This is a genomic window from Bacteroidota bacterium (assembly GCA_016713925.1).
GTDB lineage: Bacteria > Bacteroidota > Bacteroidia > AKYH767-A > OLB10 > JAJTFW01.
Genome location: JADJOH010000004.1, coordinates 1 through 57,671, shown reverse-complemented (window position 1 = coordinate 57,671; position 57,671 = coordinate 1). Strand labels below are relative to the sequence as shown.

The 57,671-nt window shown below is 41.3% G+C and carries 51 protein-coding genes and 2 pseudogenes (1 of these 53 running past the window's edge); 36 read left to right on the top strand and 17 right to left on the bottom strand.

Annotated elements, in window-relative coordinates:
* On the bottom strand, window positions 1–308 hold the beginning of the coding sequence (locus tag IPJ86_05855) for a class I SAM-dependent methyltransferase (protein ID MBK7886834.1). 571 nt of this gene lie to the left of the window's left edge; the window shows 308 of its 879 coding nt (coding positions 1–308); it begins with the start codon at window positions 306–308; the stop codon falls past the left edge of the window.
* Window positions 309–1,080: 772 nt separating this feature from the next.
* Between IPJ86_05855 and nadA the strand changes: the two genes are divergently transcribed.
* The 3 genes from nadA (at window position 1,081) to IPJ86_05840 (ending at window position 3,784) form a co-directional block, all read left to right on the top strand.
* Entirely contained in the window at window positions 1,081–2,070 is a 990-nt protein-coding gene (gene nadA, locus IPJ86_05850) for a quinolinate synthase NadA (GenBank protein ID MBK7886833.1), read from the top strand.
* A gap of 226 nt (window positions 2,071–2,296) precedes the next feature.
* On the top strand, window positions 2,297–3,304 hold the full coding sequence (locus IPJ86_05845; protein MBK7886832.1) for a hypothetical protein: 1,008 nt from the start codon (window positions 2,297–2,299) through the stop codon (window positions 3,302–3,304).
* 9 nt (window positions 3,305–3,313) lie between these two features.
* Window positions 3,314–3,784, top strand: a complete 471-nt coding sequence (locus IPJ86_05840) for a toxin-antitoxin system YwqK family antitoxin (protein MBK7886831.1) — start codon at window positions 3,314–3,316, stop codon at window positions 3,782–3,784.
* A gap of 421 nt (window positions 3,785–4,205) precedes the next feature.
* Here the strand turns inward: IPJ86_05840 and IPJ86_05835 are convergent, their stop codons facing one another.
* The gene (locus IPJ86_05835) at window positions 4,206–4,769 is read right to left on the bottom strand and encodes a c-type cytochrome (GenBank protein ID MBK7886830.1); all 564 of its coding nucleotides are present in this window, start codon (window positions 4,767–4,769) and stop codon (window positions 4,206–4,208) included.
* A 389-nt stretch (window positions 4,770–5,158) separates the two neighbouring features.
* Here IPJ86_05835 and IPJ86_05830 point away from each other — a divergent pair, with 389 nt between their 5' ends.
* The 3 genes from IPJ86_05830 (at window position 5,159) to IPJ86_05820 (ending at window position 6,949) form a co-directional block, all read left to right on the top strand.
* Complete coding sequence (locus IPJ86_05830) at window positions 5,159–5,716, top strand: DNA-3-methyladenine glycosylase I (GenBank protein ID MBK7886829.1); 558 nt, start codon at window positions 5,159–5,161, stop codon at window positions 5,714–5,716.
* A gap of 55 nt (window positions 5,717–5,771) precedes the next feature.
* Window positions 5,772–6,242 (top strand): tryptophan-rich sensory protein, encoded by a 471-nt coding sequence (locus IPJ86_05825; protein MBK7886828.1) that lies wholly within the window; start codon window positions 5,772–5,774, stop codon window positions 6,240–6,242.
* A 260-nt stretch (window positions 6,243–6,502) separates the two neighbouring features.
* Window positions 6,503–6,949, top strand: coding sequence for a hypothetical protein (locus IPJ86_05820; protein MBK7886827.1), 447 nt, complete (start codon window positions 6,503–6,505; stop codon window positions 6,947–6,949).
* A 124-nt stretch (window positions 6,950–7,073) separates the two neighbouring features.
* Here IPJ86_05820 and IPJ86_05815 read toward each other — a convergent pair whose 3' ends face one another.
* Window positions 7,074–8,600, bottom strand: a complete 1,527-nt coding sequence (locus IPJ86_05815) for a T9SS type A sorting domain-containing protein (GenBank protein MBK7886826.1) — start codon at window positions 8,598–8,600, stop codon at window positions 7,074–7,076.
* Between the two features lie 286 nt (window positions 8,601–8,886).
* Here IPJ86_05815 and IPJ86_05810 point away from each other — a divergent pair, with 286 nt between their 5' ends.
* The 9 genes from IPJ86_05810 to IPJ86_05770 all read left to right on the top strand — a co-directional run bounded on the left by IPJ86_05810 (window position 8,887) and on the right by IPJ86_05770 (window position 18,162).
* Window positions 8,887–10,116, top strand: coding sequence for a hypothetical protein (locus IPJ86_05810; protein ID MBK7886825.1), 1,230 nt, complete (start codon window positions 8,887–8,889; stop codon window positions 10,114–10,116).
* Between the two features lie 31 nt (window positions 10,117–10,147).
* Complete coding sequence (locus IPJ86_05805; GenBank protein MBK7886824.1) at window positions 10,148–11,671, top strand: hypothetical protein; 1,524 nt, start codon at window positions 10,148–10,150, stop codon at window positions 11,669–11,671.
* Window positions 11,672–11,714: 43 nt separating this feature from the next.
* Window positions 11,715–12,539 carry a T9SS type A sorting domain-containing protein gene (locus tag IPJ86_05800; GenBank protein MBK7886823.1) on the top strand — a complete coding sequence of 275 codons (825 nt, stop codon included), beginning with the start codon at window positions 11,715–11,717 and terminating at the stop codon, window positions 12,537–12,539.
* 178 nt (window positions 12,540–12,717) lie between these two features.
* Window positions 12,718–13,113: a nucleoside triphosphate pyrophosphohydrolase family protein gene (locus tag IPJ86_05795; protein MBK7886822.1), complete on the top strand. Its 396-nt coding sequence runs from the start codon at window positions 12,718–12,720 to the stop codon at window positions 13,111–13,113.
* Window positions 13,114–13,462: 349 nt separating this feature from the next.
* Window positions 13,463–14,992 carry a glutamate--tRNA ligase gene (locus IPJ86_05790; GenBank protein ID MBK7886821.1) on the top strand — a complete coding sequence of 510 codons (1,530 nt, stop codon included), beginning with the start codon at window positions 13,463–13,465 and terminating at the stop codon, window positions 14,990–14,992.
* 145 nt (window positions 14,993–15,137) lie between these two features.
* Window positions 15,138–16,793 carry a glutamine--tRNA ligase/YqeY domain fusion protein gene (locus IPJ86_05785; protein ID MBK7886820.1) on the top strand — a complete coding sequence of 552 codons (1,656 nt, stop codon included), beginning with the start codon at window positions 15,138–15,140 and terminating at the stop codon, window positions 16,791–16,793.
* Between the two features lie 235 nt (window positions 16,794–17,028).
* A complete protein-coding gene (locus IPJ86_05780) occupies window positions 17,029–17,259 on the top strand; it encodes a hypothetical protein (GenBank protein ID MBK7886819.1) in 231 nt (76 codons plus the stop codon).
* Window positions 17,240–17,677: a putative toxin-antitoxin system toxin component, PIN family gene (locus tag IPJ86_05775; protein ID MBK7886818.1), complete on the top strand. Its 438-nt coding sequence runs from the start codon at window positions 17,240–17,242 to the stop codon at window positions 17,675–17,677. Before IPJ86_05780 ends, IPJ86_05775 begins: the two co-directional genes overlap by 20 nt.
* An 8-nt stretch (window positions 17,678–17,685) precedes the next feature.
* Window positions 17,686–18,162: a DNA starvation/stationary phase protection protein gene (locus tag IPJ86_05770; protein MBK7886817.1), complete on the top strand. Its 477-nt coding sequence runs from the start codon at window positions 17,686–17,688 to the stop codon at window positions 18,160–18,162.
* A gap of 180 nt (window positions 18,163–18,342) precedes the next feature.
* Here the strand turns inward: IPJ86_05770 and IPJ86_05765 are convergent, their stop codons facing one another.
* The 3 genes from IPJ86_05765 to IPJ86_05755 all read right to left on the bottom strand — a co-directional run bounded on the left by IPJ86_05765 (window position 18,343) and on the right by IPJ86_05755 (window position 25,740).
* The gene (locus tag IPJ86_05765; GenBank protein ID MBK7886816.1) at window positions 18,343–21,222 is read right to left on the bottom strand and encodes a CHAT domain-containing protein; all 2,880 of its coding nucleotides are present in this window, start codon (window positions 21,220–21,222) and stop codon (window positions 18,343–18,345) included.
* 83 nt (window positions 21,223–21,305) lie between these two features.
* On the bottom strand, window positions 21,306–23,849 hold the full coding sequence (locus tag IPJ86_05760; protein MBK7886815.1) for a S8 family serine peptidase: 2,544 nt from the start codon (window positions 23,847–23,849) through the stop codon (window positions 21,306–21,308).
* A 334-nt stretch (window positions 23,850–24,183) separates the two neighbouring features.
* Window positions 24,184–25,740 (bottom strand): T9SS type A sorting domain-containing protein, encoded by a 1,557-nt coding sequence (locus IPJ86_05755; GenBank protein MBK7886814.1) that lies wholly within the window; start codon window positions 25,738–25,740, stop codon window positions 24,184–24,186.
* 323 nt (window positions 25,741–26,063) lie between these two features.
* Between IPJ86_05755 and IPJ86_05750 the strand changes: the two genes are divergently transcribed.
* From IPJ86_05750 to IPJ86_05715, 8 genes are all read left to right on the top strand, one after another.
* The gene (locus IPJ86_05750) at window positions 26,064–26,669 is read left to right on the top strand and encodes a sigma-70 family RNA polymerase sigma factor (GenBank protein MBK7886813.1); all 606 of its coding nucleotides are present in this window, start codon (window positions 26,064–26,066) and stop codon (window positions 26,667–26,669) included.
* Between the two features lie 21 nt (window positions 26,670–26,690).
* On the top strand, window positions 26,691–27,365 hold the full coding sequence (locus IPJ86_05745) for a hypothetical protein (protein ID MBK7886812.1): 675 nt from the start codon (window positions 26,691–26,693) through the stop codon (window positions 27,363–27,365).
* Window positions 27,366–27,817: 452 nt separating this feature from the next.
* Entirely contained in the window at window positions 27,818–29,677 is a 1,860-nt protein-coding gene (locus IPJ86_05740) for a tetratricopeptide repeat protein (protein ID MBK7886811.1), read from the top strand.
* A gap of 139 nt (window positions 29,678–29,816) precedes the next feature.
* Window positions 29,817–29,963, top strand: a complete 147-nt coding sequence (locus IPJ86_05735) for a hypothetical protein (protein MBK7886810.1) — start codon at window positions 29,817–29,819, stop codon at window positions 29,961–29,963.
* A gap of 140 nt (window positions 29,964–30,103) precedes the next feature.
* Entirely contained in the window at window positions 30,104–30,964 is an 861-nt protein-coding gene (locus IPJ86_05730; protein MBK7886809.1) for an alpha/beta hydrolase, read from the top strand.
* Between the two features lie 379 nt (window positions 30,965–31,343).
* Window positions 31,344–31,958 (top strand): hypothetical protein, encoded by a 615-nt coding sequence (locus IPJ86_05725; GenBank protein MBK7886808.1) that lies wholly within the window; start codon window positions 31,344–31,346, stop codon window positions 31,956–31,958.
* A gap of 12 nt (window positions 31,959–31,970) precedes the next feature.
* Window positions 31,971–33,407, top strand: coding sequence for an NADP-dependent isocitrate dehydrogenase (locus IPJ86_05720; protein ID MBK7886807.1), 1,437 nt, complete (start codon window positions 31,971–31,973; stop codon window positions 33,405–33,407).
* 18 nt (window positions 33,408–33,425) lie between these two features.
* The gene (locus IPJ86_05715; protein ID MBK7886806.1) at window positions 33,426–33,740 is read left to right on the top strand and encodes a hypothetical protein; all 315 of its coding nucleotides are present in this window, start codon (window positions 33,426–33,428) and stop codon (window positions 33,738–33,740) included.
* Between the two features lie 276 nt (window positions 33,741–34,016).
* Here IPJ86_05715 and IPJ86_05710 read toward each other — a convergent pair whose 3' ends face one another.
* Window positions 34,017–35,222, bottom strand: a complete 1,206-nt coding sequence (locus tag IPJ86_05710) for a beta-lactamase family protein (protein ID MBK7886805.1) — start codon at window positions 35,220–35,222, stop codon at window positions 34,017–34,019.
* A gap of 216 nt (window positions 35,223–35,438) precedes the next feature.
* Between IPJ86_05710 and IPJ86_05705 the strand changes: the two are divergent.
* The 3 genes and pseudogenes from IPJ86_05705 to IPJ86_05695 all read left to right on the top strand — a co-directional run bounded on the left by IPJ86_05705 (window position 35,439) and on the right by IPJ86_05695 (window position 37,632).
* Window positions 35,439–35,852, top strand: a pseudogene (locus IPJ86_05705) (GxxExxY protein).
* Between the two features lie 607 nt (window positions 35,853–36,459).
* Window positions 36,460–37,017, top strand: coding sequence for an NAD(P)H-dependent oxidoreductase (locus IPJ86_05700; protein ID MBK7886804.1), 558 nt, complete (start codon window positions 36,460–36,462; stop codon window positions 37,015–37,017).
* A gap of 216 nt (window positions 37,018–37,233) precedes the next feature.
* Window positions 37,234–37,632, top strand: coding sequence for a GxxExxY protein (locus IPJ86_05695; GenBank protein MBK7886803.1), 399 nt, complete (start codon window positions 37,234–37,236; stop codon window positions 37,630–37,632).
* 272 nt (window positions 37,633–37,904) lie between these two features.
* Here the strand turns inward: IPJ86_05695 and IPJ86_05690 are convergent, their stop codons facing one another.
* The 8 genes from IPJ86_05690 to IPJ86_05655 form a co-directional block, all read right to left on the bottom strand.
* Window positions 37,905–39,284, bottom strand: a complete 1,380-nt coding sequence (locus IPJ86_05690; protein MBK7886802.1) for a YHYH protein — start codon at window positions 39,282–39,284, stop codon at window positions 37,905–37,907.
* A 79-nt stretch (window positions 39,285–39,363) separates the two neighbouring features.
* A complete protein-coding gene (locus IPJ86_05685) occupies window positions 39,364–40,758 on the bottom strand; it encodes a YHYH protein (GenBank protein ID MBK7886801.1) in 1,395 nt (464 codons plus the stop codon).
* Window positions 40,759–41,059: 301 nt separating this feature from the next.
* The gene (locus tag IPJ86_05680; protein ID MBK7886800.1) at window positions 41,060–42,112 is read right to left on the bottom strand and encodes a c-type cytochrome; all 1,053 of its coding nucleotides are present in this window, start codon (window positions 42,110–42,112) and stop codon (window positions 41,060–41,062) included.
* Window positions 42,109–42,798 carry a hypothetical protein gene (locus IPJ86_05675; GenBank protein ID MBK7886799.1) on the bottom strand — a complete coding sequence of 230 codons (690 nt, stop codon included), beginning with the start codon at window positions 42,796–42,798 and terminating at the stop codon, window positions 42,109–42,111. Before IPJ86_05675 ends, IPJ86_05680 begins: the two co-directional genes overlap by 4 nt.
* The gene (locus IPJ86_05670; GenBank protein ID MBK7886798.1) at window positions 42,798–43,250 is read right to left on the bottom strand and encodes a hypothetical protein; all 453 of its coding nucleotides are present in this window, start codon (window positions 43,248–43,250) and stop codon (window positions 42,798–42,800) included. Before IPJ86_05670 ends, IPJ86_05675 begins: the two co-directional genes overlap by 1 nt.
* Window positions 43,247–43,507 carry a hypothetical protein gene (locus IPJ86_05665; protein ID MBK7886797.1) on the bottom strand — a complete coding sequence of 87 codons (261 nt, stop codon included), beginning with the start codon at window positions 43,505–43,507 and terminating at the stop codon, window positions 43,247–43,249. Before IPJ86_05665 ends, IPJ86_05670 begins: the two co-directional genes overlap by 4 nt.
* 23 nt (window positions 43,508–43,530) lie before the next feature.
* The gene (locus tag IPJ86_05660; protein MBK7886796.1) at window positions 43,531–44,049 is read right to left on the bottom strand and encodes an RNA polymerase sigma factor; all 519 of its coding nucleotides are present in this window, start codon (window positions 44,047–44,049) and stop codon (window positions 43,531–43,533) included.
* A 925-nt stretch (window positions 44,050–44,974) separates the two neighbouring features.
* Window positions 44,975–46,111 (bottom strand): AI-2E family transporter, encoded by a 1,137-nt coding sequence (locus IPJ86_05655; protein ID MBK7886795.1) that lies wholly within the window; start codon window positions 46,109–46,111, stop codon window positions 44,975–44,977.
* Between the two features lie 136 nt (window positions 46,112–46,247).
* Between IPJ86_05655 and IPJ86_05650 the strand changes: the two genes are divergently transcribed.
* The 6 genes from IPJ86_05650 to IPJ86_05625 all read left to right on the top strand — a co-directional run bounded on the left by IPJ86_05650 (window position 46,248) and on the right by IPJ86_05625 (window position 50,808).
* Window positions 46,248–46,802: a phage integrase N-terminal SAM-like domain-containing protein gene (locus IPJ86_05650; protein ID MBK7886794.1), complete on the top strand. Its 555-nt coding sequence runs from the start codon at window positions 46,248–46,250 to the stop codon at window positions 46,800–46,802.
* A gap of 82 nt (window positions 46,803–46,884) precedes the next feature.
* Window positions 46,885–47,520 (top strand): tyrosine-type recombinase/integrase, encoded by a 636-nt coding sequence (locus IPJ86_05645; GenBank protein ID MBK7886793.1) that lies wholly within the window; start codon window positions 46,885–46,887, stop codon window positions 47,518–47,520.
* A 976-nt stretch (window positions 47,521–48,496) separates the two neighbouring features.
* Window positions 48,497–49,012 carry a hypothetical protein gene (locus IPJ86_05640; protein ID MBK7886792.1) on the top strand — a complete coding sequence of 172 codons (516 nt, stop codon included), beginning with the start codon at window positions 48,497–48,499 and terminating at the stop codon, window positions 49,010–49,012.
* 159 nt (window positions 49,013–49,171) lie between these two features.
* A complete protein-coding gene (locus IPJ86_05635) occupies window positions 49,172–49,561 on the top strand; it encodes a hypothetical protein (protein MBK7886791.1) in 390 nt (129 codons plus the stop codon).
* On the top strand, window positions 49,549–49,923 hold the full coding sequence (locus IPJ86_05630) for a hypothetical protein (protein ID MBK7886790.1): 375 nt from the start codon (window positions 49,549–49,551) through the stop codon (window positions 49,921–49,923). Before IPJ86_05635 ends, IPJ86_05630 begins: the two co-directional genes overlap by 13 nt.
* Before the next feature lie 462 nt (window positions 49,924–50,385).
* Window positions 50,386–50,808 carry a hypothetical protein gene (locus tag IPJ86_05625; GenBank protein ID MBK7886789.1) on the top strand — a complete coding sequence of 141 codons (423 nt, stop codon included), beginning with the start codon at window positions 50,386–50,388 and terminating at the stop codon, window positions 50,806–50,808.
* A gap of 237 nt (window positions 50,809–51,045) precedes the next feature.
* Here IPJ86_05625 and IPJ86_05620 read toward each other — a convergent pair whose 3' ends face one another.
* Together IPJ86_05620 and IPJ86_05615 are read right to left on the bottom strand one after the other, a co-directional pair.
* The gene (locus IPJ86_05620; protein MBK7886788.1) at window positions 51,046–51,444 is read right to left on the bottom strand and encodes an IS110 family transposase; all 399 of its coding nucleotides are present in this window, start codon (window positions 51,442–51,444) and stop codon (window positions 51,046–51,048) included.
* 4 nt (window positions 51,445–51,448) lie between these two features.
* Window positions 51,449–51,826, bottom strand: coding sequence for a transposase (locus IPJ86_05615; protein MBK7886787.1), 378 nt, complete (start codon window positions 51,824–51,826; stop codon window positions 51,449–51,451).
* Window positions 51,827–52,272: 446 nt separating this feature from the next.
* Between IPJ86_05615 and IPJ86_05610 the strand changes: the two genes are divergently transcribed.
* The 4 genes and pseudogenes from IPJ86_05610 to IPJ86_05595 form a co-directional block, all read left to right on the top strand.
* Window positions 52,273–52,725, top strand: coding sequence for a hypothetical protein (locus IPJ86_05610; protein MBK7886786.1), 453 nt, complete (start codon window positions 52,273–52,275; stop codon window positions 52,723–52,725).
* Between the two features lie 2,338 nt (window positions 52,726–55,063).
* A complete protein-coding gene (locus IPJ86_05605; GenBank protein MBK7886785.1) occupies window positions 55,064–55,327 on the top strand; it encodes a DUF3375 family protein in 264 nt (87 codons plus the stop codon).
* Window positions 55,328–56,286: 959 nt separating this feature from the next.
* Window positions 56,287–56,972, top strand: a pseudogene (locus IPJ86_05600) (DUF4194 domain-containing protein).
* A gap of 486 nt (window positions 56,973–57,458) precedes the next feature.
* On the top strand, window positions 57,459–57,671 hold a 213-nt coding region (locus IPJ86_05595; protein ID MBK7886784.1), incomplete at its 3' end, for a hypothetical protein.

Genomic DNA, 57,671 nt, shown 5'->3' with positions numbered 1-57,671 from the left:
ATCCCTACATGCTTAAAAGAAGTTAATCCCAACCGGAAACAAATTACATCTGTCTTATTAAAAGCATACTGCATCCGCCATTGATCGGGCATATCTTTCAACTTTTTCCAGGTTCCTGCTGAACTGCTCTTAGGAACAAAACGCACATGTGCTCTCTTCTCCCATTCTTTTACCTCCCATTTTCTACTCCAGACAGCCTGCGGCTCGGGGCGGATGGTAATGTACTTTCCAAAACGTTCTAATTTCTCAAAATCACCACAGTCAAGTAGTTCGTAATCAGTAAATTTTTCGGGAGTGAGGAGTAACATTGTGGCGAAAGTAATAAATATGCATTAGGCTGCCAGCTACCGGCTTCCGGCTATTCTTTTGTATATATAATTTATGGTACATTATAAATACTCTCTGAAGGATAAAAGGTGGTAGCACGCGGCGAAAGTTCGTCATTGAAATAAAAAATTATCGGTAGAAAAAATAGCTGGCAGCCGGAAGCTGGTAGCCGGTAGCAAAAGTGTTTTTATTACTATAGGTACTATAAATCGAAAAAATATAATTAGAACGACAAAACAGCATGTTCATATCTCTGTTCATATCGCAAAAATCTGTTCATATCTATACCACAACATTATTTGGAATTGTAAAAGGCCGATAGCTTAAATATAAACCAATCGCTTCCTAATTTTCAGCCCATGTATTTGTGAATCCTTATGAACGAAGTTATTCACCATTTATCCTCCTTTTTGATCAGGTATTAATGAACAGACCACTTTATCAACAGTTGTTAATAACACTGCTGCTTATTTTAATATCAATAGTTTAACCTGTTAAATCTATCCATAAAATTGTGAATAAAGTGGGATAAGTTGCCTCATCAAGGGTTTCATCAAAAAGGAATACACATTATGAACAGCTATATATTAACATATAATAATTATTAAAGAAATATATAAATAATATACTGTGTGTAAAACCTGCTTGCTGAAAAATGGACCTAATGTTAAACTGATTTTTAAATCATAACAAATCCCCCTATCTGGTTTTTCCCCCATACTTTTGCCCTCAGAAAAACGTTTTAACCGAACTATGTCACATCCAATCACAGCATCTGAACTCCAACTGCAGGGTTTCGTCAATGAACCTGTAGATCCACGCCTGGACCTTTTTGAGGCCATTCGTGACCTAAAAGTGCAGAAAAATGCTGTTATATTGGCACATTATTACCAGGATTCTGATATTCAGGATATTGCGGACTACATCGGTGATAGTTTAGGATTGGCGCAAGAGGCAGCCAGGACCAAAGCGGATATGATCGTTTTTGCAGGTGTTCATTTTATGGCTGAAACTGCTAAGTTGTTGAATCCTACCAAAAAAGTAGTCATGCCGGATTCCAGGGCTGGTTGTTCGCTCGCTGATTCTTGTCCACCGGATGAGTTTAGAAAATTCCGCGAAGCGCATCCTGACCATATTGTGATCAGTTACATCAACTGCACCGCGGCGATTAAGGCACAGAGTGATATCATTTGCACGTCGAGCAATGCCGTGAAAGTAGTGCAGAGTGTACCGGCAGCGACACCTATTATTTTTGCTCCCGATAAAAACCTGGGTGCCTGGGTAGCCAAGAAGACCGGTCGCGATCTCTTATTATGGGACGGTACCTGCATGGTGCATGAAATTTTCTCCTTGGAAAAGATTACCAAATTAAAAGCGCAACATCCGGATGCTTTGTTCATTGCTCATCCCGAGTGTGAAGAAGTTGTATTGAAACTTGCCGATTTTATCGGATCTACTACAGGTATGCTGAATTTCACAAAGGAAAATCCCGCAAATGCTTTCATTGTTGCCACAGAAAGCGGTATTTTACATCAGATGGCAAAAGCATCTCCCACAAAAACTTTTATTCCGGCACCTCCCAATAACAACTGCGCCTGCAACGATTGTCCACACATGAAACTCAATACACTGGAAAAACTCTATCTCTGCATGAAACACGAGCGCCCCGAAGTAACTATTGATCCTGCTCTCTTTGATGCTGCCCTAAAACCCCTGCAAAGAATGCTGGAAATTAGTAAGTAAAAAAAATTTTTTTCGACATACAAATCAGCGAAAATCCCACCTTCGCCGAGGCTTCGGTGGGCAGGCATAAAAAATCAGCGTCACTTGTCTCGGGACGAAGTAACGAGATCTGCGTTCAATCAAAAATCTTGAACTTAGAAAATGAATTTATAAAGATGAAAGTGTCATGCAATATATTACCTGATTATTATATTTTAAGTAAATCAATCTTGTATATTCGCATAGTATGAAATACCTTCTTATTTTATTTATTCTAATATGGTCTACCGCATCTTCCCAAACCGACGGACCCATGAAGTTCTATTACCCCAACGGAAAAGTGAGTTCAGAGGGAAATTTCAAAAACAATCAACCCGACGGTTACTGGAAGGCCTACTATGAAACCGGTATTTTAAAATCGGAGGGCAATCGATTGGAAGGAAAGCTGGATAGTCTTTGGAAATTTTACGATGAGAAAGGAAATAAAACTTCGGATATCCAATACCGTGATGGCTTAAAGAACGGCTGGCAACGCGATTATTTTCCCACAGGAACAGTCTATCTCGAACGCTGGATGGTTAATGGTGCTGCGGATAGCATTGCCAATTATTATTCGGAAAAAGGATTTCTGGCACAAATAATTCCTTTGAGTGGTGGTGTAGAAAATGGTATCGCGAAAGAGTTTGCAGAGGATGGCCGTATCGTAACACTGACCACGTATAAAAATGGTTTTTTCGTAAAGCAGGAAAAAATTAACCGGTACGATAAGTTCGGTTTTAAGCAAGGGGTATGGAAAGAATTTTATGCTTCCGGTGTGGTGAAGGAAGATGGTACCTGGAAAGATGATGTGAAGAACGGTATTTTCAGATGGCTGACTCCGGATGGAATAGTCAAGAAGATGGAGATATGGAAGAATGGTTCGCTCGTGGAGGATGAACTGGCCAATGTGAAACTGGATATTAAAAGGGAGTATCACAATACGGGCAGACCGAAGAGTTCCGTGAATATCATTAATGGTGTCAAGGAAGGGGTGTACAGAGAGTTTGATAAAGAAGGAAATATTACAATCAGTAAATTATACGAGAAGGATAAAATAATTGCAGAGGGAGGTACTGTTGATCCGCAAGGGCGACAGCAGGGGATGTGGAAGTATTATTATCCGGATGGAAGTATGAAAGCAGAGGGAAGTTTTAAAGACGGATTACGCGACGGAACATGGATTTTTTATTATGCGAACAAGCAAATTCAACAATAGGGAGCCTATTTGAAAAGTCAACCCGAGGGTAACTGGAAATGGTTTTACCCGAATGGTAAGCTACTACGTGAAGAAAATTTCAAGAATGGAAAAGAAGAAGGTCCAAGTAAGGAATACGATGAGTTTGACAACATCATTGCCGAGGGGAATATGACAGGAGGTTTGCGTGAAGGTCCCTGGAAATACAAGAACGGACAATACATCGCTGAAGGAAATTATGTAGAGGGAAATCAGGATGGGGTGTGGAAGCAATTTTATTCCAATGGAAAGTTAGCCTTTGAAGGGGAATATTTTGAAGGACAGGAAAACGGAGTACATAAATTTTTCTTTGACGATGGTAAGCCCAAGGAAGAACGCAAGTATCGTCTCGGTTTAAAAGAGGGAGAGTGGAAAGTATGGGACGAAACCGGCGAACTTATTTTAACAACGACGTATGAGCGGGGAGAGGTTAAAAAGATGGAAGGCGTTAAAGTGAATTAAGGGGGGAAAGGACTTTAAACGTAAAATACGAAATACGAAAGAGTACGAAAGGGCGAAATACGAAAGGGCGAAATGCGAAAGGATACGAAAGTTGTTTAAACTTCCGAAATCAAATCTGCGCAAATCCTAAAAAATCAGCGTCAATTGTCTCGGCGCAGAATGTGACGAGATCAGCGTTCCTTAAAAATATTAATGAATTGAAAAATAGTATATGAAGCTCCGGCAGGCAGGTACGAAAGAGTACGAAAGTTGCGAATTACGAAAGTTACGAGTGGGTGGAGGTTATAAAAAACGATAATATTTTTTGGCGATTATTTAAAACGATCTGGAAGTAAAAAACTAAAGAAGTCCTTCGGTGAATGATTAAAAAAATCCGGATATAACAGTACTAGCTATATCCGGATATTATAGTTGAAATAATTTATGCTCCGGGAGGAAGGGGAGCAGGAACTATATTTTTTACCGGCGGCAAACTTTTCAGGTATGCAAAAATTGAGCGCAGATCTTCGTCCGTCATTTGAGCATAGGCTGGCCAGGGCATCAGGGGAAGTAACATACGCCCCCCCTCAATACCTTTGTAATATCCTTTTCGCATAGCATTAAAAAACTGCTCTTCTGACCAATTACCAAGGCCGGTCGGATCAGGCGTCAGGTTTGCAGCGAAGGATGTTCCCCATGGACCTTTAGCAGCGGTACCACCCATATGGAATAAAATCCAATGGTTCGAGGTAGCAGTGTCAGAACCGGGTAGGGGAAGATTTTCAGGGTGGCCGGAAAGTAACAATGCAGGATCAGGAACGGGTCCTTTATCCGTCATCATTTTTGGAGAATGACAGTCGTTGCAGCCACTGGTATTTACAAGGTACTCACCTCTTGTAATGCTGACCGAAGAAGAATCAACCATTGCCGCTTTTTCTTGTGGGGCTGGTTGTGAACAAGAACTAAGGATGGCAGTAATGCCCAGAAGAAGGAATGTGTTTTTCATGAATTTATTATATTATTTGATAGGGTTGTTATGAGGATAAGGGGCTTTCTGTTTTATAGGCTAAACTCAGGTGTACAAAGTTGAAGGATTTTTTTTAAATGAAAAGAATAGAGCTGTGGTACCACAGAAAACACAATCTAAAATGTAAAAATTATTGACTAAAGCGTATTAATTGCGCGAATACCAGCCATAGGAGCAGCCGAATTTTATATGGAAAAATGTAATTTGGAAATTATGAAAAGTAAAACAACTCCTATTAGTTTTGCTTATAAATCAGGAACTACCTACATCTATCTATAATTGTTATTTTTATATTATAACAGGCCTCAGTTAACTCTTTTAGAATTATTAACAGAATTAGATTATTTTTAACCCATACCCTGTCCGCTATGTCCGCTTACTGCAACTTCGTTTCACAACTAGAGATAGACCATCTTCACCGCATCTATCATGACACCGCCTATGGTTTTCCTATCAAAGAGGACAATGAATTATTCGGGCGATTGATCCTTGAAATAAATCAGGCGGGACTCAGTTGGACCACCATACTCAAAAAGGAACAGAATTTCAGAAAGGCCTATCATGCCTTCAACATAAAAAAAATTGCTTCCTACAAAGAAAAAGACCGCGAGCGTTTGTTAAACGATGCAGGGATTATACGAAACAGGCTCAAAGTAGATGCCGCAATTGAAAATGCGAAAACAGTGCTGAGTATACAGAAAGAGTTTGGTTCCTTCAAAGCATGGCTCGATCATCATCACCCCCTTGATAAAGCCGAATGGACAAAGCTGTTCAAGAAAACGTTTCGTTTTACAGGAGGAGAAATCGTCAATGAATTCCTTGTCAGTACCGGCTATTTGCCACAGGCACATCATGAAAATTGTCCGGTATTTAAGAAAACTGTGAAAGCGAAACCTGCGTGGATGCAATTAAAAAAAACTAAATAGATCTGCATCTGTTTTTAATGCGTACTTTGTCCTATAATTTTAAAAATCGAAAAAAATGAAAAGCAAACCATTTCTTCTCCTCATTTCCATATTAATTCCATTGACCACCGGTGGTATTTCCGGTTACTTCACTTCAGAAGGAATAACAGGTTGGTACCAAACATTGAATGCCCCTTCCTTTAATCCACCCGGTTGGATCTTCGGTCCGGTATGGACAACCCTTTATATAATAATGGGTATTTCTCTGTATCTGGTATTGATAAAACCCGATTCCGCACTTAGAACAACCGCCATCAGAGTTTTCTTTTTGCAGCTCACGCTCAATTTCCTCTGGAGTTTTTTCTTTTTCTATTTTAGAAATATCGGCCTCGCACTCGTCGATATACTTTTAATGTGGGGAAGTATTGTCTGGATGATCATGCTCTTCCGACGAATCCATCCTGCTGCCGGATACATGAACATTCCGTATTTGCTCTGGGTGAGTTTTGCGACAGTACTTAATGGAGCATATTTATTCCTGAACTAATCTTAAAGGTTTCGCGCAGTCTCCTTCGCTAAAGCTTCGTTGCCCGAAGGAGTCGCCGAGACGCAGAGGGAAGGGAGAGGCGCAGTTAATAAGTGGAACTTTTTTACATCAAATAAATCAGCGAAGATCTTATTAAATCAGCGTCACTTGTCTCGGGACGAAGTAACGAGATCTGCGTTCCTGATAATTTTTAATTTATTGAAGTCAAAAGGAAGAGTATCCTTTATGATATTAATGTTATAAGCACTATTTTTACTCATATGTTAAAAACCGAACTGGCAGCACATTGTTTGAGAATTTTAGAAGAAAAGATGGCTGCAATACAAGGCGACCTTGACGAATTAATACATTCTATCCAGGGCGAATCCAAAAGTTCTGCCGGAGATAAACATGAAACCGCACGCGCCATGATGAATCTGGAGCAGGAGAAGTTGGGACGGCAGATGGAGGAGGTTTTAAAAATGCAGGACAGCTTACAGCAAATAGATTTTGGAAGAGTGTCAGATAAAGTAATAGCCGGTAGTCTTATTTTTACGGATAAAGGTATTTTTTTGCTGAGTATTCCTTTGGGAAAAATTGTTTTCGAAGAGAAGGAAATTATTTTACTCTCTCCGGGTTCACCACTTGGAAAGGCAATTTTGAATGCAGGAAAGGGGCAGAAAGTGGAGATAAACAAGACGAGTTATTTTATAAAAAGTATTCTATAGTAAAATGTGCCAGCATCAATTATTTTTCATCTAAGGATTTCATTTTTGATTTAGAAGGAATGATTATAAAGGAAACGGTCAATTTATTAGTGATTGATAGAAAGAGCGTTGTAAAACCAACAAACTAATATCGAATTATTTTTTTCGAATGGAGTCCATGAATGTCCTGCACTATTATCATATAAATTCCGGTAGGCCATAGCCGTGTATTGATGGAAAAAATCGAAGGAAAGGCTACAGCGCTGAAATACAATTTTCCCATAACATCATGCACCATGATTTTTCGGACATCCATCCGGTCGCTTAAATCAATAGTAAGTTCATCAGTAAAAGGTACAGGCCCTACTTTAAAATTATTGAGAGGATTAGCAGTAGTTACTAGCGAAGAAGTTGTTACAGCAGTATCCAGCTTCAACAACCATATATCCGCATTGCCCAGAGTGCAAAGATTGGAAGAGGAGGTAAATCCCCCAAGGAGTAATTGACCGGTATAATCTATTGTCATTGTTTTCAAAAAGTCAAAGGCGTTTCCACCAAAACTTTGTTGCCAAAGAATTGTTCCAACCGTATCGAGAAGCACCAGCCAATAATCTTTAAAACCGAAACTTTGTGTACGGTCGAAATCTACAGAAGATGATTCTGCCCCGAGCAGATAACCTTTAGGCGTTTCAAGTAGCCTGTTTCCCACATCGGAATGTGTCCCGCCCAGATTTTTTTGCCATTGAAGATTAAAGGAAGTGTCTATTTGAAACACCCAGACATCTTCCCAGTTTGTAGTTCCGTTGAAGTAATTGCCGGTGAGGTCGCCATCAGCAGAAAAACTATAGCCGGTAATGAGGAGGTGTTGATTCGATGTAAGAATCATGTCTGAAGGTGCTTCATCATACGATCCGCCAAAATTTTTTTGTTGCAAAAGATTTCCCTGAGCATCCAGTTTTATCATCCAGATATCCCTGTTACCCCGGCTCAGTGTGATATCGCCATTTGTGGAGTTGGCAGAGGCTGCAATGATGATATTTCCGCCATTCAGTTCTATAACACGATAAGCGGCATCGGCCTCGGTTCCACCCAAACATTTTTGCCATTGTATATTTCGTTGCGCATCAATTTTCACGACCCATACATCGGCCCAGTTCCCCGGAGGACCATGCAGACCACTCACATCCCCATCATTCGAGAAAGTAAATCCGGCCATCAGATAGCCGCCATCAGCAGTTGGAATTACATCGTTCATCAGTTCACCATTGGTGCCACCAAAGCACTTCTTCCATTGCATCGTGTTATCGTCTCTCAGCTTGATCAGCCAGAAGTCGCTGTCACCATGGTTTCCGGTAACATTTCCATCAACAGATGAGGCAAAACCTCCAACCACAAAACTATTTCCCTGTTGAAACATGCAGGTTGCCCCTTCTTCACTGGTCCCGCCGAGACAACGTTGCCATTCCATCTGTCCTGCAGTGTCGCATTTCACCACCCATATATCCCTTGCACCATGCTGCCCGTTCACCTGCTGATTGTTGCTCCAGGTATGTCCCGTAAAGATGAAACCGCTGTCGGAAGTGGGTAGGATTTTGTATACCGCCTCGTTGTTGTTGCCGCCATAACATTGGGAGAAGAGCGTATTGGTTTGTGCGTTTAGAACGTGAGACAAACCGGCTAATATCAGAGTGTAGCAGAGAAGATGAATCCTCATTTTATGAAATGCTAAAAAGTAAAAGTATTAATTATTCTTTGAATTACAATGTTAATTTTTGTTATGATTTCTAATCGTCAGGAATGAGAGTAGTCAGATCTGAAAATTTAAGATGGTGACTCCTGATGATTGCGGATCATTTTCGTTATTAACAACGACATCTTAAAAAGAGTATTCGCCGTCTTAAATAATTTAGAAAATGCACCTAACTTTAGCCCCGTAATCATAACGCATTTATACCCCAATGAAAACCGCACTTGCCACCCTTCTCCTCTCTTTCCTCTTCCTCCATCAAATCCGGGCCAACGATATCGTTGTAGAAGAATTCGGACTTCCTCCGGCTTATGCCACCATTACAGATGCTGTTAACGCTGCAGCCGATGGCGATCGGATCATTATCAAGAACAGAGCAGGGAATATACCCTGGATTGAAAATGTAATTATAACAAAGGCGCTGGAGTTTCTACCTTTCGAAAACGATACTTTCTTCGTGGTGCAGGGAAACTATACGGTGAATATTGCTTCCGGAAAGACCGTCACCTTTATCGGAATGAGAAATACAAATGGCAATATCATTACCTCTTCTCCCCCCTCCGGAAACAAAGTAGCCACAATAAATATTTTCGGTAGTTGGCTAATGTCGGGATATGTGGAGCTGCCCGCTGCAGGCTATGGCGTCAATGTGGTACATACACAGTTTGACAGTGGTTATATTCGCGCGTACTTTGGCAGTGTGATTGGTTGTGATATTACATCAGGAGTGAGCAGAGCAATTTGGTTTTCAAGCGGCAGCGCAACGCTGAACGACACGCTTGCGATTATTGGCAATAAAGTGAATATGAATAACACTTCTACGGAAGCAGTATACATCACCACCACTACATCACGGCTACATCTCCGTAATAATTTTATTAAACACCGCTCAACCGGCATTGAATTGGTGAGTCTCGCAAGCGGGTATAACCTTATTTATAATAATACAATACTGGCCTACTCTACATCAAGTACTACTTTCGGGTTGCGCATCTCCAATGTTCAAACAAGCGCTATTTGTGAAGTGATGAACAATGTCATCGACGCGACATCAACAGGGAATAATTATGGTATTTATAATATCGGAAGTAATTCGGGTACCACGAATATTTATTATAATCATGTGGAAAGCAACTTTACCACTCCGATTTCTACCGGCTGGACGTTCAGCGGCAACAATACTGCTTCCGTTCCCGTAACGCTTCAGGCCGACGGCCAGCTGAGTGTTGGTTCTACAGCAATAGATAACGGAAATCCTGCGGCACCCTATTACGATCTCGATCTGAGTATCGGTGATCCCGGCGCTTATGGCGGTTCATTTACACTGAATAATTTCTTCCCAATTCATGCAGGTGGAGCCAGGGTATTTATGTATACCTATCCCTTTAATGTGCGACAGGGAAACACCTTGAATATTAAAGCCAGCTCCTACGATCGTTAATCTATTCATCATTTATCAAAACAACCATAGAATGATGAAGAAATTTATCTGCATGCTGACCTGTATGATGGCAATTGCTACAGCTATTCATGCACAGTCGATTCAAACGGCGGAGTATTTCTGGGATACTGATCCGGGCATTGGAAACGGAATGGTGTTAACAGCAGTGGACGGATCGTTTAACGAAGCGATAGAAGATGCGCTGGCCACGGTCAGCAATTTGCCTTCTATAGGCTCACATATCTTTGCGGTACGTTTCAAAGACGGTGACAATACGTGGGGACCTGTTTTTCGTACTACCGTTCAGGTATTACCGAATATCACTACCATCAGAGCTATTGCTGTGGATGAAGCCGAAGTATTCTGGGATAATGATCCGGGTCAGGGTAATGCAACCGCCATGATTGCTTTTAATGGGAATTTCGATGAGGCGATTGAAACCCTCATTAAAAATTCGCTCGCATTACCTGCCGGTCAAGGAGTTCATACCTTGAATATCCGGGCAAAGGATGTTGCAGGAAATTGGGGACCTGTTTTTTCTCTGATTATAAACAAGGAACCCAATATTACTTCTACACGTTCTGTAAACATTGCAGCCGCTGAATATTTCTGGGATACTGATCCGGGTGCCGGAAATGGAAATGTTTTACTGGCATTTGATGGTAATTTCAACCAGGCGCTGGAAGTGGTCTACAATCAACTGTCCGTAGCTGCACTGAATCCGGGTGTTCATCGTCTTGGTCTTCGTGTGAAGGATGCGGCCGGCAATTGGGGTGTTGTTTTTAGCACGATTGTAGAAATTCAATCTTCCATCAGTACTATACGTGCAGTTAAAGTAATTTCCGGTGAATATTATTTTGATACAGATCCGGGTAACGGTAATGCCACTCCGATGATTGCCTTTGATGGAAATTTTAACAATGCTTTAGAAACCATTGCAGGCAACACGATCCCTTCGCCCGTGTCGCAGGGTACGCATACGCTGTATATGAGAGCAAAAGACATAGCAGGGAACTGGGGGCGTAGTTTTGGTGTTGTTGTGAATGTAGATACTTCCATCAACAGTTTCAGCGCTGTCATTTCCGGACTAGCTTCTTTTTGCAGCCCTGTTACAAATCCGCAGGGATATAGCACACCACTAACTTCAGGAAATTCTTATAGCTGGAATATCATCGGTGGTTCCATCGTTTCAGGACAAGGCACGAACGCTGTTCAGGTCAACTGGAATGCCACAGGATTTCATTCGATCACTGTCATTGAGTGCAATGCCGGACAAACCATTTGCGATACCGCGCAGCTAATAGTAAATATCTATTCATCTCAAACTGTCAATCAAACGCAGAGTATCTGCAACGGTGACAGTATCCTCATTCACGGACAATGGCAGTTCAACGCAGGTGTGTATTCGCAGGTGTACGCGAGCTCGAACGGTTGCGATAGTACAGTCATTGTTACCCTGGGCACCTACCCTTCGTACAGCATACAGAACACATTGAATATCGTGAGGCTTTCTGGCCGGAGCATGGAGAAAAACTCCGGGAACTTATATAGATAATTTTACGACAATCAATGGCTGCGACAGTATCGTCACTACCACGGTGATCGTTACGTTCACCACAAATATTTCCGGTGCTACAGCCCTCTGTCAGACACAGGCCATAAATATTCCATATGTTGCGGCCTTGCATCCCGGCAGCAGCTATAACTGGAGCGTTAACGGAGGGAACATCACCGGAAGCAGTGGGATCAATCAGGTAACCGTTACCTGGAATGTAAGCGGTAACAATACCATTACTGTCATTGAATGTAACAGCAACCTCAGTTTTTGTGATACGGCTGTGCTTACGGTCGTGGTGGCAGCCGGGGTTCCGGTCATCAGCAATATCAACATCTGCACCGGAGATTCGGTATTCATCAACAACGCCTGGCAAACGACAGCGGGAACCTTTTACGATACCATACCGGGCAGTGGGGCCTGTGATACCATCCTCATCACTAACCTGGGCGTATATCCGAATTATGCCGATACCACGCAACTCGTAATTAATTCCGGAGACAGTGCCTTCCTCGCAGGAGCATGGCAGCATACGACAGGAGTATATGTAGATAATTTCATCTCTTCCGCGGGTTGCGATTCCATCATTGTTACTTATTTACTGGTCATCGTAGGCTTGGAAGAAGCATCTAAACAGCAATTCGCACTCTGGCCGAATCCTGCCTCCGATGGTTTTTATCTGAAGAATCTTTCGACACAGACGGGGAGTATATCGGTCTTTGATCAGAACGGAAGACTGTTGTTGCGGCAGATGGCTTCACCGGGATTGGTGTATATAGATGTAAGGATGTTTGCTGTGGGGATGTATTATTTGCAGATGGAAGCAAATGAGAAAAGGTATTTTCGCAGACTGGAAATAGTACGGTGAAAGTGCCGATCTTTGGGAGAACATATTGTCTTTTTAACAGTTGATTTTTCCTGTATTGCCAAGTTTCTGAAATGGTGTCGGTTAGATTCTGTCATTCGGGATGTTTTGAACAATGGAATAGTATTGAATAAAGGGAATTTTCCAACTGCTATCTTAGCCATACCAACCCCTAATTACCATGTCCTCCTTCCATTCCATCCTCGACAGTGTAAAAGAATTTCACGAAGTCTTCGGTCTCGATTATGAAGAGACGCCGCGAGCGGATATTGATATGCGTATGATCGAGTTGCGGCATCGGTTGATGGCTGAGGAAAATGATGAATACCTCGAAGCAGCGAAGAACAACGACCTTGTGCAAATAGCGGATGCCCTCGGCGATAAACTCTATATCCTTTGCGGAACCATTATCGCGCATGGATTGCAGCATAAGATCGTGGAGGTCTTTGAAGAAATTCATCGCAGCAATATGAGTAAACTCGACGAGAACGGTCAGCCTCTCCGCCGTGAAGACGGAAAGATCATGAAGAGCAATCTTTACTTCACTCCGGATATTGATACCGTGCTGACGCGCTGAGGAATTCTTTGCAAAACATTTTTACTTTATCATTTCGTTTTAAGGAGGGAATAATAATTTATCAGGAACACTGATCCCGCAAAGCGGGATACGCTGATTTTTTATGATTTTCGCGGATTCGTTCATTCGCGGATTCGTCCATTCGTAGATTCGTCCATTCGTAGATTCGTCCATTCGTAGATTCGTCCATTCGCGGATTCGTCCATTCGCGGATTCGTCCATTCGTATTTCGTATATTCGTACCCCTGAAGTAGAGATAAGAAAGAGGAGAGTGCTCCTTTTTCTTATCACACTTCAGGGGATATTCGTACTTTCGTAACCCCTTAAAGTTTTTATTTCATTGACCACTATGACCACAAGAACCAGGTTCGCTCCATCCCCAACAGGCCCGTTGCATATGGGAGGTGTACGTACTGCACTATATGCTTACCTCTTTGCTAAACAGCAACAGGGAAAATTTATCCTGCGCATTGAAGATACCGACCAGAATCGTTATGTGCCGGGAGCTGAGGAGTATATCATAGAAGCCCTCACCTGGTGTGGAATCATTCCGGATGAAGGTGTGGGTTTTGGTGGAAAACATGAGCCGTATCGTCAGAGTGAACGCAAGCACAAGGGTTTTTATATGAACTATGCGCAGCAACTATTGAATAATGGAAATGCCTACTATGCCTTTGACCGCCCGGAGGATATTGATATCGCCCGGAAGAATGCGGAGACAGATGGCGTGCAGGGATGGCAGTACGACGCATCTACACGAATGGGGATGCGCAATTCACTGAGTCTGCCGGAGCAGGAAGTAAGGCATTTGCTGGATCAGGGAACGCAATATGTGATCCGGTTGAAAGTGAATCCGGGACAGACACTAACGTTTACGGATATGATAAGAGGCGAGGTTTCGTTTGATAGCTCGCTCGTGGATGATAAAGTTCTCATCAAAGCGGATGGTATGCCTACTTATCATCTGGCGCATATTGTGGACGATATCATGATGGAGATTACTCATGCCATCCGCGGTGAAGAATGGCTGCCCTCAGCTCCCGCGCATATTCTCATCTATCAATATCTCGGTATACCCATGCCGTTATATGCCCATCTCCCTCTATTGTTAAAGCCGGAAGGGAATGGAAAACTCAGCAAGCGCGATGGTGATCGGCTGGGATTTCCGGTGTTTCCGCTTCAATGGAGGGATCCTGTAACGGGAGAGATCTCTTCAGGTTATCGCGAGAAAGGGTATTATCCGGAGTCTTTTGTGAATATGCTGGCGATGCTGGGATGGAATCCGGGAACGGAACAGGAAGTGTTCTCGATGGAGGAGCTCATCAACACTTTTTCATTTGATCGTGTTCATAAGGCCGGAGCGCGATTTGATCCAGACAAAGCGAAATGGTACAACGAACAACGACTGCGTCATTCAAATGATGAAGAGTTGGGACTCAAATTTTCGATAGAACTGAAGTCGATTTTAGGAGAAGAAGATCCCCGGACGAGCCATAGTTTTGCAAGTGGAGCAGTGAAATTACTCAAGGAAAGAGTACAGTTTGAAAACGAGTTTTACGAGACCGGAAAATATCTTTTTGAAGCACCTTCAATGTATGACGAGAAAGTGATAGCGAAGCGATGGAATGAGAAATCCAAAACTTTCTTCCAGGCATTGCCGGATGTACTCACGAAAGTGGAAAACTTCACTGCAGAAAACTGCAAGGCGGCCTTTGAACAACTGGCCACCGAGCAAGGGATGAAACCGGGTGATGTCCTGCAATTGTTCCGTGTTATCGTGAGCGGGCAGGCAAGTGGCGTTGATCTCTTTGGGATGGTAGAATTGCTTGGTCGTTCTGAAATTATTTCCAGAATTCAAAAAGCTCTTAGATCAATATAACCTTCAGATTTAAACGCAGCGTACGCGACGGAACCGCAACGATCGCGGCGATTAATTTCACGCTACTATATATTTCAGGTTTAACGCAGCGCCCGCCGCGAAATCGTTGCGCTCGTGGCGTTTAAATTCGTGTTATCTTTGTACCATGTCAGTAGAAAAAGGACCAAATTTCTTAGAGGAAATCATTGCCGAAGATGTAAAAAATGGTAAACACGGAGGGAGGGTATTGACCCGCTTCCCGCCCGAACCCAATGGGTATTTACACATTGGACATAGCAAATCGATTTGTGTGAATTTTGGCCTTGCACAGCAATTTGGCGGCACCACGAACCTGCGTTTCGACGACACCAATCCTGAGAAGGAAGAGACCGAATATGTGGATAGCATCAAAGCGGATATTAAATGGCTGGGCTTTGAATGGGCGAAGGAATGCTATGCCTCTGATTATTTCCCGAAGCTGTACGATTTCGCAGTGCAGTTGATAAAGATGGGTCTGGCGTATGTGGATGATAGCAGCGCAGAAGAGATAGCAGCGATGAAAGGCTCACCAACGGTTCCCGGAACAGATAGTCCTTATCGTTCCCGCACCGTAGCCGAGAATGTAGATTTATTTGAACGTATGCGCAAGGGAGAATTTAAGGATGGCGAGAAAGTCCTGCGTGCGAAAGTCGACATGGCCTCCCCGAATATGCATTTACGTGACCCGCTCATGTACCGCATACGGCATACCGAACATCACCGTACGGGTAACGAATGGTGTATTTATCCCATGTACGATTTCGCGCATGGACAAAGTGATGCCATCGAAGAGATCACCCATTCCATCTGTACACTCGAATTTGAAGTACATCGGCCGTTGTACGAGTGGTTCATCGAAAAGCTGGAGCTCTTCCCGAGCAGGCAGTACGAGATGGCCCGCCTCAACCTGAATTATACGGTGATGAGTAAGCGCAAGTTGTTGCAATTGGTGCAGGAGAAGCATGTCAGCGGTTGGGATGATCCCCGTATGCCTACCATTTCTGCGTTAAGGCGCAGGGGTTATACTCCGGAGAGCATCCGCAACTTCGCCGAGAAGGTGGGTGTGGCGCGGAGAGAGAATATCATTGATGTAGGGTTGCTGGAGTTTTGTGTGCGGGAAGATCTGAACAAACGCTCCACCCGTGTGATGGCCGTTCTGGATCCTTTAAAGCTGGTGATAGAAAATTATCCGGCAGGGCAGATGGAACTCCTCCCGACCGAAAACAACACCGAAGATCCGCTGTCCGGCACCCGTGAAATTCCGTTCAGCAGTGAATTATTCATTGAGCGGGATGATTTCATGGAAGTCCCCGAGAAGAAATATTTCCGTCTCGCCCCGGGTAAGATGGTCCGACTCAAGAGTGCTTATATCGTAGAGTGTACCGGTTTTGATAAAGATGAAAAAGGCAATATAACGGCGGTGCGTGCCCGCTATATCCCCGAAAGTAAAAGCGGCCACGACCAAAGCGGGCTGCAGGTAAAAGGCGTCATCCACTGGGTGAGTGCAGCTCATGCGATAAAAGCTGAAGTACGCTTATACGACCGACTCTTCAAAGTAGAAGATCCTTCGAGTGAAGAAGGGGATTTTAAGGACTACATCAATCCTGACAGTCTGCACATCATTCACGAAGCCATGCTGGAGCCCTCCTTAGGCGATGCAAAGCCGGGAGATTTCTTCCAGTTCATGCGGAAGGGATACTTTGTACCGGATACCGATAGCACGGCAGAAAAACCTGTGTTTAACCGCACGGTGGGATTGAAGGATGGATGGACGAAAAAATGAGAGGGAGAACGGAGAAGGAGTGAAAGGTGGTCACTTTCAAAGATTTGATGGTATTTCAGGCAGAAAGCTTTTCGGATATTGAAGAAGAAAAAGAGTTTTTTACTGCTGAAATGGTAATGCCTTTAAATGCTAAGGATTGCCATTTAGGGGTCTGGATATGAAAGATCGCATAAAATAAAGTACTAAAGAAGTGATTTTATTCGTATTTTTGAAGAAGGACTTAAGATAGTATGAGATGAAAACAGCGTTGCAAATTGACTTAACTTTTGAACAAATATTGTCTGTAGTTAGACAACTTCCAAGACAGCAAAAGATAATGCTTTCAAAAGAGTTGGAAAAAGAAGCCATTGATACTAAGCTATCACATCTGTTGAGAACTTTCAAGACAAAAGACCTCGACATGAGAACAATAACTGAAGAGGTGGAGAATGTAAGACAGGCTATCTATGACAAAAAAAAGCGTTAAAGTTATTTTTGACACTAATGTTTGGATTAGCTTTCTGATTAGTAAACGCTTAGCAAAGATCAAACATCATATTTCCAATAGAAGTATTACTATTGTTACCACTAGTCAATTAATAACAGAAATCAAAGTAGTAACTGACAGCGAAAAGCTTCAAAAGTACTTTCCAAAAGAGAACGTTAAAGAATTAATTGAATTTCTAGAAGTCATTTCTGAAAAAGTTGAGATTAAACCGACACATTTTATAAATAGAGATCCGAAAGATAATTTTTTGTTAGATCTGATTGATTTTTCAAAGGCAGATTATTTAGTTACCGGTGACAAAGATTTATTGGAACACCATCCCTTTAAAACTGCTCAAATTCTAACTCCTGCCAAGTTTATTGACCAACTTGAGAAACAGGTACCCCTCTTAAAATGAAAATCAAAATGGCAAATAAAAATCAAATCGGGCTGGATAAAGCAAAAAGTAAAGTTTTGGCAGAAGGCTTAAACACTTTACTGGCAGACTACATGATCTTCTACCAAAACACCCGTGGATTGCACTGGAACATTAAAGGAGATAAATTCTTTGAGCTGCATCTCAAGTTTGAAGAACTCTACACGAATCTTCTGATAAAAGTAGATGAAGTAGCAGAGCGAATTTTGACATTGGGTGCTACTCCACTTCACACTTTTGACGATTATAAGAAAACGGCAAAGATTAAAATCGTGAAAGATGTTTCGGATGGGAAAAAGGGTGTGCAGACAATTTTGGATGCCTTTGAAATTCTCATTCTCAGACAGCGGGAGCTTTTAGAAATTTCTGCAAATGCCGGTGACGAGGGAACCAATGCGTTGATGAGTGATTACATTCGCGAGCAGGAAAAATTAGTGTGGATGTATTCAGCGTATTTGAAAAAGTAATTTATACGCGATCTGTTTCAATAAATTTATCCCTTTATACAGTCAGTTGAAAGTTGGTTTGTTAGCTAATTTCCAAATTTACCATTTTGTAGAGATTGGGAAAGCAATAAAGAGGTGTTTTAATAGCAGAAGTATTCTATAAACATGCTCACGAAAAAGTATCTGATCATTTTCCTGACGTCAGGAAAACGATGACCTTAATTTTCTAAACCACCACCAACAAAATACAAGAATTAACAGGGCACCTGCCAACACCACTCTCATCACAAAGGGATCTGCATAAAGCGGTTCAGCATTACCTACCACTACAGAGCCGGCCCAGAAGAAGGGATTTTGTCCAATGGAGGTAGAGGATTCGCGGATGTATTGAAGTTTTGCGAGACGGAGCGCATCATCCTTTGATTGGCCATCTTTCAGATATTGATAAAAGTTTTTGGCAATGATGGCGGAAGCACGATCGGAGACTTCCCATAGGGTGATTACCTGACTCCTGGCTCCTGCATAAGTAAAAGCGCGCGACAAACTCATGACTCCTTCACTGGCAGCAAGCATTCCCTTCCCGCTAAAGCAAGCGGAGAGATAGATAAATTGAGCACTGGTATGTAAGCCATAGATGGCGGCGAGAGATAAAATATTATCGCGTTGATCCTTCTCATTTTGTTTGGAGAAAATTAAACCCGATGAGCCGGGATTGTCTTCGTTGAAGGAGCCGTGTACAGCTATATGTAGGATTTCTGATGCTGATAATTGATTTTCCAAATGATTTATGGTCGCATTTTCATTCAGGTACAACTCTCCTTTATTCAATTGTTGTACATTCTTCACCTCCTCTTCTATAAAAGGCAAACTGCTATACACGGAATCACCAAAGAGTTTTTTATTGCTTAAATAGTCGATGCCGAAAATGGCACAGGATTTATTTCCAAACCACTGCTTCTTTACCGGCTGATCAAGCAATAGACGGTTGCTGTATAAAAATCCATGACTATATTTATTGATCAAGTAAGGTGCATCCACATCGGTGGCTTTGTATTCAGCGGTCATCAATGCATCAAAGGGAACTTTTCCGATAATGCCATCCGGAACAATTTTGAGATTATTTACCTCCGCTTTGTCAGAAAAGTAGTTCAGTGGTTGCTCCAGTAACAATTGATAAGTGGTATAGGCGCAATCAGCAATTGCAGATGAAGGAAGATCCGCACTCGTTTCAAGAGTTTGTATGAAAGATGGTATGGAAGCCAGCGCTGAATCCGTGTTTGCATATTCCCAATGATGAAAGTGATGCGATGATACACCGAAAACAGTGATCTGTTCATCACCTATAAAGTACTCGACCAGAACACTGCCGGGCCGGAGCGCCTGCTGTATATCGGATAGAGAAACAGTTTGTTCCGGTTCTTTCAACCATTGATAATATCTTGGAAAATCTTCTTCCAGTTGTTCATCAAATTCCTCCATTTTATGTTTGACATCTTCAAGAGATTTTAAAGAACTATAGTAAGTCGAATCTGATTTATCATTGAGGGAAAGCAATGATTGTGTCGCGGCACCTAATTGTAAATGGAGTTGTCGTTCCTTTTTCAGCAATGAATCGGGGAGTCCGGAAAATGATTGCACCGCCTGCTTATGTAATTTATCCCTGACCGCCGTTGCCTTGCTTTTCTCGCAAAAAACAAGGGCCTCTTCAAAGTACTTTTTATCCCTTGTAAGACGGTGTAACGACAATGCATTTTTTATCGCATACTCATAGGTACTATGGATTTTACGGGTGAATTCAATTTTCGATTCCTGATGCCTGTAGTATAACCTGGACAATTGAATTATAGAATCTGCTTGTTGAAATAATCCATGCGCGGCTATTGCTTTTTTTACATCTCTTCCACCCATGGTAGCACTCAGAATGGCTTTGTTCACTAAGGGCTCGAGGGCACGTTCATTTCGGGGTGATTGTAGCGCAGCTGATAGTGCTTTATCAAATAAATGCATCGCAGAATCTTCGAGTGCATTTTGTTGTGAAGATGGCAGCCCGGCCTCCTTCATGAATATGCCGCCTAATACTACTTGCGATTCTATGACATCTGTATGCCATTCAGGTAACTTTATAGCTCGAAGATTTAGACTTTTTAACGCCAATTGTTTTGCCTTGTCATAGTGACGATGGGCGAATTCAATTTTGGCCATTTCTATACAATGTCGGGCAATTTCTATGGTATCGTTATAACCTGCATGAATGGAAAGCGATTTATTCAAATAGTCTTCAGCCTCCTCCAGCTTTTTGAGTTTACCCAGCGCCATGCCCAAATTATGATAGCAAAGTGCTGTGAAATGCGGATCCTGATTGAAGGTGAAAATTTCAATCGCTTGTTGATAATAGGCTATTGCTTTTTCAGGTTGATTCAGAAGATCAGATGTTGCTCCTAACATATTCAAGACCAATCCATGATTAAAGGTTTTGGCATTTATGCTCTCATAGAGTTTCGAAGCAAGAATAAGTTTCTCCCGGCATCGCGTATAATCTTCAATCAGAAATGCCAATTGGGCATCGGCCAGATATAAATCCGCCTTTGTTTCATCATAGATCGATGTTGTGCTTTCAAGCAATGCAAGCTGTCGCGTTATTAATTCTTCTGCAATATCATAGTGGAAAAGCTGGAGATGTGATTGCGTTAGTCCATTCAATGTATTTAGTAATGGCTCTACGGAATCGGTAATTTTTTTCTCACGAATCAGCAGCGCTTTTCTGAACGAAAGAATCGCTTCGTCGTAAGAATTATTCATGTAATAGAGCACTCCCGTTTTATGATACAAATTCCCGAAAGCGGTATCGTCGGCAGTCAGGCAAGAATTAAAATCAGATGCAGCAGAAGTCATCAACGCGATGCCGCGATGATCTCCAAGAGCCATAGCGGCTTCTATGGTTTTTTCAATTTCAATGCGACAAGCAACTTCATCTGCAGTTACCGTAGGCTTCTCCTGCTGAATTTGCTGTCCACCTCCCCATGCAAAAAGTACGATCAGTAACAGAGCGATTGCGCAAAGTGATGCGTTGAAAAATCTCACCTTCTTAGTTAAGAATTTTTGAAGTGCCCATATCTCATATTGTCTATTCTGCCAACCCTCTTATCCGATCCTGAACATTGCTTTTATAATTTGGAGAAGGATTTAACCGTTCCGCCAAGCCTTAGAAAATATAAACCGGGAGATAAATTCTGAATATCGATGGTGACCGATTTTAATTCTGCTTTTATTTCCTGTTGCAGGATGACTTGTCCAAACGAATTGTAAATATAAACTTTATTTTCAACCGTATTTCCTTCGCGGTTCAGTTGGATATAGGTACCGGCAGGATTGGGATATAAATGAATGGAGTTCATTTGTGCAGATTCATTTAAATCATCGGATGGTAATCGGTTTACGGATGGTGAATCCCATGCTGAATATATATTATTGCAGCATCGGTTTCTGACTTGCCATTGTGGGTTACAGCCGGTAGGTAGTACAAGTGTTCTTGTTGTTGCAGAAGTATCATTAATAGTAATTGTATTCCACGGTGAAGAAGAATTGCAACGCCATCTCAATTGCGTTCTATTAATAGTACAAGGGTTATTCGCCCAACTGAAAGTGGTCTTCTGGTTCAGAGCATTAAATGTAGCTGTGATGGCGACAGGTGCAAAACAGGAGGTGGAAATTAATGCTGAAGTAGTGGCCACACATCCTCTGCTATCACTTACTAGTACAGAATAGGTTTCAGGTTGATTCAGTGAGACGGTAATTTGAGGTGTGGTTTGTTGATCGGGTGCCCAGAGATAATTCAATGGTCCGATTCCTCCCTGTCCAACTGCAGTTAATGTAGTGGGTGTACATGGACAAATGATCATATCATTCAGAGGTTGTACTGAAGGTTTCAAGGGAGCAACGGCGATGCTGGTGATACTTGTGCATCCATTGGGTGTCGTGGTTGTCACAGAATAGTTCGTTAAACTCACCGGACAAACATTGATCGCAGAGGTACGCAGACCGTTATTCCATAAATATTTTGTACCCGGTACGGCATTCGTTATCTCAAGGAGGGTGCAATCATCATCACAATTCACCGGCTGTAAAATTGTTTCAGCGATAGGAGCTGTTGCACTGAAAACATTCAATGTTTCAGATGCTGTGTTTCCTGCACCATCTGTTACCGTTACAGTATAGGTTCCCGCAATAGAGATGGTTGTATTTTGTCCGGTGCTTCCATTGCTCCAGGCGTAAGAGTAACTTCCCTGACCACCGGTAGCTGAAGCAGATAAAGTAGCCGTACTGCCGACACATAGCACTTTATTGGCTTTTGCAGTCACTAAGAGCGGATTTGTTGCGGGAAGATAGTTATCACAAAAAGTGAGCATACGTCCAGAAGAAACAATACCGTTTAAAGCTGTAGAAGGATTGCTTCTATTCAAAATATCATATTTGATCTGCTTCCAGTTAAATAGAGATTGACGTGAAGCCGCTAAGGCCGCTGCTGCTGTTACATGGGGAGTTGCCATGGAGGTTCCGGTTAAATAACCATAAGTGCCATCCAGCAATGCACTGTATATTTCAATTCCCGGTGCGGCGATATCAACATTTACAGGACCGTAATTGGAAAAGGAGGCGAGTTCATTGTTACACGTGCCGGCCGCTACCACAATTAAATTATCATTTGGGAGAGAAGCAGGATAATATTTTACCTGAACGCCATTGCTCAATGTGATGGGGAGATCAATATTGATGGAATCATTCCCGGCTGCTGCCACAAAGAGCATTCCCTTGTACGTTTTTCCAAATTCCATCATGTATTCCATAATGGAGGGCTTCCCGTTTGCATTCACCGGTGACCAATACGCGAGACTTAGATTCACTATTTTGATATCATGGCTTAACGCATAATCCATCGCCTGCATCAATTGCCACATGGAGGCTTCACCGTTTTGATTATGCGTTTTTAATGTCATAATTTTATTTCGGTTGGAATCGCTGTTTGCAAATTGCTTTAATGCTGCTAATCCCGCAGTATGCGAACCATGGCCCTGATCATCCTGTGGAAAATTATCGTTGTAATGAAAGTCCCACCCCTTCACGTCATCTATGAAGCCGTTATTGTCATTGTCTTTGTTTAATTGTTTGGCCACCTCACCTGCATTTTGCCATGGTCTTTTTCTAAAAGCATTATGTGATGGCATCCATATCGTGCGTGTCCCCGTAGGTTCTCCGTCGAAACCTGTGTCTAGAAATGCCATATTTACGATAACAGGTCCGGCGATACAATCAAACAGGGAATCATTGTAACATTGAGGGGACTGCGGAGTTCCCTGATCATCATCATCGTCATCAATATTCAAAACGAGTGGTACCGAATAGTTCAGCGAGCCACCCTTGATGCGCGGTTTGCCCAGCGCGTGATTCATAATTTGAGAAACACCACCGTAAGCAGCAATCGTATCGAGCGGAATTTGCCATAAATGAATTCTTGCGTAGGGAGTGGTGGCCAGTTCAGTAGCCTGTAGCTCATATTTCAACGCGTTTATAGAAGCAGTATCTTGTTCATTGTCAAACACGAGTAAAATTTGCGTGCTGTCGGCATATTCTAAGGCTTGTGCTTTTGATGAATTGATCCCGATTACCGTAATAAAAAGTGAAATCAGGAGAGAAGGTATAAGAATTTTCATAGTGCAATTTAGTGATTTTTGGTGCTTCATGCAAGAGCGATAATCTAAATATAACATTTGAATTTCAGTTGTATTTTTGACTTAATAAAAATTCATTGTTTGAATTTTAGGAGGATGGCAGTGAATTATTTTCCGGCACTTTCTTTAAGCAGATGTACTAATCAACAAGCTTTAGATCTGGAGTTGAGTGAGATATGAATTTATTTTCCCATATTAATCTTAAACTTAAACTGTAAGGTCAAGAGTTTTAATGGGTCAATGTTCATCTTGTTATAACAAAGAGATCGCCTCTGAGTTTAGTCAGAAACGATCTCTTTTTAATTCCTGAATTATTTTATTCCACAATCAATTTTGTGAACTTCTCCATTCCATCTTCAAGAACTGCCTGCAACAGGTAGATTCCTTTAGGAAATGCAGAAATATCAAATTGATAGTAAGCGGTATTGGGCATCACCGTTGTGATCATCTTACCTTCGAGAGAAACCACATTGATTTGCTGGATGTTTACCCCATCTGCAGAAATATTTACCAGGGATGTTGCAGGATTAGGATAAGCGGATAAAGCGGAAATCGATGTGGATTCATCTGATGACTGCAGACGCTGACCGGAGGCGGTAAGCTTTACGATCCAATAATCAGCATTTCCTTTGTTATTATTCAGGTCACCATCATCCGACTCGGAATCACCAACCACCACTTGTGATCCATCAGCAGTAACATCAATTCCGTATCCGAAATCGTTGTCAAAACCTCCCAGACTTTTTTCCCAGTCCAGATTGCCGGTCGATTTTATGACTTTAATAACCCAGAAATCATGTCCCCCTTTATGACCGGTCACATCTCCGCCGTCTGACTCTGTTTTACCCACAACAACCACAGCGCCGTCTGTTGTTTCTCTTACAAAACGAGCATTGTCATTCGCTTCTCCGCCATATGTTTTTGACCAGAGCACACTTCCACTGCCTCTCAGGGTCATCACCCAGAAATCATCACCACCGGCATTGTCGGGAACATGACCATTATTTGATTCAGTTTCTCCAACTACTACAAAATTTCCATTGGAGATTTGCGTTATCGAATAGGCGTTATCGTTGGCCGTTCCACCATACGTATTTTTCCAGCGAACATTACCATTCGGGCGAAGACGAAGCACCCAGAAATCATAACCGCCATTGTTATTCGTTATATCGTAGTCGTTAGATGTCGTTTCTCCTGCAACGATAATACTGCCATCGGAACATTCCTGTACACTCTTCGCACTTTCATCAGCAGATCCACCGTAATTTTTCTCCCAGACAAGATTTCCCGTTGCTGAAAGTTTGGTGATCCAGTAGTCATATCCGCCTTTGTTGTTATCAATATCACCGGTTGACGATTTTGACTCACCTGCCACTACGTATCCGCCTGCAGCGAGTTCATCAATAGAATATGCTGCATCATCATCAGATCCACCAAGATTCTTTTTCCATGTAATTGTTCCGCTGGAATTCAATTTTACAATCCACATATCGAAACCACCCTTTGCGTTGGTTACCTGACCATCGGAAGAATTAGAAGTCCCGGCGAGGATGTACCCGCCATCGGCAGTTTGCTGAACAGCATAACAACGGTCGTCACCACTTCCGCCAAAGGTCCTTTTCCATTGAATCGTACCTGCACTGTTGAGTTTTAATACCCAATAATCTTCGCCACCGCGATAACCGGTTACATCACCATTGTTGGATAGGGTATATCCGGCAACGATGTATCCACCATCGGTAGTTTGTTTTGTTGACATCGCACGATCGGCGTTGTTGCCACCATAGTTCTTTTGCCACTGAATGCCGGGCTGCGCTTGTGAAATCATATGACTGCTCATCAGCAGTACAAGTGAATAGATTAACTTTTTCATTTTGTTTGTTTGATATTTTTAATTGTTTGTTTTCTGAATCTTTAATTGATGATTTTGATATTCGAATAGTATTAACCGGTTACCCCTATAATTGCAGCGTTATTAAATGGTAAGTGATGCTAAATAAAATAACATTATATATTCTCTTAAACAATTGTATAACAGTCTATTAATTTACAGCTTTACTTTTATTTTATTTTTCATCCTTACTATTGCTTCCTTCATGTATTGTCAATGCATTTTGATCGGAAATCGATTTTAAGGGAAATAATTCGCCTTCCTCGAAATAAATTTTTCAACTTTGCCTTACTTAACTCCCCCTTATGGATTCTACCAGTGATCAGCGATACGATGCAAAAAAGAATTTTGGATTGTCTCCTGATGCGTTTAATGAACATCTTGAAAAATTGCGTAGGGGTGATGAAATGTTATTTGAAATTATTTTCAAGTCGCATTTTGAAATGTGCAGGTCATTTCTTGTGCGGAAGATGGGCGCAGGAAATGATGTCGCGTATGATATTACACTGGAAACGCTCATGAAATTCAGAAAGAATCTTCTTATAGGGAAAATTCAGTATGGAAACATGGCGGCGCTCTTTACCATTGATGCAAGGAATAATTATCTGAGATGGCGTGAAAAGGAAACCCGATATGATGAAGTATCAGTGGAAAGTCAGGAACAAGTGCTTACAGATGAAACGGATGACACCAGCCTGAATATGGAACGTGTGCAAAACCTGAAACGTGCCTTGTTGAATATCGGAAAAGACTGTTATGAATTATTAAACTGGCATTATTATTTAAAAATGACATTAAGAACCATCGCCGAAAGCAGGTTTCAACGAGGAGATGATAAGTTCGTCAATGAGGCATCTGTAAAAACAAAAGTAGCGGAATGCCGGAAAAAATTAAGAACCCTGTTGAGTTAACAATTTAAATCAATTATACAAATGGAGACATTATTTCCGGATGATAAACGCGAAGAGCAACATCTCTACAAGGCTTTTGAATTGATAGAAACTGAAAGGGTGATAGATCTATTGCGAAAAAATGGTATTCATCGTGAAGGGAAAGTCATTCAGCATGACTTCCGAAAGCAGCATGTCAAGTGGTGGATGGCCGCTGCTATTTTATTAATTGCAGTTTCTTCTTATTTTATTTATATAAATATAGGTCTACCGGATACACAACGGTTGGCGGATAATTCCTTATCAACAGTTGTGTCTGACTATAATTTTACGGTGAGGAATACCGACTTGTCCCAGCAACTGGTGGAAATACAAAAGGCCATCAATAACGGGCAATGGGATGCAGCCGAGTTGCAATTAGACGATGCTTTTGCTACAACTGCAGTAAACGACACCATGGCTCTCATGAATATTTATTTTTATAAAGGCATTGTGGAGATGCAACAGCAAAATTACAACGATGCTATTGTAAATTTTACAGAAGTGGTTAATTATCCAACCGGATCCTTGCAAAGAGATGCTACCTGGTTACGCGGATTGGCGTATATTAAAAATAATAATTTTGAAGCAGCCCGGGAAGATTTAAACCGGATAGCTCAAATAAAAGGGTGGATTAAAGCGAAGGAAGCAAGAAAAATTTTAAAATCCATGAGGTAGAGATCTTGGGCAGATGTAGATTTAATTGGTTATTACGAAATGCGAATATTTGCGAAAATACGAAACCTGACGGCAGGCAAGCAGGTGCGAAAATCCGAAATCCGATACTACAAATGGGCTAATTTGCCGGTCTCCGAAGTCGATGCCTATGTCCGAAATTTTGAACTTTGTTGGGAATAGTGTGGGGAAGTGATAAGGAGAAGCAGACCCTATTTTTAATGGAAAATTTGAAAGGAATGACTTGGAATTCACTTTTTTTAATATTTTTGACTATACTATATTTTGCAGTGATGGAAACCTACCCCAATAACGATTCTAAGCTGGGGAAGAAGATCGAGTATATGCTGAGAAATTCATAAGTATAGGACTTGTTTAGAATGCTGCAAAAATGCGCGCTATCTTTAGTGGCGAGTTCTACTTTAGTAAGCAAGCAACAAAAAAACGATTGCACCATGAAAAGTCTTTTAGCATTTATTATTTTAATTTCTTCTGCCGCCAATTTAGTTGCACAAAGTTATGGCCGGAACCGGTTGGATTCATTGCTAGGCGAGCTTCCCAAAGCCAGCGTGGATACCCACAAGGTATTTCTGATGGCGCAGATCTCCTATTCGTATAGTACTATTCTGCCCGATTCCGGACTTATCTATGGCACTAAGGCCATTGAACTGGCGAAACAAATCAATTGGGAAAAAGGGATTGGCAACTCCTATTATTTCAGAGGTGCTAATTATCTCAATATGTCTATGCTGCCGGAAAGTCTGGATGATTATCTGAATGCGAGGAAGTATTTTGAAAAGGCGGGAGATCTTGGAAAGTTGGCCGGGACACTGAGTAATATTGGTGCGGTGTATGCTTATCAGGGTAAGGAAGAGAAGGCACTGGAATATTTTTTAAAGGCCCTTGACATTAACAGAAAGCATTTTCCGGGAGGCGATTTTGAAGCCGCTAACCTGGGAAATATCGGTGTCATCTATTATAATCGCAATGACCTTGAGAGGGCCCTCGATTTTCAATTACAGGCTTTGAATATTTATAAAAAGAAAAACCGTGTCGCTTTGATTCCCCATTCCGAGGTAAGTATCGCCGGAGTTTATATCGGCATGAAGAATTATGAGGAAGCCTTGAAATATAGTCAACAGGCACTGGATGCAGCAAGAGATTTGGGCGATGAAAGCGTGATGGCGAATAGTTATGCCTATATAGGAACTGCGATCTTGCATATTGTAACGCAAAACAATCAAAAACTTCTGGATAGTTTGTATCGTGGTAATAAGGAGGCTGCCCTGAATGAAGCAAGGTCAATTCTTGACAGCGCATTGACTAAAATTGAGATGCTGGGTGATAAGATTCAATTGGCAACAGTATATACTTCCTTGATTGAATTGGAAGAGTACAGAGGCAATTATAAGCAAGCGTTGGCCTATTTAAAAATTTACAAAGCCAGCGATGACTCACTTTTCACTTCCGACAATAACGATAAGATTTTACAGTCGGCGATGCAATATGAATTTGAAAAGAAGGAAGCGACCGCCAGACTCGAGCAGGAAAAGAAGGATGCTATTCAGAAAAATATCCGCAATGCCATCGCCGGCGGATTGATAGGAACGTCTTTCTTTTTATTGATAGTTTATCGTCAGCGGAATAAAATTTCGAAAGAAAAAGCACGTAGCGAAGAACTGTTGTTGAACATTTTACCGTCAGAAGTAGCTCAGGAACTAAAAACGAAGGGTAGTGCCGATGCCCGCCAGTTTGATCAGGTTACGGTCATGTTCACGGATTTCAAAGGCTTTACGCAAATTTCAGAACGACTCACTCCGGCGGAATTAGTAGCAGAGATCCATACCTGTTTCAAAGCCTTTGATAATATCATTACCAAATACAATATCGAAAAAATTAAAACCATTGGTGATGCGTACATGTGTGCAGGAGGATTACCGGTGGCCAACACTACACATGCGACAGATGTTGTGAGTGCGGCATTGGAAATACAGCAGTTTATGAAAAACCATCTGCAGCAACGAAAGCAGGAAAACAAAGAAGGTTTCGAAATACGAATAGGCATTCATACCGGAACGGTTGTAGCCGGAATTGTAGGCGTTAAAAAATTCGCTTATGATATTTGGGGAGATACGGTCAACCTTGCCTCGCGCATAGAATCTTCCGGTGAAGCGGGAAAAGTAAACATCAGCAGCAGTACCTATGCATGGGTGAAAGATAAATTCCATTGTGTTCATCGCGGGAAAATAGAAGCGAAGAATAAGGGTGAGATAGATATGTACTTTGTGGAGGGAAGAAACAGAGCGGGGCTGTAGTAAGGACAGGTCGCGACCTGTCCTTACTACAGTTGACTTTTATTTCTTAATTTAGAAACAGTTTTGCAGAAGGTAAATACTTCCGGCAGATAATGGGAGACAGGAAATAATCAATTCATTATTCATAAAAATTACGAAAATGAAAAATCCACATACACTGGATGACGATGGATTTGTTGCTGTTTCGTTGCTTGTTCTCAAAGATATTTTTAAAAGATGTTCCCATTACGGACCGGATGCTTTGATGCCGCAGCGGGGAGATTTATACCCTCGATGTTTGGAGTGATAAGGAGGGAGATATGCTTTTGTTTATGTCGATGGAAAGGTGGATAATTTTAACGGGGCGGAGCGAAAGAAACGTTAGGTTGGAGGCATTTCTGATGATATTCATATCTTCCTTATTTTCACAAAAACTATAAAATGAAAATGAGATATTTCCCGATTTACAAGGTAATTCTTCTGACTGCCATTTTGTTAATTCCTTCTTTTGCTAAGTCTCAGTCCCTGTCCAATGAACCGTTGTACGGGAACAATCCCTCGCATGGTCAATCTCTCCTCCTCAATGGCGCTAAACAATATTTTGAAGTATACGGACAAGGGGAACCGCTGGTACTCATTCATGGCAATGGTGGAAATATTGGTTATATGAAGCCACAGATCAAATTCTTTGCAAGGAAATACAAGGTAATAGTGATGGACTGCCGAGGAAGAGGAAATAGTGAATTGGGAAGCGACAGCCTGACGTACATGCAAATCACAAAAGATGTCAACGATATATTGACGCATTTGAAAATTGATTCGGCTTATGTTGTAGGTCGGAGCGACGGTGGAATTATTGCATTGTTGATGGGCATTTATTATCCGGAGAAAGTAAAGAAGATTGTTGCCTTTGCTGCAAATCTCACTCCGGATACTCTGGCACTTTATCCTTCTTTCCTGAACGAGGTGAAACGTGATAGAAGGCAAGCGGACGAGATGCTTTTAAAAAAGGACAGTACTCAAAACTGGAAAATTTTGCAACAGCGCAACCGTATGATGGAATTTCAACCACAAATCTCTGCAGGTGATTTACAAAAGATCAAGTGCCCCGTATTGGTGATGTCAACCGACAGGGATATTATACAGGAAGAACACACCGTTTATATTTACAGGAATATCCCTCGTGCCAACCTTTCTATTCTGGCTGGAGAAAGCCACTATGTCACTATGAACAATCCGGACCTGTTTAATACCACCGTGCAGAAGTATTTAGACAGTAGTTTCGCCGGAGAGGAAATGAGAAAGTGATACAGAGCGGGAAACAGAAACAGAGCGAGGGACAGAAACAGAGCGAGAAACAGAAACAGAGCGAGGATGTAGCCACAGGCCGTAGAGACAAAGCGGGAAACAGAAACAGGGCGTGTAGCAACAGATCGTGACCAATCGAAAAACGCACGTGCATATATTTAAGCCACATTGCTATTTCATTAAAATATTTTATAGATTACATTATAAATATAAATAAAAAGTTATAAATATTTTTCTTCAATTTTGCACGGAAATTCTTGGGCACCTACATGTAAGTTATCGGAAGGTGAAAAGCCCGGGTCAATAGAAACCGGGGATTCCGATTGAAATAAACAAATGCAGTATTCGCGTGTTTATCAAGGCAACCAGGCAAATTAATATGAAAACAAAATTTATTTTACCATTGTTGAAATTATGGATCATCGGGTTGATCCTATCAATAAACCATTCGGCTTTCGCTCAAAACGTGGTCCCTTCTAACGCTTTTGTAGAAACCTGTTACAATAAAGTGGATTGTTACAGAATAAGCAATTCAGCATTTATATTTAAGAATAATATCACCGGAGAGTTTTTACTACAGGTTGATTTTAGTAAATTTAAAATTGGAAACGATACGCTGGACGATTGGTTAAATGATCTGTCCAAAACGTATTTCGTTTTTGATGGTCAGCTAAGCCCCGCGGATATCATCAGTATTAATAATAATAGTTCAAGGCCATGTGTGGTGAATGGTACCTTGCACTTCAACGGATACACAAAGCCGTATCGTCTTGAATTGAGCTTTTTCAGAAGTTCAGGTACGGGAACCATCACCAGTAACAACATGCCCAATTATGTGGACAGACCTACTGTGAGCATGCAAATTGCTTTCCATGCCAAAGATTTTCATATAGGAAACCGTAGCCATCATTATAAAAAAACAATTCGATTAGCTGTATCTCGAGGATATGTTAACGATTGGAGCCCTGAAGTAAATGCAATTATAAAACACTAAATATATACAGCAATGACTAAAATAACAGTAGCAAAAGGCGACGGCATCGGTCCTGAAATCATGGACGCGACTTTGAAAATAATTCTGGCGGCGGGAGCTCAAATTGAAATCGAAGAAATTGAAGTGGGAGAAAAAGTGTACCTCGCCGGTAATACTTCAGGTATCGCGGCAGAGTCCTGGGAAACGATCAGGAGGAACAAAGTGTTTTTAAAGGCTCCTATTACCACTCCGCAGGGGGGAGGATACAAGAGTCTGAATGTGACCACACGGAAGTTTCTTGGTCTTTATTCCAATGTAAGGCCATGCAGGAGTTTGCATCCTTTTGTAAGCACCAAGCACCCGATCATGGATATTGTTATCATAAGAGAGAATGAAGAAGATTTGTATGCAGGTATTGAGCACCAGCAAACGGATGAAGTGGTACAGTGTTTAAAACTGATCAGCAGACCGGGTTGTGAGAAGATTGTCCGTTATGCTTTTGAATACGCAAAGCAGCAAAACCGTAAAAAGGTAACCTGCTTTACAAAAGACAATATCATGAAGCAAACGGATGGATTGTTTCACCAGATATTTGATGAAATTGCAAAAGAGTATCCTGAAATTGAAAATGAACATTGGATCATTGATATCGGAGCTGCTAAAATGGCGGACACTCCCGAGGCATTTGATGTTATTGTAATGCCTAACCTCTACGGAGATGTATTAAGTGATGTAGCTGCTCAGATAACCGGCTCTGTGGGGCTGGCGGGGTCAGCCAATATTGGTGAGGAATGCTCCATGTTCGAAGCCATACATGGTTCTGCGCCCCGAAGAGCAGGACAAAATGTAGCCAACCCATCCGGTTTATTGCAGGGTGCTGTTATGATGCTTAATCATCTTGGTCAGACAGGCGTGGCTGAAAAAGTGCAGAATGCCTGGTTAAGAACACTGGAAGAGGGTATTCATACCTATGATATTTATAAGGAAGGAACGAGTAAACAAAAGGTAGGTACAGAAGAATTTGCAACAGCCGTAATAAATAATCTGGGTAAAAAGCCTTCTATTCTAAAACCGGTTTCATACAGTAATAATGCAGCGTTGGTATTGCCTAAATATAAACGTAAACCGGCTGCTATAAAAGAATTAGTGGGAGCGGACATCTTTGTTCATTGGAGCGGGACGAACCCCAACGAATTGGCAGAGAAAGTAAAGAAGATTGAAAGCAATGGCGTAAAACTATCCATGATTACAAATAGAGGTATCAAGGTATGGCCGGATGGCTTTAAAGAAACTTTCTGCACCGACCATTGGAGATGTCGTTTTAAGCCGGAGGCCGGTGCTAAAATAAACAAGGAAACGATCATTGAACTTCTGAAAAATACCATCAATGAAAACATTGATACCATAAAAACAGAAAATCTCTATTCGTTTGATGGTAAAGCAGCCTTCTCGCTGGGTCAGGGCCAATAACGAGATGCCAGGCACAATATGGTAAATATCATCATTTATTTAAAGAAAACATACAATGCAAAGGAAGTGGTAAGAGAGCTGCTTGCGGAAAAGTTAATTGCTTCCGCATCCATTGATGAAAATAACATTTCATACAAAATGGAAAACGGAGTGCTAATTGAAGAATTGTCCAGTGTTATCACTGCGCAATCAAAGTCGCTCTTATTTTCGGATATAGTAAAGGCATTGCAAAGTAAATTTGGAGAAGAAATCCCTATTATTTCTACACCAATTGTAGGCTCCACAAGGGTCTTCGAAGAAAATATCATTTCGCAACATACACTGCTCGTTTAAGGTATGGGTTTTTTTTTTTGGTTGGTGGGTGCACCAATTTTTTGTATGTTCCCCCTTCTTTTTCTTTTTTTTGGGGGGGCGGTGAGGCGGGGCGGGGAACGGGCCCCGGGCGCGCTTCCGGGGGGGGCCCGCCCGCGCGGCGGAGCGATACAGACAGGGCGAGGTTACAGTAAGGACAGGCCGCGGACTTGATGAGGAACAGGACGGCGAGGTTACACTAAGCAGGTCGCATCATGCCATCCACCGCACGATCCGGTGACAGGTCGCGACCTGTCATTACATCATCATCATGCCATCCACCGCACGATCAAGTTTCTTTTTCAGCTCCAGATACATTTCGTGCCGGCCGGAAGATTTTATGTTGAGGGTGAGGAGTACGGCGCAGTATTTCCGTTGATAGTCGACGACAGGAAAACTGCCGAAAAGTCCGGGACTGGTGATCACATTGCTCTTCCTTCCGCCACCTGCACCATCCATCGCCCAAACACCAAAACCATAGCCCCAATACCGTGCTTCAGCAGGTGTATATTGGTTCTTCACACCTGTTCCCACTCTGTTTATGCAAAGAGAATCGATCAATGGAGGGCGTATTAATTGCTGTGGTCCGTAGACACCTTTCTGTAACATCATCACTAAAAAATGCAGATAGTCGTTAGCTGTACTGCGAACACCTCCCGCCGCAACAGGCACCACTTGTTTTCCGAAATCGGTGGAGGACATTTCAAGCGGTCGTGTTAATCTTTCTTTAAACAGTACTGCATAAGGCTTCCTCCCGATTTTTTCACAGACGGCCGCGATGAGTTGCAATCCGGAATTTCCATAGTGAAAGGATTTACCGGACGCCCCTTCCATCGGCAATGCAGCGATATTTTCTACTGCTTCCTCCATGCTATTCCAGTTTTGAGATGCACGAATGCCCTTTAATATCGGAGGATCTTTGATACCGGTAGTATGTGAGAGGCATTGCCACATCCGAATATTTCCCTTGCCTTGTTTTGTCATTACCGGAAGAAATTTTCCTATGCTGTCATCAAGGGTCACAAGTCCTTCTTCTACAAAGGTCAGGAAGAGTGCTGCGCTGAGCCATTTGCTGCTGCTGGCGATGGGGAGATAGGTATCGGGTGTAAAGGGTGAGATGGATTCTTCAGGGGTGAGACCAAGCTGTTTTCCCAGCCAGAGGCTCCTTTTCTCCTGACGCGGACTCATCGCATTTACTGATTTTGAATAGATGATTTTCCCGTCTTTATACACTAACAGTACCGCACGTCCGCCCAATTTGGTGAGATGAATGTTCATCCAGTCGGTGACGGGGAAGAAGGAAGACTGAGCAAAGGCGGGTTGTAGGAGAAAGATTGAAAGCGTGATGGTGAGCAGTAGGCAGACCCGATGAGATGACTTTTTGATATGTCGTTTTGCCGGGAGTAAAATCCCATTAGAAAAATGAAATGCTTTATTCTTAAAAAATAGTCGTCGTGTTTTCATGATTCGAGGTACTTCATTTTTGAATTCAGTGCATCGGTGAGAAATAGCATACAGGGTATTGAAAGCAAATTTAGGTTATTTCAAATAGAAACATCGGTTTTACATTATCTAAGCAATTGTATTCGTTTAACTGACGAGTAAATTTTCTTTCATATCTATATTTGGGGGCCGCAGAATCCTGAACGCGGATTACACGGATTTAATGGATTTACGCAGATGGAATTGCAGCATGAACAATTGACAGGAAATATTATTAATGCCTTTTATAAAGTATAAAATACTTTGGGTGCAGGATTTTTGGAGAAAGATTATGAGAACGCCTTGTTATTGGAGTTGAGAAACCGTGGAATTAAATGCAAACCTCAGCAACATGTTAAGGTGCATTATGAAGGCTTTCAAGTGGGCTTTTACATTGCGGATATAATTGTAGAAGATATACTTATTATAGAAATTAAAGCTGCAGAAAGCATATGCGAACAACATGAATATCAACTCATCAATTATTTAAGAGCGACAGACCTTCAACTTGGCCTATTACTTAACTTTGGAAAATCACCACAATTCAAACGAAAAATTGTATACATAAATCCGCGAAAATTTAAAGAATCTGTGTCATCCGTGTTCCCATAAATCAAATTGTGATGAATCAGTCATTTTTTCTCTTAGAATTCCGGATTGATATAGAGGGCTCGGATATCAAAATAAGCAATGGTGCCCGGCAAATGGCAGCATGCCAATGTGTGAATTATGTAATCCAATTTATGAATGTTGTAACACATGATAAAAAATCAATACCCATCTTTGAGCCGTGGAAAAGTATATCCTTTTGATCAATTGAATAGTATTCATCCTAAGGATAACGGAATGAAATAGAGTAATCAGGCTTATTTATGAGGAGAAAGGCATATACACAGGTGCTTGAATTTGCCGAAGTAAATAACTCATGCTGATAATGTAAACGGTGAATAAAAGCATTAAATAAACTTTTTTAAACCGTTTGCATTATCAGTTTGAAATTTTATAGCGAAGTCTTTGACGGTTTGTCAGATTAGCAAAACAGGCATCAGAAACATGGATATTTCCTAATCTTCCATCCATGACCAACGAAAGGGTAGACGAGTTTGTAACCTGTTAATCGAAAGGGGCTTCGCTTTTTAAAATTTGAATGTAAATGGATGGCAAAGTGTAAGGGGGAATACGTGAATACAAAATGTGAAGAATAATAATTTTAGTTTAAATGAATAAAATAGCCATCATATTGGGCAGCACTCGTCCGAACCGAAATGGAGAAGCTGTGGCCAAATGGGTCAATGAAATTGCGAGCCATCGCAACGATACAAAGTTTGAATTGGTAGATATAAAGGATTTTAATCTTCCACTTTTGGACGAACCGATACCGGCAATGCAGGGCCAGTATTCTAAAGAACATACGAAGAAGTGGGCCGCAACGATTGCTTCGTTTGATGCCTTTATTTTTGTCACACCGGAATACAATCATGGTATTCCCGGTGCGCTTAAAAACGCTATTGATTTTTTATATAGAGAATGGAATAACAAAGCCGCGGGATTCATCAGCTACGGAAGTACGGGCGGAACAAGGTCTGTAGAACAATTGCGTTTGGTCATGGGAGAGCTTATGGTGGCTGATGTTCGTGAACAGGTCGTCCTTTCGTTGGGTACTGATTTCATCAACTACAACGAGTTTAAGCCGAATCAAGTTCACGAGAAGGAAGTCAACACCTTGCTTGATCAGGTTATCGCCTGGGGTGCGGCGATGAAAACGCTGCGGGTATAAGCTGACTTTTTGGAGTTTTTAAACTTACTATCTGTTACCCCTATTTTAAATCAGGATGTCTCATAAAAGAGGCTATTCGTGCTGTTGTGTATATCGAAATCCGAGACCTAAGCAATTGTATTCGTTTAACGGACGAGTAAATTTTCTTTTAGATCTATATTTGTCGGGCCGCAGAATTCTGAACGCGGATTACACGGATTTAATGGATTTACGCAGATGGAATTGCAGCATGAACAATTGACAGGAAATATTATTAATGCCTTTTATAAAGTTTACAATACTTTGGGTGCTGGATTTTTGGAAAAAGTTTATGAAAACGCTTTGTTATTGGAGCTAAGGAACAGAGGAATTAAGTGCATGCCTCAGCAACAAGTAAAAGTACATTATGAAGGCTTGCAAGTGGGTTTTTACGTTGCCGACATAATTGTAGAAGATATACTTATTATAGAAATTAAAGCTGCAGAAAGCATATGCGAACAACATGAATATCAACTCATCAATTATTTAAGAGCGACCGACCTTCAACTTGGCCTGTTACTTAACTTTGGAAAATCACCACAATTCAAAAGAAAAATTGTATCCTCAATACCGCGAAAATTAAAAGAATCCGTGTAATCTGCGCTTCCATACATCATTTTGAAATCGACGCTTCTATTCATCATTTTGTATAAAACAGGAACGCGGATGAAACTGATTTAAAGGATTTACGCGGATGGAATTAGGGCATAAGGAATTTACGGGATAAATATTTAGTTCATTGGCCAAAAAATCCGCGATAATCAAAAGAATCCGTGTAATCCGCGTTCCTGTTTAGACTTTTTTTGGGAATACCGTCATTTTTTCGATCGACCTTCAAGTTATTATTGTGAAGAGGATTGATATACTGTTTATCTTGATACACTAATTTTTCGTGTCACGATATTCCCATCGCTGTTTAGACGAACGATGTATTCGCCGTTGTAGAGCGTGCGGATATCAAAGTAGGTAATGGTGCTTCCGGGATGGATGGATGTTGTGTTGATCAGCTTTCCTGTCATATCAAAGAGTTCAACGGATACCTCGCTGCGGTTGATGTCGTTGATTTGGATGGCGATGAATTCACCGGAAGGATTTGGGAATATTGTCACCTGACTGAAGCGCGGATCATTGTTTTCAATAGACGAAGTGGAAGGAGTATAAACAGTCACGGGCTCGGTAATGGACGTGACTTTCGCGGCGGTCTTCACACCGTAAAATGTCGGGCCTACTGCATAGGGATACGCCGAGTTCCAGTTGGCATCTACCGTGCAGAAGTAGGCATACGTGCCTCCCGGATATTCAGGCGTGACACAGAAGCGGCCGTTATGTTCATCGAGGTAATCGGGAGTGGAAGGCGTTGGTGCCACATAACCGTAATCTTCTCTGAAATAACCCAGGGGATAGGTCGTACTCACATTTGGTCCTGACGTTACTGCAGTACCGTTATAATGGGTATTGCGTACCGTAATGTTTCTTAAACTATAGCTCGACTTCATGCGCACGATTCCGCCACCACCTGTCGTGTTGTAATAACCATAAGCACCGTAGATTGGAAAGCCATCATACGCATAGCCGATCAGCGGAGAATGTTGTGTACTGTCGATCGTGTAAAGTCCGTCAGCGTCGTAAAGATTACAGATCGTTGAAAGGACAGATAGGTCGAGTTTAAAGGCGCTGGGGTTTTGGTGATGGTGGTAGTTGCCCATAGCAGGATGTCCCTTGGAGCAATCAAATCCGAGTCGCTCCGCCACGATGGCATCTCTGTTCCAGTCCATGTTGGCATTAGGTCCTCCCGGGCAAGGTGGATTTCCCGGACCTCCGCACAAGGCATTGGTGTTGGCATTCCAGGCTACTCCATCGCGGTAATCAAAGAGAGCGACACCATTGACAAAGATGCCGATATTTCCGCCGGAGGTAGCGGTGGGCGTACCCGTGTTTTGCACCGGGAGACGTGGTATTTTAAAGATCGCATCCTGATTGGTGGCCAGGGAGGGATTACCATCGAGGAAGGGACCTGTGGGATAGGCCGGTAATCCCTTTGTACGTACATACACCCAATTGGCAGAATACAAAACAGTTTGTACGTTGGCAGAGTCAGCATCCACAATCACATTGGAGTTGCCGTTTACGTAGTGGCTGGCCGTTAGTCCGGTACTGTTTATCAGCCATGCACTAAGCTCCGGATTTTGTGCCTGGGTAGTACTACCGGAAATGGCAAGTAGTAGCGCGTAAATTAGTTTTCTGGTCATTTTATTGTTGTGGCTTTTCTGTGTTTTTTGTTCGTTAAGGAATAGAGGAAATATTGTTTTGGCTTTTCTCTGTGTCAGATTAATAGGGTTCAAAGTAATAGGTGTTGTTTAATGCCGTCAGCGTTACCGGTTTTTTACTCCAGGTTTCCAGTGAATTTCTATGTTTGACTACAATGTAATAGGAACTTCCGGTAAAGGTATAGGGAATGGAAAGACCGGCAATTCCGGCAGTGGATAAAAGGGCGGTCGTGGTATGTAATACGGCATAGGGACTCACGGTACTGCGTAACTGAACAGTTATCGTATCTGCGTTGCCGTTACCCACTACGCTGTTCATGACATTGTTGGCCATATAGGGTCCCTGAAGGTACAAGCGGAGCTGGAAGGAAGCGGTAGATGGCGCAGTATAGGTGGTGACCGTCTCAGTAATGGAGGTCACTTTTAATCCTGTTTTCGTCCCGTAAAATGTAGGTCCGACCCCATAGGGATAGGCGGAGTTCTGATTATTGTCGACGGTGCAGAAGTAAGCATAGATGCCCGCGGGGTATTCGGGGGTGATGCAGAAGCGGCCGTTGTGCTCATCCAGATAATCCGGTGTGGTGGCAGAGCCATCGGGGCCGTAATCTTCGCGGAAATAACCCAGCGGATAGGTGGTGCTCACAGGTGGACCTGCTGTCACCGGTACTCCGTTATAGTTCGTTGTGCGCACGGTGATATTGCGCAGCTTCCATTTTGATTTCATCCGGCTGATGCCACCGGTGCCGTTGGTATTGTAATAGCCATAGGCTCCATAAATGGGAAATCCATCATAGGCAAATCCAATCAGAGGCGAGTGACGGGTAGAATCCATCACATACAACCCATCCGCGTTGTACAAGTTGCAAATGGTAGAGATGACCTGCTGATCCATCTTAAATGCAGATGGGTTCTGGTGATGATGATAATTTCCCATAGCAGGATGACCTTTGGAGCAATCGAAGCCGGCTTTTTCCGCCACTACGGCATCTCTGTTCCACACTCCATCTCCTGTACCTCCCAGCGGACCACCGGCCAGACTATTCGTTGAATTCTTCCATGAAACACCGTCCCTATAGTCGAAGAGGGCAACACCATTGATGAAAATACCGATGTTTCCTGCGGTGGTATTTACAGGAGTTCCGGTATTCTGTACCGGGTTGCGGGAGATTTTGAAGATGGCATTTTGGTTGGTGGCGAGAGAGGGGTTCCCATCGAGGAAGGGTCCGGTGGTGTAGGAAGGCAGCCCCTTTGTGCGTACATAGACCCAGTTGGCGGAGTAGCGTACGGTTTGCACATTGGCGGAGTCGGCATCTGCAATGGCAGTGCTGTTTCCGTTTACATAATGACTGGCCTTCTTTCCGTTGGTATTGATGAGCCAGGAAGTGATCACCGGTGCCTGAGAAAATACGCTGAGCCCTTGCAGCAATAGGATGAAGAGGAGATAACGTTTGTTCATGTAGATGGGCTGTCGGATAGGTTACTTATTTCCTTAGACGTTTGCTACGTTCTGATTCCTTCGTTGCCGGGTCAATTATTTTTTCGGGTAGGGGACGGTTCAAAACGCAAATGGATTTTTTCATGAGAATAAAATTCTGATAGGCCGCTGATTTTTTATGATTATTATGATTTGTTATGATAAACCGCTGCGATCGCTGCGTTTTAAATAAGAATATAGAAGAGCATGTTATTTTTCATTGGGATAAGGCATAACTTTTCTATTGTTCCGGCTATCATAAACTATTTACCGGATAACGTAGTTATTTCCTAAAACGTTCCGATTCCTTCGTTGCCTGTTCAATTATTTTTTTCGGGTAGGCGAAATCGGGATTAAATAAGAAGTTTTTATCGGTCAGGGTGAGAAGGAAGGCCAGAAGGTCGACGCGGTCGGCAGGTGTTAGGGGAAGAGGGAGGGAAAGTTTAGGATTGTTTTGTGGGAGAGATGATGCGCTTGTACTGTAATGTTTCAGGACAGCGGTCAGATTCATGAATCTTCCGTCATGCATGTAGGGGTAGGAGACTTCTATATTGCGTAATGTGGGCACCTTGAAATGGAGTGAATCTTTTGGATCGCCGGTAATTTTCATTCTGCCGCTATCGTTCAGTTTCGGATCAGCAGGCAGACCATTGTATGCGAATTCATCATTGGTGAACAGCGGCTCTGCATGACAACCCGAACAATGTTGCTGATACAAACGGTAGCCCTTTTTTTCCTGTAAAGTAAATTGTGTCTTCCCTTGCATCACACTATCGTATTTCGATTGAGCACTTACCAGCACCAACATAAATTTGGCAATGGCCTTCAATGTGCGTTCACCGGTGACCAATGTATCGCCGAAAGCCTTTTTATACAGTACGCGGTACATGCCATTGCTTTGGAGTTTCTGGGTCAGATGCTGCAATTCTTCCCCCATCTCCGCAGGATGAGCTATGGGAGCGAGGGCTTGCAGGTCGAGGTGATGAACAGCCCCATCCCACATCAATGATTTCTTCCAGGCGAGATTCATCAATGCCGGCGCATTGCGGGTGCCGATGCTGTCGTGGATGCAGTGACTGAGGGCGTGGTCGGTATGCGCGAAGGCGGTGTAGGAAGAATGGCAGGAGGAACAGGAGGTGCTGCTGTCGGCGGAGAGGATGGGATCGTAAAACAACACGCGACCTAGAGCAATCTTTGAAGCGGTTAATGGATTTTCACTGAAATCGCAGTGCGGCTGTGGCCAGGAAGGGGGTGCAACAAACAGCGGCATCTCCCTGCTGCGAAACGCGACCAGCAAGAACAGGATGAATGCGGCGAGGAGAAATTGTTTGCTCATTTCACAGAAGAGGGGAACATCGTCGCCGTTATCTTTGATAATTGCATCGCCTCTTTTCCGGGAGACATAATATGATCCGGGAAAGAAGCGTCTGTTTGAGAGAATATGTGTTCTATGTCGATCGGGATCTCAATATATTTTTTGTTCGGAATTTCGATTTCTACTGTTTGCAATGTATTAAAGGGAGCACGGTATCCGCCGAGATGGTATTGAAACGATGTGCTGTCGGACGGATAATGACCTTCCAGTTTCAGATTGATATAGCCACTCAGCCAGGTCCAGTACATGCCCTGCATCGGATCGAGGCAACCGCCCTGCACTCCTGCACTGTTGGTGATGCTATCTATTCCGAGAAAGAATTGCAGCGAAGAAGCCTGAAAATTTGTTGAAAGCTGCGGAGAGATGGTTAAGCTGTTTGTATCCTGAATATTTATCAGATGAAAACTCTTTTTTTCCCTGATGATTTTGTTCTTCTCGTTCTTCAATGCCATTCCTGAAATATAGAATTTCAATGTAGAGATGCAGACGGTTTTGTTGTTGTGCGAAAGGAGATAACAACTATCCGGAAAAATTTCTTTTCCCCCGATAACCGGTTTAAAGCGAAAGGTCCACTGTGCGGTAGCCGTGGAGGAGGAGCCAAGAAATGCGAGGGTGAACGCAACCGTAAGAGCGAATACTTTACGCATCACTTTTTTTCTTTATCCGCATGTGGAGGAGCGAAGATGGCTGCGATATCCTGCGTGAGCGAATGGAATTTCTCTTCCTGTTCGGGAGTGCAGAGGGCCTGAATATCCTGAAAATGGCTGTAGTGCAATTTCTCGATTTCCTGCTGCTTCATCCCCATCAGCACCACCAATGAATCGGTATTTATCTTCCCTTCCCCGGAAGAGAGCGTGCCATAGAGTGCATTTTTCAATTGACGGAACTCCCCGTTGTATTGCTTCACCATCGCCCGGTGTTGTTGAATCAGCACATCGTACTTTTTAATTTGCTCCTCATCCAAACCCAGTCGTTCGATTACTGCTTTGCGGGGCCGGTCGCGGGGATGCACACCGTTACCCGACATTTTCCAGAGCAGGAAAATATTTACTGCCAGCAGGACAATAGTGGCTATCGTAAAGAAGCGCAGTTTATTCATTTGTAGAGGTCGTTATCGTTAGAAAGTTGCATGCCGCGCACCAGTTGTTTCGCATCGCTGATGGCATCATTGCGGTGGATCAGGGTTGAGATATTGACCACCAGCACGAGCAGAAAACAGCCAAGGACCAGTTTTCCTGTGGTGCCGGTAAAAGACATTTTTTTCTCTGATTCGATGCGATGAACGATACGCTCGTACATTCCGGAGGGAATGGATGCCGGTTGTACCTGATTCAGAAAGTCGAGAGGTTGATTCATTTCTTTGTTAGACGTATTTCGGTTTAGATTCCTTCGTTTTCTTTTAATTTATTTTCCAGTCCTGCCTTTGCCCGCATCAGCAGCGATTCCACGGCTTTCGGGGAGAGGTCCATGATGAGAGCGATTTCGCTCAGCGGAACTTTTTCTATTTTATTCAGGAGGAGGACGGTCTTCTGACGTTCGGGCAGCGCATTGATCGCCTTAAAAATTTCCTGCATCCGTTCTTTCTGCTCCAGCTTTACACCGGGATGATCGAAATCTGGCGGATCCATCTCGTCGGGGCGAATACCTATTACCTGTAACAGGGACACCAGCTTCTGTTTCCGTTGACGGGTACGGAGATGATCAATCGACTTATTGATGGTGATGCGATAGATCCATGTACTGACACCGGCTTCGTGGCGGAAGGCATCCATCTTTTTATAAATCACCATAAAAACATCCTGGGTAATTTCTTCTGCTTCCTCTTTGTTCTGCACATATTGCAGCGCAAGATTATACACCTTGTTCTTATGTGCTTCATAGAGGGTTTGGAAATTCATGGGCCTGCAAATATACCCGACATGGATAGAAAAACCGGGGAAAGGTTTAATCCAGTCGACAGATGAATAAACTACTAACTCAGATCAATATTTTGGGAGCCGCAGAAATGGGAACACGGATGAAACGGATTTAAAAGATGAACGCGGATGGAATTATGGGCATTATTTTAGGCGGCCGTAGAAATTTGAACACGGATGAAACGGATTTAAACGATTTACGCGGATGGAATTATGGGCATTATTTTAGGCGGCCGTAGAAATGGGAACACGGATGAAACGGATTTAAAAGATGAACGGGGATGGAATTATGGGCATTATTTTAGGCGGCCGTAGAAATTTGAACACGGATGAAACGGATTTAAACGATTTACGCGGATGGAATTATGGGCATTATTTTAGGCGGCCGTAGAAATGGGAACACGGATGAAACGGATTTAAAAGATGAACGCGGATGGAATTAAGGAACAAAGAGATGGCTGAAGACAATATTAATTTCGCCGGTTAAAAAATCCGCGATAATTCAAAGAATCTGTGTAATCCGCGTTCCCATTAAAATCTCTATGTTAAAACAAACATTCATGCGCCTATTTATTTTGATATAGCCGATAAACATCCGGAACCAAATTTGAAGATTTGAAGATGGTTAATTTGAAGATGGGTTAGATGGATTAATGTGTCCTAGGCTCAATGTGAAATTGTAAGTAATGTTTTCAATCGTTATCAACGCCTAGCTAAAGATGGGTTAGATGGTTTAATGTGGAGTGAGGCTCTATTTCCGATTGCTGCAAGGAGCGTTAAAGACCAAGAATTCAATTTATATTATAAATCTTTTCACTATTCTCCGTGCTCCTACGTGTCCTCCACGCCTCCGTGGTTGAAAAATCATTTTTATCCGAAGCAAAAAATGAAGTAGTATTAATAGTAATTATTTCTCTTTGGACTTCACAATGCTTAATATTTTTTTGATGAATACGGGTTCTTTTTTGCCGGTATTGATTTCACCGATGAGCATGCCGTAGGGCTTTAGGGAATCGATATGATCAAAAACAATTTTCAGCATGGCAATGACGGGAATGGCGAGGAAGATGCCCGGGATTCCCCAGATTAATTCACCGATGACAAGGGAAAGGATCGTCGTGAACGGATTTATTTTTACCTGCGGTCCAACGATGAGCGGCTCGAGGATCCATCCCTGAATGAGCTGTACGCTTCCATACACTATCACAATACTTCCTAACATCGGAACACTCGCGCCATTCACTGCTGCTACCAACAGCGTTAGCAGGGTGCCGGTGAGATTACCGATATAGGGATTAATCTCCAGCAAGCCACAGAGGATAGCGAACATCACCGCGTTCTTTACGCCGATGATTGAAAAGCCGATGCCGTACATGATCCAGAGGCAAACGATCATTTTAGAAAGTCCGAGCAGGTATTGCTGAGAAACGCGCGAGGTGCTGTAGATGATCTGTTCCATTTCCGGTTGTTGATCTTTTGGGGAGAGGCGCAGCAGGAATTGTTTGAGATGATTTCGGTAATACAGAAAGCAGAAGACATACACCAGGATCAGCACGATATTCGTAAAAATGCCCGCCATTTTCCCCGCGAAGAGTTGCAGGGTGGAGGGGAGATAGTGTTCCTGATCCTTGAGCACCTGCATTTGTTTTTCGAGGGAGATGCCGAGATGAATCAGGAGGTATTGCTGGATGCGCGCGCCGGTTTCGAGGGCTTTGATTTTAATCAGTTCGAAGTCATCGATCAGCTCGGAGATCTGCCAGCCCAGCATGGAAATAATTCCCGCCATTGCCAGGAGCAAGATCAGCAGGCAGGAAAGTACGGCGAGCCATTTTGGAAAACCGTGTTTTTCGAGTTGCTTACTGAGCGGAAGAAAAAGGGTGGCGAGCACTCCGGCCACGGTCAATGGCATGAGGAAGCTTTTTGCTAAGATCAACCCGGCAATTACCAGGAACAGCAACAGCAATTTTTTAAGAAGGGAAGAGGAGGTGATGATCATGGGAAGACAAAGGTAGTAAATCCCCGGAAAGCGTTCTCGTCTCGTCATGCTCACCTCGTCTCGCGGAGTTGATTCTGACGAGATGAAGTGTGGATATTTGGATTTTGAAGAATAGTTGGTTTATTAAACGGATACAAATGTTTACTATACGACTTATGCAAATACGAATGCGGAGTTTTGTAGTATGAACAAAAAGGCGGATTTGCGACTCGAAAGGGGCAATCATAAGGGACAAGCCATATGGCTATTGAAATTTGCATACGACAAAGCCATCATTGAGAAACTGCGTGCTGCGGTACCTCTTCGCTGGAGCAAGACCAAGGGCAGCTGGTATGGGCCGGGGACGGAGGAGTTTTTGATGCGGGTAAGGGAGGTGGAAGGAATAGCTATTACCGTTGTTCCGGCGGATGTCTCATCTCTTCCACCGGGACCATCTCCCACATCAAAGGAAACCGGAAATAATTTGCAGGGTCGGCCGCTTATGGAAAATTATCCTAAAGTGCCTGCTGTTCGACCGTCTGTTCCGAAAACACTTGTTCAGGCAGTTACCGCAATAAGTACTTCCGGTGCAATGCCTGATCTGATGAAATGGAGTGATCATTTAAAGGGACTGCAATACGCTCCAAAAACAATCGAAGTTTATTCGCAGGCCTTGCGCCAGTTCTTCATCTGGTTAGGAGATAAAAACCATAAAGAAGTACGAAAAGAAGATGTAAGTCAATACATGCAATACCTGTAATAGAGAAAAAATCTCCCGTTCCTATCAAAATCAGGCGATCAATGCTATCAAATCTTTTTACAATCATACTTTTTCCATCCATATGAGTTCAGATATGCTGGAACGACCGCGGAAGGAATACCATCTGCCGCAGTTTCTCACGCGGGAAGAGGTTTCGAATATCTTCCATACGCTGGGAAATCTAAAGCACCGGGCCATGATCAGTCTGGTATATGCTTGTGGTTTAAGACTTGGAGAAGTCATTCGGATCCGGTTGACAGACATTGAAGCTTCACAACGGCTGTTGATGATCCGCCAATCGAAGGGGAATAAAGACAGGATGGTTCCTTTACCGGAGAGTATCTTACTCTTGTTAAATGATTATGCCCAGGCTTACCGACCCAAAATATTTCTCTTTGAAGGGCAATTGGACAGTCAACCTTACAGTGAGCGCTCGGTACAACAGGTATTCAAAAATGCTGTCCGGAAAAGCGGGATACGAAAACAGGATGCCACCCTCCATTGGTTAAGGCATAGTTATGCCACGCATCTTTTAGAAATGGGAACAAATCTCCGGGACTTACAGGCCTTGTTAGGACATAAAAACATCAAAACCACAGAATGCTACACCCATGTCAGCTCCACGAAATTCCGTCATATTGTCAGTCCGTTTGATGTATTACCGGAGGAAAGCAACAACCTAAAGCTTCCGAATACGCCCAAAAAGTTATACTTTTGAAAGGCCGTAAACATTCGCCCATCCGGCTTTCGGGGTGAGATAGGGTGAGAGGAATGATCGGCAATAAATCGTTACCAGCCATATTAGAACGACACCGAGAATGAAACAGACATTAACTATATTATTACTTCTAATCAGTAGTTTGACTTTTGGACAATCCAGAAACGAACTTGCGAATTCTAAACTTTTTTCAAGGCGACTTACTTTGACAAGAAAAACCGAATTTATTGGACTTCAAACAAGAACAGATTAGCAGATACACTTATTGACAACGTAAAATATCACAAATTCCAAACGGCAGACTTTAAGGACTATTCCGAACAACACGACAAAAAAACGTTCTACGAAACTTTTGCTAATGGTATTTATTGCCTGCTTGACGACAATAAAAAGTCGTTCATAAAATCAACTACCAAACCAACAATAAGCAGATAGGAACAATCTTCGAAAAGAAACGCAAATTTCAATTGAATTCATTGACACACTAGCAGTTACCCAAGAGACAGTTTGGTTCAGACAGAAAAACACCAAGAAAATATTATCAAACAGACAACTCAGAAATTTATCTTGTGATTATTCCCGACCTACAATCTCTTGTTGTTTCAAGCAACGGACAGTTTTATACAAAGCAGTTGATGGGCGACAATTACAAAGCATATCCAAGGGTTGCAAAATAATTACACAGCTTCAACAAAGTTTGACATACAAAAAGGTGATGAAATTCAATTATTTTATCGCAGAAAATGGTATAACGACACAACAAATCTTGCTGAATACCAAGACAAACAATTCAAGAATTTAAGTATGTAAAGCGACACAATTGTAAATGAAACAAAAGCACTAAAATTTGAAGTTGAAGGATATAACTATTTAAGTGGTTCTTACGAAAGACCAGAAGAACTTTTGGTTGCAATTACAGACAGTGGATATTACGTAGGCTATCAATTTGTTCCCTTTCCAAGAATATAAAACTGAATTGAAAATCATTGATACAGAAAACGGTAAAGACTTGTTTCTACAAGGTGTTACCTATGACACAATAAACGGAAATACTTATCAAAAAATCGTTCAAGCCAAAAGCGACCCATACAGATATTACATTTTACCTTTCTTTCCAATGCCATTTATTGAATTTGGTAACGTGCAAGGAATAATTACATACACGAAAATTAAAGGAGTTGAAAAAGGCAAAAAGCGAGAACGGACATATATCACGACTGAAAATAACATTAGAGATATAATCAGCAAGCAAAGAAACGAAGTTGAAGTAATAATATATTTTGTGGACAAAACAGAAGTTGAAATTGAAATTCAAGATTATGACGCAGGTAAAACTATTGCAACAACAAAGGCAAAAGCAAAAAAAGGACTAAACTCATTCATTGTTCGTTCTGACAATTTTGAAAAGGACAAACAATATAGAGTTCAAATAAACTATAAAGGCAAAAATAATTCAGGTAGTTTTTCAAATAGCGTAACGACAAAATATTGACGACAGAAAGAAATACGGCTGGTAACACCACCTACCCAAAAGTGGCGGTTCAGTGGTTAAATCAAGCTTTGTGCTTCTATCAAAGTTTCTGCTTGGCTGACAGTGAAGTGCTTCGAAATCGCCACCTTCGGGTAGCTGCAAAACGTTAGTGGTAATGCAATGACAACACAGAAATACGAAAAAATAAGAGCAATATCAGCGACAGTAAACGGTGACAGAATTGTCGTTGCTGAATGGGAAAAGAATGTTCAAGTATGGGACATAAATAATGGACTTGTCTCCAAATTCTCAACTGACATTGTGTGCGGAATGACAAATGCTATATCAATTTCAGAAGATGGTAAACAAATTGCAGTTGCAGGTTACGACAATAAAACCGTTACCCTTTATAATGCTGACAACGGGGAAATTGTTTGGCAACGAAAGGACATCAAAAAACCTGCAAAAGCAATAATTCTAAATCATTATCACGACTTAATTTATATCGACACGGAAAATCAAGGTGCTTTTTCCTCGACAAGAAGACTGGCGAAACAGTGGAAAAATTAAGAGGGATTGAATTTATAAGAGAAAACCCATATTCAACCATTAACCAATTTGAAAAGTCGTCAACATCAACACTTGTAAGCAGAGCAGACAGAAAAACTATTAAGAGTTTTACACATAAATCATTTGGTTTGCTTGACGCTTGTTTTTCTAAAGACAAAATTATCTGTGCATATTCGACAAATCCTCTTGCGGCAGTTTCACTTTCAAACGCTGAAACTCTTTGGACAACTAATGTAATTGGACACTTTCTCGAAATCGAATATTCAAACGAACTTGATAAAATCCTTGGGATTCGTTGGGAATATGAAAAGGGTGGTCCAAAGTATTTATGCTACATCGACATTGGAGACAGGAAAAGTTGAAAATGAAATTAATCTTGGCGAACCGATTGAAATAGAGTTTTAAAACAAGGAAGTCTTATGCTAACAAGTCAAGGAAAACTATATTCGACACTTACTGGGCAACAAATAAAACAATATGAATTTGAAAATGAATAAAGCACATACCACTAACAGCACCTACCCAAAAGGCGGGGTTTCGTGTTCCAAAGACAGTTTTATGGTTAATCAAACATTAGTTTTTCAAATCAAGTTTTGTGGTGAAATTCCCGCCCTTCGGGTAGCTGCAAAACGTTAGCTGTAATTAAAATGAACCGACCGACACTACTAATAGGCATGCTATCCTTATAATGAGTTGCTCTTGACAAACCCAGCAACTTTGCGACTTAGGGACAAACACCTATTAGACAACATTTTTGGGGCGGACACTTTGACGATAAGAGCATATTTTTTCTGAATGCGGTGAGTGGGCGACACGCTGAAATAATGTATGTTTTTCGGACTGATGACAAAATTCTAAAATTACTATATCATAAAGACACCGTTAACTGTGACGAACAACAATTTAAAAAGTATCCAAACAGTAAAATAATTGAACAGTGGACTAAAGACCTTTCTGAAAACGACCAAGACCAAATCATCGACTTCATTAATGACGTAGTTGACAGAAGCTTTAAGGACGAAGGTCACAGCCATGCAGGAGACCATTATATGGTTACTAGAAATAGAAGTAACTACTTGACAATTCGTTACTCAAACTACCATACGGACTGGACAGGATTTAAAGACTTGAAAAAGAAATTAACTACAGCTAACGGCGCCTTTGCCGTAAGCGGGGCTGACGATGGAACTTCAACAGCTATCACTTTCTATTACCTTTGGTGCTTGGCGACAGGTGAGTGCATTTAAGCCCCGCCAGCAACAAGCCCTCAAACGATATCTATGACATCACCAAATTATTTTAGAATAATTTTCCTCATAAGGTCTCCTCTTTACAACAGCCAGTACACGATTTAATAATTTGTTCCTGATTGCATTGATTACACACATTTTTGATTTCACCCTTCCGCCACCTTCGCTCAAAATAAGTCTTCAGTTCCGGAACGTACTGAGTAGATGAAATTGCAGCCAGATGCAAAGTGGATTTCAACCCATATTTGTAAAATTAGAGGTGCCTGTCCGCCCTTTAACACTTGTGCCGGATGTATGCGAAAAGGGAGCGACACCACAGTAACAGGCAAGTTGTTTTACATTTGTCATCCGGGTAAATCCCTGGGTGAACACAATCAGCTCTGTTGCTAATACATTTCCAACTCCTTTAACAGAGGTAACCAATTCAAAGATTTTTTTTAGTTCTTCATCTGAATTAATCAACTCCAAAATTCTCTTTTCAGTAGCGTCCTTACTTTTTAAAAGTCCTGTTAAAGCAGCTTTGTTTAGTTTCATTAAATCCTTTGCAGTGGCTTTATCCACGCGTTCCATCTCCTTAATGGATACCTTAATGGATTGCAAACTTTTCTTGATACGATCACGACTGCTCACCATATCTTTAATACGTTGGAAGTGTTTTGTTAGATATGTTTACCAATTTTGCCTGATCAGCATTGGTCATTGAATAACGCGCGATCCGGAAAGAATCAACTTTGTCATTCTTTCCTCTGGTCATACCCATACTCCGTTTTAAATGAAGTGCCGATTCCATCCATACATTGGCTTGATGAGACAACAGGTATTCCACCAGCTCTCTGGTATAAATTCCCGTATGCTCCATACAAAACAATGCTTGCGTGAAACTAAAAACTCCGGTTGAAACTAAACAGGCATACATTTTCTTAAAGCCTTGTTTAGTGTTTTCAAACTGCTGATGTTCCTGAAACCCTTCATGGTTGATGATGCATACATCAAGGGTGAGTTTGGAAACATCAATTTAATGAAACTTTTTTGCATCTGCTTTTCTTCTTTCTTTATTTTCATAAATTTGTCTGTAGTGAAAAAGGAATTAACCAAGGGTTAAGTGTTTATCTCGAAACCTTTATAATGGGCCTGTAATCCTGAATATCTATTTGAGCCAACATAACCGAGAGAGCAGGGCACTGAATCGTTTGATAGGTCGCAACACCTTGTTAGCGCATAGGTCGCCCTGTTCTCGGTTAATTTTCTTTTTTCTAGTTTATTCAAATATAACTTGCATAAGATTGGAGTGCAAGTCTAAAGGTTAGCGGCTACTCTATGACGACAGTGCGGACACAGACAAGAATGAAGACAGAAAGAGCAGCAGTTGGGAAAAATCACAACAAAGATTATGACTAAAAAAGAAAGGCTGAACTATGTGATGCATCCTTTACTAAGATCTGATGGAAATAAAACCATCTATTGAGAGACTTACATGGTAATCCAAAACTTTTTAATGACATGATACTAGATTCTGATTGTGATGAAGAACCTAATCCAGACAACAAATACTTTATAATAGAGCCTCTTTTGAATTTCTTAGTTGCAGATGGAATGCTCAGAAGAAAAAACCAAGATATTGAAGGAGAAGAATGTTTATGCCTTACTGATAAAGGATACTCTACTATGAAAGATTTAAAGAACTTAGGATACGTTATAAAAGAAAAAGAAAATAATAAAGAAACCGCATGGAAAGTTGTTTTAAGATATGTTGCTATTGCGACATTGATTTTTGTTTTAACCCGTTTTTTTCTTGACTTTATATTACCTCAGTTTCAATCAAAACAAACTCAAACAGCATCACCAACCACACAAACACCAAAACGAAGCCATAGTATTAGACATTATCGACACGACTTTTTTAAAGAAAATTAAGTGGGACTTCAAATACGTATGGTTAGACTATCGTATTTTACAACAAGGCAGCAAGACGACGACTCTAATACTCATTTTATACTTAAACCAACTGCGGCTTATCAATACTTGCAAGGCAGGTTCAAACTAATTGAAAACAGCACGACAGCAAACTGCGATGCACATAATTTGAAACAACTTATTCTAAGCGACAGTTTTTCCGATAGGACAAATTTCGAGTGCTTACTAAGAGTAAATTCACAAATTGGTTTTCATTATAGACCTGACCTTTTGCAGACTGTTTTTGTTAGTGCAAAGGACACGAGTAATAAAAGCATTAAATCGCTGGACGGCTGTGTTGAAAAGAGAAAGCTTTACTCAAGACATAACTACGGAGACAGCTGTCAAACTTTTTGGACACAATGACACATGCAGTTTTCAAATTAAAAATTAAACTTAAAACCTGACTATTGGGACTTAAAAAAGATAAATGAAATTTGCAGACAACTCAATAAACGAGTTGATGTTGACAACGCATTCTTTAACGACTTATTAACGGGACTAAACGAGCAAGAAATAATATACCATTTGAGGACAGATGAGAAGAGCAGCCGCTAACATGGCCTTAGCGAAAGCGGGCGTTCAGTCGGAACTTCAACCGTTTGTGCTTTTAATTAACTTTGGTGCGGTGCGACAGTGAAGTGCTTTTAATTGCCCGCCTTCGCCAAGCCCTCAAACGTTATGCGTAATTTATGACAACCGCCTTTCAGACACTTTTGCTTGTGCTTTTTACGACAGTTGCTTCGTTAGCAGATATGACAAATTCTGTTCAATAGGGACACTATAGGATTTAAAGATGATACAGTTCATGGTGGGAATATTTATTTGTTAGGTGAGAAATGGCATTTGACAAAACTTTCCACCGTTGACACATTAATTATGCAACGGGAATATACCAAAGACGCAATTTCAATAATTGAATTTGACGGGGAGGGTGGCATTTATATGAAAAACTACTCTGTGCAAGGGCGACCATTATGCGACCGACCTGAATGGTTTGGCGGGTTTACTGTTGACAATCAAAAATAATATTTACAGTTGGCGACCTTCCATTTAGTGGTGAATATGTAATAAAACAAAAGATGAGGCGACTTTATACTCATTAAAAAGCAATGACTACGCATAATAAATGTTATGCGTAATTGGACAAATGGACATAACTTACTAATTAACGTCTTACTTATTGCGTGTCTTTATCTTTTAAAGCGGACAAAAGAACATTACACCGCCTTCTATTCTTTCAGTCTATTCCTACTTATATTAACAAGTCTTTACTTATTCCTGCGGTATGGTATGAGAGAAAACGCCTAAAACTTTGACTAGAGTTTATTTTTTCTCATCCTTATTAATATTAGTGTTCGACTTTTTAATGCTTTAAAGACAAAGCAAAGTTCGCAAGGCATTGGTATAAAGGCTTATTTGCAAAATATTCTATCTGCAGACTCCAAGACACGTTTCAATAAAATATTGCCTGCGGTTCTGCTTTGTTTATCAATCATACAGCGACTTATTTAACCGTAAACTATTATGAAAGTCAACACCCGACAACCATTCCTAGTGACAAACGACAGTGGACTTTTTTCTCTACATCCACTATGGCAATACATTTACATTATTCCGTTGACAATTATGTTTGGTTTATGGACTTACGTAAATTTACAACCACGTTGGTTGTTTGTAGTTTTATTTACCCTTTAGTATTTATACTTTATGGACTACTCATTGACTACTTATTGACCAAGTTTGGCGTGGATAATAACTATGCATAATATCGGCTTGTTCCGCAAGCGGGGCTGATGATGGAATCAAACTGTATTGCTTCCTACTTACCTTTGTGCTTTGGCGACGTCGTAGCAGCTAAACCCCTGCCTGGGGCAAGCCGTCAAACGTTATGCGTCACCCTATAAGACGACAGTGCTAACATTAACCGACAGAAAAAATGAACAGAAAAACATACGAGACAGAAAACCCAACCGCACATTTAGCATTTGGTTTTGCCCGACACACGCTTTCAACGTCTTAAAACCAAAAGAGCTAAATTTTGCCACCGCACAACACCGATACGTCTAATGATTGACAGTTCAAAAATAGCAGACATATTAAACAACTCTCCAAGCGTTGACCTTCTGAAACTTCGGAACAGAGAGATTATTATTACTTTTTAGTCAATACTCTTTCTAAATCAACAAGAACAATTTCATCAGAAAAATACATAACCAACTGGCGGACTATTTAGAATCTGTTCAAGTGGAAAATTGACGAAGAGATTGAAATTACCTTTTGCTGACACTCTTATGAAATTAAAGCAAAAAAGTATGTTCAGAGCTGGACAACTAAAGGGTTTTTGACAAACTACCAAGACGAAACAGGAGAAATATATTATGAACTTTCATTACATTCAAGCAAAACACTTGGACTGGCTTTCAAGCCTAAAAAAAGAGGAATATGTGGGAGCAGAATCAAGTTCAAAAACATATTTAATCAATTAGTGAACTTGTTGAGTTTACCAATGAAGATATTGAAAAACGAATACAATTACTCGAAGACAAAAAACTGGAAATAGAACAACAACAAATACAAAGAATTAAAATCGGAGAAGATGGGTAGTATTTGTGACTTTGAAGGTTCCTCGTTTCAATCAGTTGACTAAACCCGCTAAGGAATCTTTTCTGACTTTAGTGAAGTTGAAGACAACTTCAAAGAAATAACAAAAGATATTTATCTCAAACACGCTGAGGGCAGCTTAACAAAAGCCACATTCTTGAATTTACTTTTGATGCAATTGACGAGTTGAAAATAGTCAACAAGGAAAAGTTTTTATGCTTTTTTACACTTTCATTCTAACCCCTGCATTACAAGAAGAATGGGGAAACTTGACAAAGGAATTGTATAAAACACTTGAAGAAAAGGAAATTGAGATTACGATTACTTTCTAAAAGGAATGAAGAAACATCTTCATTCTTCTGGACAAAAGGTTTCAAAGCCAACGATAAGATGGCAGAGAAGTTTGAGTAGAATAATTCGAGAAAATGTAGTGTCAAAGTCAGAGATTACAAAATATTATTCAAGACATTAAGAAGTCTTTTAATCGAATTGAGCAAGGCAAAAATAAAACCTGACATTTCCTTTGAACTTGAAATAGATGTTGACATCAATATTCCAATTTTGAGAGAAAACTAACTTTTGAGCAAAAGCGAAGAACTTACTCTATAAAACGAAACCAAAATTATAGACGAAAACATTTCACATTCAAACCATCTTAATAAATTGTTCAACCTTTCTGCAATGACAAGGAAATACTAAGGAGAAGAATAATAGAAGTCCTTAGAGACAAATCTCAAAAACAACAATAATAGCCGAGGTAATTGAGAATTATGGTGGAATAGAAAAGGACTGCCTGAACTGTTTGATATATTGGAGTAGTAAAGACTTAAGCATTCCATAAGCCCCGATAAAAACAAAGAATCGAATTTGATATTGAGAATAAAATCAATTCAAATACCTGAAATAATCTTGACCAAAATGAGTAGTTTAGAGAGAAATATAAAACTGTATTCAAAAGCAATTGTAAAATTGCTCAAAGGTTCAATTGAACGCACTTCCAATGTTTGGGATGATGTTGTGAATTATCAAACTGAAATTCAAGATTACATTAGTCAAATTGGCTTAGAACTAATCGTTAAGAAAGAAGAAGGATTTGCATTCATAAAACAGTTTGAAGACAGCAAGGCACACATTAGGGCTTGTAACAAGAAGACAAATTGGATTTGAAACATCAATTGTATTAGTTGTTTTAAGACAAACCCTTGAAGAGTTTGACAGTAACCCTCACTCAATTTCAGGTTTTTGAAAATTCATTACCAATTTGGAAATAAAAGAAGAAGTGGAATTATTCTTCCCGAAAAATTTAACAGAGTTAAATTTTTGAAAGAGTTAGATGGTTACATAAATAATATTGTGGAAGTTGGGTTATTTATCCGAAGTCAGCAAAAAAGGAAAATCGAAACGGAAATACTTAAACTAAAGAATACTTAAAGAGAAAGTAACTTTGGGACATCCTTCAAGAGCGTAACTTAAAATTACAAGAAAATTGGAGTCTATTTAGTACAAGTTCAGAAAGGCTGGATTTAGACTTCAATATATGGAAGTTTACAATTGGGGCAATTTTTCACGACAAAATATTTAGAATAAATCCACAAGGAAAATAATTCACTTTAACTGGTGCAAACGCTTCTGGAAAAGCACTTTTATTGATGCATTGCTAACCTTACTTGTTCCAGTAAAGAAAAGACCGTTTTTACAATCAATCATCAGGAGAAGAAGGGCGACAGAACCGAAGAAACTTACGTTTGCGGGCATTATGGAAATATACAACGAGAAGGAGAATTACACCACAACACAAACATTATGAGGCAAGGACAATTTGTCTCTGTTTTGTTGGCATCGTTTTCAAATACTGACCAAAAGACGATTACCTTTTTCAAGTTAGATGGTTTGTTTCTGATGGTAAATTGAATAGGCTTTTGGAATTGCATATGTTCCCTTGATATTGAAAAGATTTTAGCCAATTTGATGGTAAGGGCACCTGGAAAAAGCGACTTGATAAAACATACAATTCCAATTCTAACAAAAAGAAAGTTGAATTCTTTGATGGTCCAACTTCGTATGGAGAAAGAATATCAAATGTCTTTGGTATGCGGTCAATAAAAGGATTGAGTTTATTTAATCAAGTTGTTGGTGTGAAGGTTTTGGAAGATTTAGATGAATTCATTAGGACTAATATGCTCGAAGAGTATAAAGAGGACAACGAAAATGCAGAAGAAAAATTCATCAAACTAAAATCCAGTTTTGAAACTTTAACTGATGCAAAAACAAACATCGAAAAAGCCAAAGAACAAATTGAACAA

Coding starts and splice junctions, on each gene's coding strand:
- nadA (MBK7886833.1), top strand. CDS start 1,081: ATGTCACATCCAATCACAGCATCTGAACTCCAACTGCAGGGTTTCGTC.
- IPJ86_05845 (MBK7886832.1), top strand. CDS start 2,297: ATGAAATACCTTCTTATTTTATTTATTCTAATATGGTCTACCGCATCT.
- IPJ86_05835 (MBK7886830.1), bottom strand. CDS start 4,769: ATGAAAAACACATTCCTTCTTCTGGGCATTACTGCCATCCTTAGTTCT.
- IPJ86_05830 (MBK7886829.1), top strand. CDS start 5,159: ATGTCCGCTTACTGCAACTTCGTTTCACAACTAGAGATAGACCATCTT.
- IPJ86_05825 (MBK7886828.1), top strand. CDS start 5,772: ATGAAAAGCAAACCATTTCTTCTCCTCATTTCCATATTAATTCCATTG.
- IPJ86_05820 (MBK7886827.1), top strand. CDS start 6,503: ATGTTAAAAACCGAACTGGCAGCACATTGTTTGAGAATTTTAGAAGAA.
- IPJ86_05810 (MBK7886825.1), top strand. CDS start 8,887: ATGAAAACCGCACTTGCCACCCTTCTCCTCTCTTTCCTCTTCCTCCAT.
- IPJ86_05805 (MBK7886824.1), top strand. CDS start 10,148: ATGATGAAGAAATTTATCTGCATGCTGACCTGTATGATGGCAATTGCT.
- IPJ86_05795 (MBK7886822.1), top strand. CDS start 12,718: ATGTCCTCCTTCCATTCCATCCTCGACAGTGTAAAAGAATTTCACGAA.
- IPJ86_05790 (MBK7886821.1), top strand. CDS start 13,463: ATGACCACAAGAACCAGGTTCGCTCCATCCCCAACAGGCCCGTTGCAT.
- IPJ86_05785 (MBK7886820.1), top strand. CDS start 15,138: ATGTCAGTAGAAAAAGGACCAAATTTCTTAGAGGAAATCATTGCCGAA.
- IPJ86_05780 (MBK7886819.1), top strand. CDS start 17,029: ATGAAAACAGCGTTGCAAATTGACTTAACTTTTGAACAAATATTGTCT.
- IPJ86_05775 (MBK7886818.1), top strand. CDS start 17,240: ATGACAAAAAAAAGCGTTAAAGTTATTTTTGACACTAATGTTTGGATT.
- IPJ86_05770 (MBK7886817.1), top strand. CDS start 17,686: ATGGCAAATAAAAATCAAATCGGGCTGGATAAAGCAAAAAGTAAAGTT.
- IPJ86_05760 (MBK7886815.1), bottom strand. CDS start 23,849: ATGAAAATTCTTATACCTTCTCTCCTGATTTCACTTTTTATTACGGTA.
- IPJ86_05755 (MBK7886814.1), bottom strand. CDS start 25,740: ATGAAAAAGTTAATCTATTCACTTGTACTGCTGATGAGCAGTCATATG.
- IPJ86_05750 (MBK7886813.1), top strand. CDS start 26,064: ATGGATTCTACCAGTGATCAGCGATACGATGCAAAAAAGAATTTTGGA.
- IPJ86_05745 (MBK7886812.1), top strand. CDS start 26,691: ATGGAGACATTATTTCCGGATGATAAACGCGAAGAGCAACATCTCTAC.
- IPJ86_05740 (MBK7886811.1), top strand. CDS start 27,818: ATGAAAAGTCTTTTAGCATTTATTATTTTAATTTCTTCTGCCGCCAAT.
- IPJ86_05735 (MBK7886810.1), top strand. CDS start 29,817: ATGAAAAATCCACATACACTGGATGACGATGGATTTGTTGCTGTTTCG.
- IPJ86_05730 (MBK7886809.1), top strand. CDS start 30,104: ATGAGATATTTCCCGATTTACAAGGTAATTCTTCTGACTGCCATTTTG.
- IPJ86_05725 (MBK7886808.1), top strand. CDS start 31,344: ATGAAAACAAAATTTATTTTACCATTGTTGAAATTATGGATCATCGGG.
- IPJ86_05720 (MBK7886807.1), top strand. CDS start 31,971: ATGACTAAAATAACAGTAGCAAAAGGCGACGGCATCGGTCCTGAAATC.
- IPJ86_05715 (MBK7886806.1), top strand. CDS start 33,426: ATGGTAAATATCATCATTTATTTAAAGAAAACATACAATGCAAAGGAA.
- IPJ86_05710 (MBK7886805.1), bottom strand. CDS start 35,222: ATGAAAACACGACGACTATTTTTTAAGAATAAAGCATTTCATTTTTCT.
- IPJ86_05700 (MBK7886804.1), top strand. CDS start 36,460: ATGAATAAAATAGCCATCATATTGGGCAGCACTCGTCCGAACCGAAAT.
- IPJ86_05695 (MBK7886803.1), top strand. CDS start 37,234: ATGGAATTGCAGCATGAACAATTGACAGGAAATATTATTAATGCCTTT.
- IPJ86_05690 (MBK7886802.1), bottom strand. CDS start 39,284: ATGACCAGAAAACTAATTTACGCGCTACTACTTGCCATTTCCGGTAGT.
- IPJ86_05685 (MBK7886801.1), bottom strand. CDS start 40,758: ATGAACAAACGTTATCTCCTCTTCATCCTATTGCTGCAAGGGCTCAGC.
- IPJ86_05680 (MBK7886800.1), bottom strand. CDS start 42,112: ATGAGCAAACAATTTCTCCTCGCCGCATTCATCCTGTTCTTGCTGGTC.
- IPJ86_05675 (MBK7886799.1), bottom strand. CDS start 42,798: ATGCGTAAAGTATTCGCTCTTACGGTTGCGTTCACCCTCGCATTTCTT.
- IPJ86_05670 (MBK7886798.1), bottom strand. CDS start 43,250: ATGAATAAACTGCGCTTCTTTACGATAGCCACTATTGTCCTGCTGGCA.
- IPJ86_05665 (MBK7886797.1), bottom strand. CDS start 43,507: ATGAATCAACCTCTCGACTTTCTGAATCAGGTACAACCGGCATCCATT.
- IPJ86_05660 (MBK7886796.1), bottom strand. CDS start 44,049: ATGAATTTCCAAACCCTCTATGAAGCACATAAGAACAAGGTGTATAAT.
- IPJ86_05655 (MBK7886795.1), bottom strand. CDS start 46,111: ATGACGAGACGAGAACGCTTTCCGGGGATTTACTACCTTTGTCTTCCC.
- IPJ86_05650 (MBK7886794.1), top strand. CDS start 46,248: ATGAACAAAAAGGCGGATTTGCGACTCGAAAGGGGCAATCATAAGGGA.
- IPJ86_05645 (MBK7886793.1), top strand. CDS start 46,885: ATGAGTTCAGATATGCTGGAACGACCGCGGAAGGAATACCATCTGCCG.
- IPJ86_05635 (MBK7886791.1), top strand. CDS start 49,172: ATGACAACACAGAAATACGAAAAAATAAGAGCAATATCAGCGACAGTA.
- IPJ86_05625 (MBK7886789.1), top strand. CDS start 50,386: ATGTATGTTTTTCGGACTGATGACAAAATTCTAAAATTACTATATCAT.
- IPJ86_05620 (MBK7886788.1), bottom strand. CDS start 51,444: ATGGTGAGCAGTCGTGATCGTATCAAGAAAAGTTTGCAATCCATTAAG.